This window comes from Polaromonas sp. (genome assembly GCF_030680935.1).
Lineage (GTDB): Bacteria > Pseudomonadota > Gammaproteobacteria > Burkholderiales > Burkholderiaceae_C > Polaromonas.
This window is the reverse complement of record NZ_JAUXUP010000024.1, coordinates 1-57,083: the sequence shown is the minus strand read 5'-3', so window position 1 is coordinate 57,083 and position 57,083 is coordinate 1. Positions and strand designations below refer to the sequence as shown.

Genomic DNA, 57,083 nt, shown 5'->3' with positions numbered 1-57,083 from the left:
CGGCGTCGCTCAGGCTGGACAACACACGCGGATGGTCCAGCATCTGGCGTACCGCATCCAGCGAGCCGCTGTTGTAGTTGAAGATCGGGAAGTAGATGAGATGGCTGCCGTCGCCGCCGGCCAGGTGGTCGTACAGCGCCTCCAGCGGCGTGATGCCGCGCTGTTTGGCCAGCACCAGAAAGCTTTGCATCACGTTCGGCTCGTAATTGAGCGTGGCGTCCAGCGGGAACATGCGGCCGCTGATCATGTCGATACGCGCCAGCAGAATGTCCACCAGCGGCGGTATCGCCGTGCCGTCGCCGGCCAGGCGGTCCGACTTCTCGGCCAGGATACGCGCCTTGCGCGCCGGTTCGCGCAGCGCGGCCGCGCGTTCGGCCAGCGGCAGGTGGGCGACTTCCTTGTAGCCGGGGAAACCCATGAAGGGGTGAAAACTCGCGTCGAGACCGTTGATCACGCCAATGCCGCGTGCGGCGGCCTGCAAGTAAAGCGGCAGGCCGGCGGCCACCGCGGCATCGACGCGCTCGCGAATCGCTTCGTACTGCGCACCGCCCGGGTCACGCTGCAGCCAGGTCATCGACAAGGGCTTGCCACTGGCGCGCGCCAGTTGTTCGACCAGGTCAAATTCAGCATCAAAACCTTCCGGCCCCTGCAGCAGGTTGAAGTCGCTGACGACCTGCAGCACGCCGTGATCAATGCCGTCAAAGGCGCCGGCCAGACCGACCAGTTCGGCAGCAGTGGCTTCGGCGGCGGGCGTCTCTTTGCCTTCGGAGGTGCGGTGGTTGTCACTGCGGCCAGTGCTGAAGCCGGCGGCGCCAGCCTGCAGGGCCGCGTGCAACAGGGCGCGCATCGCGGCGATGTCGTCCGGGGTGGCCATCTGTTTGGCAACGGCCCGCTCACCCATCACATACATGCGCAGCGGGTCGTGCGGCACCTGCACCAGGTAGTCCAGGCTGCGCGGCGTTTTTTCCAGCGCGTCCATGTACTGCGGAAAACTTTCCCAGTCCCAGCGTATGCCTTCATGCAATGCCGCCCCCGGAATATCTTCCACCCCCTCCATCAGTTTGATCAGGTCGTCCTGGTGGCCAGAGCGCACAGGCGCGAACCCCACGCCGCAATTGCCCATGACGAGTGTGGTCACGCCGTGGTAAATGCTGGGCGTGAAGTTGTCGTCCCAGGTCACCTGGCCGTCGTAGTGGGTGTGGATATCGACAAAACCGGGCGTGAGCCACAGGCCGTGCGCGTCCACGGTTTCAAGGGCGGCCTCGTTGGTGGTGCCCACAACAACAATGCGGCCATCACGCACACCGACGTCGGCCACAAAGGGCTCGCCCCCGCTACCGTCCACGACGGTGCCGCCTTTAAGCAACAGATCGAGCATCTTTTCTCCTCCACCACCAAGCCAGGGACAGGCCGCTGACGATGTGCCAGATGCCCCACAGGCTGGCCAGCGTCACCATGCCCAGGTCGCTGTTGAACTGCACACCAATGATGCCCAGCGCCAGCCCGGAGTTTTGCATGCCACCTTCAATCATCACCGCGCGGCGGTCTTTCTCGCTGACCCGCATGGTCACGCTGGTGATCCAGCCAAAAAAGAGACCGCTGGCGTTGTGTAGCACCACGATCAGCAGTGTTGGCAGCAGGCCGAGCGTGAGCAACTGGCGCTCCTTGATCAGCCCCGCCACGATGAACAGCAGCAGTGCGGCCACGGCGAAATTCCCAAGCGGCTTGCGGATGCGCGCGGTGATGCCAGGCAACTGGTGCGAAAAAAGCAGGCCCAGGCCCATGGGAACGGCCAGCAGCAATAGCAGGCTGATCCAGATGGCTGAAGGGTCAATCGCCAGTTCACGCAGCCAGGCCGCAGTGGCCGGGTTGCTGGCAATCATCCAGCTGAAGTTGAATGGTGTGGCAAACAGTGCGATCACGCTGGCCACGGCGGAGACACTGACCGACAGCGCGGTGTTGCCGCGCCCCAGGTGCGTCACCACATTGCTCAGGCTGCCACCAGGGCAGGCCGCCACCAGAATCATCGCAGCCTCCATGTTGGGCGGCAGGTCCAGCGCCAGCGTCGCCAGCCAGGTGGCTACCGGCAGCAGGATGAACTGCGGAATCAACCCGCATATGACCGCCCGGGGCGTTTTGGCGACGCGTGTGAAGTCCTCCACCCGCAGCTCCAGCGCGACTGAAAAGACCATGGTGGCCAGCACCAGGCTCAGGATCAATTGTTGTGTTGTCATGACACTTTCCTTGTGCCTGAGGGTAACCGGGTGAAAGCTCCGTAAAATCAAGGGTTTTCGCGGGTTCAGCCCGCTTCGGCCATCCTGGCGGCCTGCCCCGCCGCACTCCCAATTTATGTTGACCTTTCAGCAAATCATCTTGACGCTCCAGTCCTACTGGGACAAACAGGGTTGCGCGCTTTTGCAGCCCTATGACATGGAGGTCGGTGCCGGTACCTCACACACCGCTACCTTTTTAAGAGCACTGGGCCCCGAGCCCTGGAAGGCCGCTTATGTGCAGCCCAGCCGCCGGCCAAAAGACGGGCGTTACGGCGAAAATCCAAACCGCCTGCAGCACTACTACCAGTACCAGGTGGTGCTCAAGCCGGCACCCGCCAACATCCTGGAGTTGTATCTCGGTTCGCTGGAAGCACTGGGCTTCGACTTGAAAAAGAACGACATCCGGTTTGTTGAAGACGACTGGGAGAACCCCACGCTGGGCGCATGGGGCCTGGGCTGGGAAGTCTGGCTCAACGGCATGGAGGTCACGCAGTTCACCTACTTCCAGCAGGTGGGCGGCATCGACTGCAAACCCATCACCGGCGAGATCACCTACGGCCTGGAGCGTCTGGCCATGTATTTGCAGGGTGTGGACAACGTCTACAACCTGACCTGGACTGAAGGCGCGGACGGCTCAAAGCTCAGTTACGGCGACGTGTACAAACAAAACGAGGTCGAGCAATCGACCTACAACTTCGAGCACAGCGATGCCGACTTTTTGTTCACCGCTTTCACTGCGCATGAAAAGCAGGCCAAACACCTGATTGACGTGCAGCTTGCGTTGCCGGCCTATGAACAGGTGCTGAAAGCCGCGCACAGCTTCAACCTGCTCGACGCGCGCGGTGCGATCAGCGTGACCGAGCGCGCCGCCTACATAGGCCGCATCCGCAATCTGGCGCGCGCCGTGGCGCAGAGTTATTACGAAAGCCGCGAACGACTCGGCTTCCCCATGGCGCCGCGCGAGTGGGTGGAACAGATGACGAAGAAGGCTGCATAACAACATGACAACGAAGAACCTTCTGGTCGAACTGTTTGTGGAAGAGCTGCCGCCCAAGGCGCTCAAAAAACTCGGTGAGGCGTTTGCGGGCGTGCTGTTTGAGCAACTCAAGGCCCAGGGCCTGACGGCTGCGGATTCGGCCCTCACGTCTTTCGCCTCGCCGCGCCGGCTCGCCGCGCATATCACTGCTGTTGCTGCGCAAGGCGCCGACAAGGCGGTCTCGCAAAAACTCATGCCGGTGGCGGTGGGCCTCGATGCGGCGGGCAGCGCCACGCCAGCCCTGCTCAAGAAACTGCAGGCGCTGGGCGCCGATGCATCGGCTGTGGCCGGGCTGAAAAAAATCATGGACGGCAAAGCCGAAGCGCTGTTCTATGACAGCACGGTCACCGGGGCCACGCTGGCCGAGGGGCTGCAAAAAGCCCTGCTGGAAGCAATTGCCAAGCTACCCATTCCCAAGGTCATGACTTACCAGCTCGCCGACGGCTGGAGCGACGTGAAGTTTGTGCGGCCCGCCCATGGGCTGGTCGCGTTGCACGGCAGTGACGTGGTCGCCATCGAGGCCCTCGGGCTGAGGGCGGGTAACAGCACGCGCGGTCACCGCTTCGAGGCAGCGGTCGATCCTGTCGTCCTGAAAGATGCCGACAGTTATGCCGCGACGCTGGCAAAAGACGGCGCGGTGATCGCAAGTTTTGCCGAGCGCAGGGCCGAGATTGAAAAACAACTCGCTGCCGCTGCAGCTAAAGTTGGCGGTGGCGTCAAGGCCATCGACGACGACGCACTGCTTGACGAAGTGACTGCGCTGGTCGAGCGGCCCAATGTGCTGGTCTGCGAATTCGAAAAGGAATTTTTGGGTGTGCCGCAGGAATGCCTGATCCTCACGATGAAGGCCAACCAGAAGTACTTCCCCTTGCTTGAAGCGTCGGGCAAGCTCAGCAACAAGTTTCTGGTGGTCAGCAACATCAGCCCGGCGGATGCGAGCGCCGTGATTCAGGGCAATGAACGTGTGGTGCGCCCCCGCCTGGCCGATGCCAAGTTCTTTTTTGACCAGGACCGCAAGAAAACACTGGCTTCGCGCGTGGTGGGGCTGGACAAGGTGGTTTATCACAACAAGCTGGGCTCGCAGGGTGAACGTATCGCTCGCGTGAGCCGCATTGCCACCGACATCGGGATGCTGCTGGCTGTCGACGGCGACTCAGGCCTGGCCATGCACGCTCAAAAAGCTGCAGAGCTTGCAAAAACAGATTTGGTCACGGACATGGTTGGCGAGTTCCCCGAGTTGCAGGGCACCATGGGCAGGTATTACGCACTGAACGACGGCTTGCCCTCTGATATCGCAGACGCCATCGAAGACCATTACAAGCCCCGCTTTGCCGGCGACGAGTTGCCCCGCAACCAAGTTGGGGTCATCGTCGCGCTGGCTGACAAGCTGGAAACCCTGGTCGGCATGTTCGGCATCGGCAATTTGCCAACCGGCGACAAAGACCCGTTTGCATTGCGTCGCCACGCCCTCGGCGTCGTGCGCATGCTGATCGAGCGTGAACTGCCGCTGCAATTTCACGAGATTACGCGTCTGGCTTTCGGCGCCTTTCCTGCCGGTTTGCTGCAGGACAAGGCGGTAGAGCTGGACGAGTTCCTGATCGAGCGCCTGAAAGGCTATCTGCGCGAAGGTGGTTATTCGGTGGCAGAAGTCGACGCCGCGATTTACGCGCAAAAGCTCGGCCTGTGGTCCACCCTTCCCAAACGCCTGGCTGCCGTGCGCACCTTCGCCGCGTTGCCCGAAGCCCCGGCCCTGGCCGCCGCCAACAAACGCATCAGCAACATCCTGAAAAAAGCGGACGGCGTGGACGCCCATGTCAGCGAGCTGTTGTTACAAGAGCCGGCCGAGAAAGCCTTGCACGCTGCGATGAAACAGGTGGCACCGCAGGCCAGTGCCCAGTTTGACGCTGGCGACTACGCGGCCTCGCTGCAAACCCTGGCTGCACTGCGTGATCCGGTGGACGCCTTTTTTGAAGGCGTGATGGTCAATGCAGAGCAAACCGATTTGCGGCTGAACCGGCTTGGCTTGCTGGCCACCTTGCATGCGGCCATGAACCGCGTGGCCGATCTGTCCCGCCTCGCGACCTGACCGGCTCAGCATGATGGACCTGAAACTGGCATGGCGCGCGTGGAAAACACGTTACCGGGATCAGGTGTTTGAGCTGCGCGCTATCCGCGAGGCCCTGCGCCATGGCGGCGTGGCGCTGGACGTGGGCGCCAACAAGGGCAGCTACCTGTATTCGATGGCGCGCTGGGCCGGCGCATCGCCGGTGGTGGCGTTTGAGCCGCAGAGTCGGCTGGCGACTTACCTGACAGGCGCTTGCCAGCGTTCTGGCCTGCGCAATGTGACCGTTGAAAACCTCGCTTTGTCCAATCAGCAGGGCGAACTTGACTTGTTTGTACCCGGTGACAGCCATTCTCCAGGCGCTTCGCTGGAGGCCAGCATTGCCGACAAAACCGACTGCCACAAGGAAACGGTGCAGGTCACGACACTCGACGCGTACGCGGCCGACAAGCTGCATGCCCCGGTTCGCGTGATCAAGATTGATGTGGAAGGCCATGAGCTGTCGGTGCTGCAGGGCGCGCTGGCGCTGATCCGGCGCGACAAACCGTTGCTGGTGATCGAGTGTGAAGGCCGCCACCTGCCGGCCGGAAAAACCGTTCCCGATTTCATCGCACTGGTGGAGTCTCTTGGTTACAGCGCGACGCTGGCCATGCCGGGCCTGCGTGAATTGCCTGCGGCCGAGTTTCGCGACGAGTTACATCAGAAGCAAACCGGTGAGCGTTTCTGGGACGCCAAGGACTACTACAACAACTTCATCTTCCGACCCACAGTGTCAACAGGGGCTGCGCCATGAAACTCGTCATTCTTGATCGCGACGGCACCATCAACAGCGACAGCGACGACTTTGTCAAAACACCGGAAGAGTGGGTGCCCCTGCCTGGCGCGCTGGAGGCGATTGCGCGCTTCAACCATGCGGGCTGGCATGTGGTGATTGCGTCCAACCAGTCGGGCCTGGGCCGTGGCCTGTTTGATGTGGCCTCGCTCAACGCCATGCACGCCAAAATGCACAAGATGCTGGCCGCCGTCGGCGGACGTGTGGATGCTGTTTTTTATTGCCCGCACAGCCCCGAGGAAAGCTGCAACTGCCGCAAACCTTTGCCCGGCCTGTTTGAACAGATAGGCGCGCGTTTTGGTGTGGCCCTCAAATCGGTGCCCACAGCCGGTGACTCGGTGCGTGACCTGCTGGCCGGCGCTGCTGCCGGGTGCGAGCCGCACCTGGTGCTGACGGGAAAATCGGCGACCTACCAGGGCGGTGGCCAGCCAGAAGGTTTGCCGCCCGGCACGCGCCTGCATACCGATCTGGCCGCTTTTGCAGAATTCATCCTGAACCGCAATACATCTGTAGCGCTATGAAAGTAATAGCTGTTTGCCCAAGTAAATAAAGGGCTGCAGCCCTGAAATACCTTAAACCTCACTGAAGATATTGCCATGCCATTGATTCGATCCATCCTGCACCTGCTCTGGATGACGCTGACCGTGATCCCCTGGGCGCTGGCTGTCCTGGTGTTTTCGATGTTCGGCAGCAGCACCCAGATTTACTGGATGTGTGCCGGCTGGCTGCGAGTGGCCGTCAGCGGCGGTACGGTCATTCTGGGCATCAAGAATCGTGTGACCGGCATGGAAAACCTGCCGACGGCGGAGACCAGTGGCTGCGTGCTGCTGCTCAAACACCAGAGCACCTGGGAGACGTTTTCCATGCCGACGCTGATGCCGCACCCCCTGGCCTACGTGTTCAAAAAAGAGCTGCTGTACGTGCCGTTTTTTGGCTGGGCCATGGCTCGCATGGACATGATCCATATAGACCGCAGCCAGCGCGCCCAGGCCTTCAACAAGGTGGTCGAGCAAGGCCGTCGCCTGATGAGTCAGGGCGTCTGGGTCATCATGTTCCCTGAAGGCACGCGGATTGAGCGCGGGCAGCAAGGCGTCTATAAAACCGGCGGAACACGGCTGGCGATCGAAACCGGGGCTCCGGTGATTCCGGTTGCCGTCACATCGGCCAAGTGCTGGCCGCGCAAGGCCTTCATCAAGAAGCCCGGTATCGTGGACATCTCGATTGGCAAGCCCATCAGCAGCGTTGGCCGCAAGCCGGAGGAACTGATGCGCGAGGTTGAAGCCTGGATAGAAGCCGAGATGCGCCGCCTGGATCCCGAGGCCTATCCGGAAACAGCCGAGACACGACTCTGACGCTGTGTTTACTGGTTAGTCCCCCCAGCGCTAAACTGCATCATGCAAAGGCTTCTTCAGTTCACCCTTGACCTGTTTGACAGGGAGCCACAGCAACCCACCCTGGCCCAGTCCGGCAAACCGCGTCAGCCCGGAGAATCAAAGGTAAATCGGCCTCTGTCCCTTGTCCCACCTGCGCCACCAGCTATAAAAATAGTAGCGGACGATGCGCCCCTTGCTGCTGATTCCCTGCCCGCGCAGACGCTGGCGCAGCTGCTGGCGCCGCCCACCTACCGCCACCCCGCTGCCACGCGCGAAGCCCTGCTGCTGGGCAGCGTGGTGGGTTACCACTTCCGCCGGGGTAAACGCCGCACCATTGGTTTTTCGGTGGGGGTGGACGGGCTGGTGGTCAGCGCGCCCAAGTGGGTGCCGCTCTATGAAATTGACAAGGCGGTGCAGGAAAAAGCGGGCTGGATAGTCCAGAAATTGCATGAAACCCGGGCCCGTCACCGGCGGCTTGAGTCGGCCCGCATTGAATGGAAGGAAGGTGCCTGCCTGCCCTTTCTGGGCGAGCAGGTCAGCCTGGTGATTGACCCGACACACGCCTTCGGTGGCGTGGGTGCTGAGCTAAGAGCCGGCGCGCCGCCGGGTGCCGCGATGGAGCCTGACGGCTCGTCGACCAGCGCAGCAAAAACTCTGCAAATTGCGCTGGCACATGGGGCTGGCGCCGAACAGATTCGCGATGCGGTTCAGGCCTGGCTGATGCGTCAGGCCAAACGACTCTTTACCGAGCGCCTCAACCATTTCGCCCCGCAACTGGGCGTACAGTGGCGCAAGTTGAGCCTGAGCAGCGCCGGTACACGCTGGGGCAGCGCCAGCGCTGACGGCTCCATACGCCTGAACTGGAGGCTGATCCATTTCAGGCTGTCGGTCATAGATTATGTGGTGGTGCACGAATTGAGCCACCTGCGGGTGATGGACCACAGCCCGCGCTTCTGGGACACTGTGCGTACTGTCGTGCCGAACTACGCCGAGCTTCGCAGTCAGCTCAAAGACGAGGCCGTGCCGCGCTGGTAGCTTCTGGGTTTAGTGAGATTTCGTGCAATAAAAGGCAGGGAGCGGGTAAACATGTGGCTGCCAGGGATGGACAAACTTGTAAACGTCTGTAATATGACAAATGTGATGAAAGTGACATCCGATAACGATGCGCAGGAGTAAATAGCTTTATGAACGACGACAAACCCATCCTGGTGGTGGAAGACAATCCCGACCACCTTGAACTGACCGTGCTGACCCTGCAAGAGCAGGGCGCCGACACCGCCATCGTGACGGCGCGTGATGGCGCCGAGGCGCTGGATTATCTGTTTGGGCAGGGCGCGCACGCGGGGCGCGATACCCAGAAGCAGCCGGCCTTTGTGCTGCTGGACATGAAACTGCCCAAACTTTCGGGCCTCGATGTGTTGCGCAGTCTGCGCAGCAACCCGCTGACGGCGTTGGTGCCAGTGGTCATGCTGACCTCTTCCAGTGAGCAGTCGGACATCATTGCCTGTTATCAAAGCGGGGCCAATGGCTTTGTCCGCAAACCCGTTGATTTTGGCGACTTCACAGAAAAACTAAGCCGCCTGCAGGAGTACTGGTTGCGGGTCAATGAGTCCATTGCCACGGCCTGAGCCGCCGCTCCCGTCTGGCACGCGGCTGCGCCCGCCCTCCCCCCGCATTTTCCCAGGAAGTCGCAGCGCGTCCGCCTGACTCGCTCAGCGCTATTGACCCGTGAAAGCCACATTCAGCCTTCGCGCCCGCATTGTGCTGCTGTTGGCGGTGGCGATTGTCCCGCTGTTTGGCATGTCGATCTACACCGCGTGGCATAACGCAAACGCAGCGCTGGAGCGAGCCAAGAGCGAGTTGCAGTTTGTGGCATCGCTTGTGGCGGCCAATCAGCAGAGTGTGGCGGATTCAGCCCGGCAGGTGCTCACCGCGCTTGTCCAGTCGCCCTGGGTGGTGGCTGGTGATCTGGCCGACTGCAGGCGCTATCTGACGAAGCTGAACGCCGAGCTCCCTATGTATACCAACCTGGGTGTCATAGGGTCCGATGGCTTGCTTCGATGTGATGGCCTTGGCAATGCTGCGGGTGGTTACGCCGGTGACCGTGACTATTTTCAGGCGGCGCGGTCAACCGGTCGCGTGGCTGTCAGCGGCTACATGCGCGGGCGCAACAGCGGCAAACACATCATCACATTTGCGATGCCGCTGGTTCAGCCGGGCACAGCGGCCGGTGTTGCCTTCGTCACGGTGGATCTGACGGAAGTCGCCCGCGCATTGGCCAATGCTCCTCTGCCAGGCGGCAGAAATTTTGTGGTCACAGACCGCAAAGGCATTGTGCTGGTATCCAGCGCAGACGCATCGGCCGTGGTGGGGCAGCCGGTCTCTGTGCCTTTGCTACAGCAGGCCTTGACCAGCATGCAGACCGGCATCGGTGAAGGTCCTGACACGCAAGGCCGGCAGCGGCTTTTCGCCTTCAGGCCTGCAGGAGCAGCCGGGCAAGCTTTTTCCTTTGTGGCGGTCAGTGTGGACCGGGACGCTGCCGTTGGTGCAGTCCGAAATCAGCTTGGACTGGAACTCACGCTGATAGCCCTGGTGGCTTTTCTGGGCAGTTGGCTTGCCTGGCGAATGGGCGGGCAAGCGATTGTGGGGCCGACCGAAGAGATTCTCCATGCCACCCGGCAGATCCAGGAGGGGCGTTATGACGCTCGCATTCCGGCATTGGCTCTTGAGGGTGGAGGAGAACTGTCCCGGGTCGCAGCTGGCTTCAACTTGATGGCGGAATCCCTGCAAAAGCAGCAGGCCGCATTGCAAGCTGAACTGGACAGCAGTGACGCGGTCAAGCGCAAATTGCAGGACGCGCAACGCCTGGGGCGAATTGGTTATTGGCAGCTTGACGTCCATACCAGCCAGAGCTGGTGGTCCGATGAAGCCTACGACGTGCTGGGGGTAGATCGCAGCAGCTTTGACGGAAACTACACCAGCTTTGTCCAGCTGGTTCATGCGGACGATCGGCAAGGCTTCGCTGCGGCTCGCGCAGCGGCTGTTGAGGCGGGTCTGCCACTGGACACCGAATTCAGGGTGACCACCGATGCCGGCGAGGTGCGTTGGATTCACCTGTTTGGCCGAGCCCACGACCAGGATGAAGATGACCCTGGGCCAGTCAAGCGCAGGGCGGGTGTCATCCAGGACATCACCGAGCGCAAGAAGGCCGAGCTGGCTGTGGCCCGCAACACCGAACTGCTGAACCGCACTGGCGAGATGGCGAAAATTGGCGGGTGGGAGTTGCTGCTCGACCGCATGGTGTATGTCTGTTCGGACGAGGTGTACCGCATCCACGAAGTGCCGCCAGTCCGCTATACGCCGCTCGAGCAGGCGATCGGTTTTTATGCGCCAGAGGCGCAACCCCTGGTGCGCGCCGCCCTGCAGGCGGGCATTGATCACGGCCAGCCCTGCGATTTGATCTTGCCGCTTGTCACTGCCAACGGGCGCCGTCGTTTGGTACATCTTCAGGGCCGCGCTTTGCAAGAAGACGGCAAAACCGTGCGGCTGGTGGGCGCATTGCAGGACGTGACCGAGCAGCAGGAGGCACAAAGCCAGCTCAAGCTGCTGGAGGCGGCGGTCTCGCGCCTGAACGACATTGTGCTGATCACCGAGGCTGAGCCGGTTGAAGAGCCCGGGCCGCGCATTGTTTTTGTCAACGACGCGTTTGAGCGCCGCACCGGTTACAGCCGCGAAGAGGTGCTGGGCAAGTCGCCCCGTTTTTTGCAGGGGCCCAAAACGCAGCCCGACGAACTGGACCGCATAGGCGCCGCGCTCAGAAAGTGGCAGCCGGTGCGCGGCGAGTTGATCAATTACACCAAAAGCGGCCAGGAGTTCTGGCTGGAGCTCGACATCGTGCCCATTGCCGATGCCAGCGGATGGTTTACCCATTGGGTTGCGGTGGAGCGGGATATAACCCAACGCAAACACGCCGAGCAGGCCCTGGTGGACAGTGAGCAACGCTACGCGGCCTTGTTTGAGGCTGCGCCGGTGCCGATGTGGGTGATTGATGCGGAAAACCATCGCTTTCTGGCTGTCAATCGGGCGGCGATCGTGAGTTATGGCTACAGCCTCGACGAATTTCTGACCATGACTATTTTCGACATCCGCTCGGAACTGGAAGCGCAGCGTCTGCGAGGGGAAATTGCCAGTGGGTTCAGGCAGGTGATCAGTCGCCGCCTGCACCGACGCAAGAACGGCCATGAATTTCACGTCGGGACGGTGTCTAACCCGCTTCAGTACAGCGGGCGGCCAGCGCGTTTTGTGGTGGCCCTGGACATGACTGCCCAAGTGCTGGCCGAAAAGGGCGTTCGGGACCACCTCTTCACCCTGCAGCGCGCGGCCGACGCGACCCAGGCCATTACCCGTCACCGAACGCTCGAAGCCGCGCTGCAGGAAACCGTGGAGCAGGTCCGGGCCGTCGTAGGTGCCCATCAGGCGGCGGTGAGCCTGACATTGCCGGGCGAACAGCGACGCGTGATCAGCGCCACATCGCATTCAGACAAATATGCGCATTGCCGCGACATGGTGCGGCTGATCCATGCCAGCGGCCTCGACGCCATGGCCAGCACCGCCGCCAGCCCCATGCGCCTGACCCAGCCTGAACTGCAGGCCCATCCGCTTTGGGTTGGCTTGAACGAGGGGGATGACAAAGCCCCGGCGATGCGCGGCTGGCTGGCGGTGCCTCTGACCGGCCACAACGGAGAAACCATGGGGCTGCTGCAGGTCAGCGACAAATACGAGGGTGAGTTCACCTTGCAAGATCAGTATGTCAGTGTTGAGCTGGCGCAACTGGCTTGTATTGCCATCGAAAACGCACAACTTTTTGAGCAGGTCCAGCAGCTCAATTTGAGCCTGGAGCAAAAAGTGGCAGAACGCACCGCTGCGCTTGCGCGGCAGGAGGCCATGTCCCGGGTGCTGGCGGAGCAGGCGCCGCAGGTGGTCTGGAACGCCGACACCGAGGGACGGGTGACCTACGCCAACCGCAAATGGTACGAATTGATGGGCGGCGAGCCAGCTGACTGGATGGGCAACAAATGGCTCGCTGCAATTCACCCCGACGACCTGACCGATATGGTCGCCAACTGGGAGGCTGCGCGCGCGTCGCTCCAGCCGTACCACGGCATGCGGCGCTTCCTTGCACAGGACGGGTCTTACCACACCATGTCTTACCGGGCGACACCAGTTCTCGATGAACAGGGCAGCGTGTTGTTCTGGGTCGGCATCGACGCTGATGTGACGGAGATCAAGGCGGTGGAGTCCGCCCTGCGCCTGTCCAACCAGGAGCTGGAGGCGTTTTCGTATTCGGTGTCACACGATCTGCGCTCGCCGCTGAACACGGTAGATGGCTTCAGCCGACTGCTGGCCAAACAGCTCGGTGCCGACCAGTTGAATGAAAAAACCCGGCACTACCTGTCGCGTATTCAGGCGGGGGTGGGGCAAATGGGCCGGCTGATTGAAGACCTGCTGTCACTGGCCCAGGTGTCTCGTATGCAGTTGCGCCACGAGACGGTAAACCTGAGCGCGCTGGCGCATGAAATTGCCGACGAATGCCGGGGCCGTGACCCGGAGCGGGTTGCCAGCATCCACATAGAAGACGGACTTCAGGCGCAGGGCGATGGCCGGTTGCTGCGCGTGGTGATGGAAAACCTGCTGGGCAATGCGTGGAAATTCACATCCCAGCTGGCGCATGCCGAGATCCACGTAGGGCACACCATTGACGCCGCCGGCCTGATGGTGTTTCTGGTGCGCGACAACGGCGCGGGTTTTGACATGGCCTACGCGGACAAACTTTTCAACACCTTTCAGCGCCTGCATGCGGTCACCGAATTTCCGGGGACGGGGGTTGGTTTGGCCACAGTAAGCCGGGTGATCAGCCGACATGGTGGTCAGGTCTGGGCTGAGTCCGCACCGGACCAAGGCGCGACATTCTTTTTCACGCTGCCGGGTGCGGTTGTGCTGCTCGATAGCTGAAAAGGTAAGATTTTGTGTCAAATGATTGTTATTAAATCCAATTGATTAAATCCATTAATTTGTTTAAATTAACAGTTCTTATTTTCAAGGGCTTTTCATATGCCGCGTGAACCTCAAAATTTTGAAACCGCCATCACGGCAAGTGATTTTTCAAGCGACGACTACTGCGGCACCACTTATGCGGCCAAGCTGCTGGGTCTGTCTGTTGCCACCGTCCAGTCGCTGGTTGAAAAGGGCGAAATCGATGCCTGGAAAACGTTGGGGGGCCACCGTCGCCTCTCGCTGCGTGCCATCAACAATTATTTGTTGAAGAACAGCCCGCAACTGGCCCAGGTCGATGCCGACCCGCGCAATCGGCTCAGTGTGCTCGTGGTGGAAGACGATGAGGCAACCTGCGATCTGTACAAGGCCCAGTTTGAAGAATGGAACATGCCGGTCGATTGCAGTTTCATGCCGTCCGCGCTGGAGGCCTTGATGGACATTGCCAGCATGCGCCCTGACCTGTTGATCACCGACCTGAACATGCCGGGCGTCGATGGCATGGAGATGCTGCGGGCGCTCAAGCGCAACCAGCAACTGATGGCCATGCAGATACTGGTCATCAGCGGCCTGTCCAGAGAGGCCGTGCGCGAAAGGGGTGAGCTGCCGCCCAACTCGCATTACCTTGAAAAGCCGATCAATTTCGACTGGCTGCACGGTTACGTCACCGCCTTGCTGGTGGCCAACCGGAAGTGGCGCTGACACGGCGCCATTGAGCGACTGATCTGGAGCCGGCCCCGTGAAGTTCACCAGGTGGTTGAGCTGGCTGACCCACAGAACGCGCCGCCCCGCAGCACGCCTGCCAAGCGCCCAAAGCATCGCGGAAGATGCTTTTCAAGCCGCACTGGAGCTGGCCGCCGACGGCGTGATACTGCTTGACGGGAGCGGCCGGGTGCTGGCGCTGAACAGCCACGCGCAGGCGCTGATGCACTCGGGACTTGGCGCTTTGCAGGGGGTCGATTTCTGGGAAGCCTTGCCAGAAGCCATCACCGACAGGCACCGCGGCGCTGCTGAGCTCGCCTTGCGCTCAGACAGCCGCAGCAGCTTTGTCAGCCATTACGCGTTTGAGGACCAGTGGGTCGAATATCAGCTGCGGCAACAGGCAGACGGCATGATCGTCAATTTGCGCGATGTCAGCGCAGAGCATCATGCCTTGCGCAGCCTGCGCGAAAGCGAGGCAGGCCAGAAAACCCTGTTTGACGCCCATCCCGTGGCCATGTGGCTGTACGATCCCGCTTCGCGCCGGCTCCTGGCGGCTAATCAGGCCAGCGCTGCCCTGTATGGCCAGCCTCTGGAAGATGCAGCTGGCCGGTCGGTTGAAATTTTTTTCCCCGATGGCCAGGGTGCAGCCTTGCTCGATTCCCTGCCGGCGGGGGATTTTCATGGCGAGATGCGGCTGTGCACGCAAAAAAAAACCGATGGCGAACGTATGCTGGTTGAGCTCGTCTGCGCGAGTATCCACTGGCAGCTGCGACCGGCCGTATTGGTCAGTGTGGTGGACGTGGGTGCGCGGCATCTGGCGGACGCGCAATTGCGGCAGCGCAATGACGAACTGGAGCTTGGCATGGCGCAATCCACCCTGCAGGCCCAAAGCAGCCGCAAGGAACTGGAGACCTTTCTTTATGCGATGTCGCACGACCTGAAAGCCCCTCTGCACGTTGTCAGCGGTTTTGCGCGTACGCTGGCAGAACGATATTCCCCCGTGCTGGACCAGCAGGGGCAGCATTTTCTGGAAAGAATCCAGGCCAGCACGCGCCAGCTGGCCAAACTGATCGATGACCTGCGTACCTTGAGCTACCTGCCGCGCGTGACCCTGGTACTCGAGACGGTGGACCTGGTTCCGGTCTGCCAGCGCCTGCTGGACGAGCTGGGCAAGCGCGAGCCCGAGCGCCAGGTGCTGGTTGAAATGCCGGCGGAACTGCTGGTGACGTGTGACAAACACCTGCTTGTCACAGCCCTGTCCTGTCTGCTCGATAACGCCTGGAAATTCACCTCCAGAAAAGAGCAAGGCTGGATCAAGGTCGGGCTGGTACCAGGCTCAGACCCCGGCGACGCTGTTATTTGTGTGTCGGACAACGGTGTGGGTTTTGATGCCGCATATGCGCAGAAATTGTTCACGGCTTTCCAGCGGCTGCATTCGACCGCGGATTTTCCGGGTAGCGGGCTGGGCCTGGCCATTGTTCAACGTGTTGCCCAGCTGCATGGGGGGCAAGCCTGGGGTGTGACGGCGAATCAGGGCGGTGCCAGCTTCTTCCTGTCGCTGCCCCAGGTGGCGGCGACTCATGTACCCGACGCGCCAGCTTGATGGGGCGCCGGGTCAGCAGGCCCTGAAGCGGTAAACCCCGTCGCCGCCCAAAAGCCGGGTGAGCTTGCCTTCAAACCACAAGGTGTGCAAATGGGCTACCGCCTCACCCAGGGCAAACGTGGTCTGGTGCACGTCCAGCGGGCGTTTGAACATCACTGGCAGTATGTCGGCGCCGCTGCAGGGGCCTGCGCTGCAAGCGTCCAGAACTTCTGCCAGGCGGTCGCAGTGATGCTCGTGCAACTGCGCAATGCGTGTGTGCAGGCCCCTGAAGGGCTTGCCGTGTGAGGGCAGGGTCAGGGTATCGGCGTGCAGCGGTAAAAACCGGTTGATCGACTGCAAGAACAGGGTCAAGGGGTTGGACTCTGGCTCCACGTCGTAGACGCTGACGTTGGTTGAAATGCGCGGCAGTATCATGTCGCCGCTGATGAGCACGGCCGCGTCGGCGCAATGCAGGGCGATGTGTTCTGGCGCGTGGCCGTAGCCGGCTATACATGTCCACAAGCGGCCACCGATGGTGATGTTATCGCCATCCATCATGCGGTGAAAACTGCCGGGGACTGCGGGAACCAGACCGGGGTAGTAGCTGGTACGCCCCCGGATCTGGTCCAGATAAAGTGGGTCCGACAAGCCGTGGGAGGCAAAAAAGTCGGCAGCACTGGCACCGCCAAAGCCGGTGCTGCTCTGGCTGCCTATGCGTGCGGCGTTGTAGTCGGTGGCGCTGATCCACAAGGGGGCATTCCAGCGCTCGCACAGCCAGTACGCCAGGCCGATGTGGTCGGGGTGCATGTGGGTGACGATGACACGCAGGATAGGCAGGCCTTCGAGTTCATTCGCAAATATCTGCTCCCATTGCGCTTTGGATTCGTCCTTGCTGATGCAGCAGTCCACCACCGTCCAGCCCTGTACATCACCCTGCGGCCCGGGCAAGGCATCGCGCAGCAGCCACAGGTTGATGTGGTCCAGCGCAAAGGGCAGGCGCATGCGCAACCACTTGACCCCGGGGGCGACTTCCAGCGCGCCGCCGGATGGCGGCAGGGTATCGCCAAAAGGGTAGTCAAGCTGGGCTTCCTGTGCATTCATCTTGTAAGATCACCGGTTGAATTGACGTTTACGTTAACGTAAGCCTGATTCAGGCATTAAACCTGATTTACCGATCCGCACCACCAGGGCCCTGTCACCAGGGTTTCAGCACATGGCAAGCACCACCCACTCCATCAGCGATCTGGCCAGAGAGTTTGACCTGACGACCCGTGCCATCCGTTTTTACGAAGACATGGGCCTGCTGCAGCCCGAGCGTGACGGGCCGGGCGGGCGCAACCGTGTGTACAGCGCCCGGGACCGCACCCGGCTCAAACTCACCCTGCGCGCCAAACGGCTGGGGCTGAGCCTGACCGAGGCCAAGGAAATCATCGACACCTACGACAGCCCGCGTGATACCGGCCCGCAGCTGACAAAATTTCTCGCCGTGCTGGCGCAGCACCGCAAACAGCTGGAAGAGCAGATGGCGGACCTTCAGGCCAACCTGGAGGAGGTCAAGGCGCATGAAAAAGAAGCCCGCGCGCTGCTGACCAGGACAGCCAAGGCCGGGAAAACGCCCAAAACCGCGAATAAGCCATAATTGACGTTTACGTAAACGTCAATCAACAACGCCGTCATGGACCAGCCTGAATTCAAGCCGAAAGACGAGGGTTATGCAGCCCGGGTACGCGATAGTTTTGCGCTGCAGGGTGCCATGGCAACGATTGGTGCGCAGCTTGCGCAGGTGGAGCCTGGCCGGGTGGTCATCGAGCTGGACTGGGCTGCGGGCCTGAGCCAGCAGCACGGCTTTCTGCATGCCGGCATGGTGGCCACCGCGCTTGATTCAGCCTGCGGTTACGCTGGTTTCTCGCTCATGCCGGCTGACGCCGGGGTGCTGACGATCGAATTCAAGATCAACCTGCTGGCCCCGGCCAAGGGCCAGCGGTTTCGCATGGTGGGCCAGGTCATCAAACCCGGCCGTACCGTGACTGTGACCGAAGGCCGGGCCTACGCCGTCGATGACGGTCGTGAAAAACTCATTGCCACCATGGGCGCCACGCTGATGACCATCACTGGCCGCGACGACGTCAAAAACTGAGCGTCAAAAAAACCGGATCGAAAAAACAAGGAACCCGCATGAACAACCTGCCCGGACTCAACTTCCAGCTTGGCGAAGACATCGACGCACTGCGCGACGCGGTACGCGAATTTGCCCAGGCCGAAATTGCGCCACGCGCCGCCGCGATTGACGCCAATGACCAGTTTCCCATGGACCTGTGGCAAAAAATGGGCAGCCTCGGTGTGCTCGGCATCACCGTCAGCGAGGAATACGGCGGCGCCAACATGGGATATCTGGCGCACATGATCGCCATGGAAGAAATCAGCCGTGCCAGTGCCTCGGTCGGGCTGTCTTATGGCGCGCACAGCAACTTGTGTGTGAACCAGATCAAGCGCAACGGCACCGAGGAGCAACGCAGCAAATATTTGCCAAAGCTGATCAGCGGCGAACATGTGGGCGCCCTGGCGATGAGTGAGCCCGGCGCCGGCAGCGACGTCATCAGCATGAAACTCAAGGCCGAAGACAAGGGTGGTTATTACCTGCTCAACGGCAACAAGATGTGGATCACCAACGGCCCCGACGCCGACACCCTGGTGGTATACGCCAAAACCGAGCCCGAGCTCGGGGCGCGCGGCGTTACCGCCTTTTTGATCGAAAAAGGCATGAAGGGGTTTTCAGTTGCGCAGAAGCTGGACAAACTTGGCATGCGTGGCTCACACACCGGCGAGCTGGTTTTCAGCAATGTGGAGGTGCCGGCGCAGAACATTCTGGGCGGCCTCAACAGCGGCGCCAAAGTGTTGATGAGCGGGCTGGACTACGAACGTGCCGTGCTGACCGGCGGGCCGCTGGGCATCATGCAGTCGGTCATGGACAATGTGATCCCCTACATCCACGACCGCAAGCAGTTTGGTACCCCCATCGGCGAGTTCCAGCTGATTCAGGGCAAGGTCGCCGACATGTACACCGTGTTGCAGGCCGGCCGGTCGTTTGCCTACACCGTCGCCAAGAACCTCGACCTGTTGGGAGTTGAGCACGTGCGTCAGGTGCGAAAGGACTGCGCCTCCGTCATTCTCTGGTGCGCCGAAAAAGCCACCTGGATGGCCGGTGAAGGCGTGCAGATTTTCGGCGGCAACGGCTATATCAACGACTACCCGCTGGGCCGGCTCTGGCGTGACGCCAAGCTGTATGAAATCGGCGCGGGTACCAGCGAGATCCGCCGCATGCTGATTGGCCGCGAGCTGTTTGCCGAAACCATGTGAAGCGGCGCAAGCCACAATAGCGCCATGACTTCTTCCATCAACGACCTTTTCAGCCACAACCGCGCCTGGGCCGGGCAAATGGAGCGCGAGCGCCCCGGCTTTTTCACCAGCCTGGTCAAGCAGCAAAAGCCCAAATACATGTGGATTGGCTGCTCCGACAGCCGGGTGCCCGCCAACCAGATCACCGGCCTGGAGCCGGGCGAGGTGTTTGTGCATCGCAACGTGGCCAACATCGTGGTGCACTCGGACCTCAATGCGCTGTCGGCCATCCAGTTCGCGGTGGACATGCTCAAGGTTGAACACATCATGGTGGTTGGTCACTATGGTTGCGGCGGCGTGAAGGCGGCGCTGGATGGCGCGCGTATCGGCCTGGCCGACAACTGGATACGCCACATCCAGGACGTGCGGCACCGCCACCGCCAGCTGCTGGACAGCCTGTCGGACGCCGTGCGCGCCGACGCCTTGTGCGACCTCAACGTGATCGAGCAGGTGGTCAATGTCTGCGTCAGCACCGTCATGGTCGACGCCTGGGCCAAGGGCCAGAAGGTCAGCATCCACGGCTGGGCATTTGGGGTGCACGACGGACTGTTGCAGGACCTGCAAATGACCATCTCGGATCCGGCAGAGCTCGATACCTTCTACCGTGCGGCGGTCGAACGTGTCTGGGACACGCGGCGCGCGTCCTGAGTTTTTTCCAGCACACATCATGTTTCCGCAGCGCCTGGACTCGCCCCTTGCCTACGACATCGCCAAGGCGATGATGGATGGTTTCAACCGCCACTACCAGCTGTTTCGCACCGAGTCGGCACGCGCCAAACACCGCTTTGAAACAGCCGACTGGCACGGACAGCAGCGCGCGCAGCGCGAGCGCATCGAGTTTTACGACCTGCGTGTGCGTGAGGCCTCGATGCGGCTGGAGCGCGAGTTCAAGGCCGGTGAGCAGCCGATGGAAGTCTGGCACCAGATCAAGCTGCATTACATAGGGCTGCTGGTTGATCACCACCAGCCGGAGCTGGCCGAGACCTTTTTCAACTCGGTCACCACCAAAATCCTGCATCGCAGCTACTTTCACAACAACTTCATTTTTGTGCGCCCGGCGGTCAGCACCGAATACATCGAAAACGACGAGCTGGCTACCCAGCCGACCTACCGCGCCTATTACCCCCAGCGCGACACGCTGCATGAGCACATTGTTCGCATGGTCAATGACTTCGAGCTTCATGTCGGTTTTGAAGACCTGGCGCGTGACGCGGGTTATGTGGTGGAAGAGCTGAACAACCGGCTGGGTGAAGCCAAGCTGCGCGCCAATTTCCAGATCCAGGTGCTTTCCAGCATATTTTTCAGAAACAAGGGTGCCTACATCGTTGGCAAGCTGATCAATGGCTTCAGCGAACTGCCCTTTGCCTTGCCCTTGCTGCACGGCAAATCCGGAAAATTACTGATCGATTCGGTGCTGATCGGTGAAGACGACCTGTTGATCCTGTTCAGCTTCGCGCGTGCTTACTTCATGGTGGACATGGGCATTCCGTCTGCCTACGTGCAGTTTTTGCGCAGCATGATGCCGCGCATGCCGCGCGCCGAGATCTACAACGCGCTGGGCCTGGCCAAGCAGGGCAAGACACTGTTCTACCGCGACTTTCTGTACCACCTGCGGCACTCTACCGACAAGTTTCGTATCGCCCCCGGCATCAAGGGCATGGTCATGCTGGTGTTTGACCTGCCGTCCTTTCCCTATGTGTTCAAGGTCATCAAGGACTATTACCCGCCGCAAAAAGACACCACGCGTGAACAGATCAAGGGCAAATACCTGCTGGTCAAGCAGCATGACCGCGTTGGCCGCATGGCCGACACGCAGGAGTACAGCGAGGTGGCTTTCCCGCGCGAGCGTTTTGACGACGAGCTGATCGCCGAGATCGAGAAGTTTGCCCCCAGCCAGTTGGAGATCAGTGACCGCGACGGTGACGGCCAGATGGAAGTCATCATCAAACATGTGTACATCGAGCGCCGCATGATCCCGCTCAACATCTACCTGCAGGAGGCGTTTGACACCGGGGTCGAGGACCCCTTTGCAAAAAATCAGATCGAACGTGCAGTGCTTGAATACGGCAACGCCATCAAGGACCTGGTGGCTGCCAACATCTTTCCGGGCGACATGCTCTGGAAGAATTTCGGCATCACACGCCACGGCAAGGTGGTTTTCTACGACTACGACGAGATCGAATACATCACCGACTGCAATTTCCGCAAGGTGCCGACACCGCGCAACGAAGAAGAAGAAATGAGCGGCGAGGTCTGGTACAAGGTCGGGCCCAAGGACGTCTTTCCCGAGACCTTTGGCCCCTTCCTGCTGGGCAACGACGCCGTGCGCGAAGTTTTCATGAAGCACCACGCCGACCTGCTGGAGGCCACTTTCTGGCAAGGCCACAAGCAGCGTATTGCCGACGGCCATGTACACGATGTGTTTCCGTATGAACGCGAGCGGCGTTTTGTGCACAAGTACGCCGCGCAGAAAACCTGAGCACTGCCGCGGCAAACGCAGGCACCGTGACCCAGTTGACCTCATGACCTCATCACCTCAAGGAGAAAACCATGTCCACATCCATCGCTGATTCCATCGTTATCCTGGGCGCTGCCCGCACCCCCATGGGCGGCTTCCAGGGCGACTTTTCCAGCCTGTCGGCACACGACCTGGGCGGCGCTGCCATCAAGGCCGCCATTGAACGCTCGGGCATTGCCCCCGAAAAGGTCGACGAAGTGCTGTTTGGCAACTGCCTGATGGCCGGCCAGGGCCAGGCGCCTGCGCGCCAGGCCGGCTTCAAGGGCGGCCTGCCCGCCAGCACCGGCGCGGTGACGCTGTCCAAGATGTGTGGATCGGGCATGGAAGCCACGCTGCTCGCGCACGACCAGTTGCTGGTTGGCAGCCGTGACGTGATGGTGGCCGGCGGCATGGAGAGCATGACCAACGCGCCGCATCTGCTGCTCAAGGGCCGCAGCGGTGTACGTATTGGCCATGACCGGATTTTTGACCACATGATGCTCGACGGCCTGGAAGACGCCTACGAGCCCGGCCGCGCCATGGGCACCTTTGGCGAGCAGTGCGCCGACAAGTACAAGTTCACGCGTGAGGCGCAGGACGCCTTTGCCACCACCAGCGTGAATCGCGCCAAGGCCGCCACCGAGTCCGGCGCCTTCAAGGCCGAGATCACACCGGTCACCGTCAAGGGCCGCAGCGGCGAGACCGTGATTTCCATCGACGAAGGCCCGGGCAAGGTCAAGCTCGACAAGATTCCCACGCTCAAGCCCGCGTTCAAGAAAGACGGCACCATCACCGCGGCATCGAGCTCGTCCATCAACGACGGCGCCGCCGCGCTGGTGCTGGCACGCGCATCGACCGCAAAAGAGCTCGGTGCCAAGCCTATTGCCCGCATCGTCGGTCATGCCACCTTTGCGCAGGAGCCCGAGTGGTTCACCACCGCACCGGTCGGCGCCGTCAACAAGCTGCTCAAGAAGATCGGCTGGAGCGTGAAGGATGTGGACCTGTGGGAAGTCAACGAAGCTTTTGCCGTGGTGCCCATGGCCGCGATGAAAGAGCTCGGCATCAGCCACGACATCGTCAACGTCAACGGCGGCGCCTGCGCGCTGGGCCACCCGATTGGTGCCAGCGGCGCACGTATCATCGTCACGCTGATCCATGCGCTGCAGGCGCGCGGCCTCAAAAAGGGTGTGGCGACCTTGTGCATAGGCGGCGGTGAAGGCACGGCGCTGGCGCTGGAATTGCTATAAATACAATAGCTGCTCGCGCATATATCTAAAGGGCTGGAGGCCGATTTGATACTCAATCAAGAGCAGGAGCAAATTCGCGACGCGGTGCGCGACTTTGCGCAAGCCGAACTCTGGCCACACGCTGCAAAGTGGGACAAGGAACACCATTTCCCGAAAGACGCACACAAGGCCCTGGCCGCGCTGGGCGCCTACGGCATTTGTGTCCCGGAAGAGTTTGGCGGCGCCAACCTCGACTACCTCACGCTGGCGCTGGTGCTGGAAGAAATCGCCGCTGGTGACGGCGGCACCAGCACCGCCATCAGCGTGACCAACTGCCCGGTCAACGCCATCCTGATGCGTTACGGCAATGCAGCGCAAAAAAAGCAGTGGCTGACGCCGCTGGCGCAGGGCGACATGCTGGGCGTGTTTTGCCTGACCGAGCCGCATGTCGGCAGTGATGCCTCCTCATTGCGCACCACGGCCGTGAAGGACGGCGACGATTACGTGATCAACGGCGTCAAGCAGTTCATCACCAGTGGCAAAAACGGCCACGCGGCCATCGTGATTGCAGTCACCGACAAGGGTGCCGGCAAAAAAGGCATGAGCGCATTTTTGGTGCCGACCGATGCGCCTGGCTATGTGGTCGCGCGTCTCGAAGACAAACTGGGCCAGAACTCCAGCGACACCGCGCAGATCAATTTCGACAACTGCCGCATTCCCGCAGAGAACCTGATTGGCAAAGAAGGCGAGGGTTATGGCATCGCGCTTGGCGGCCTCGAAGGCGGGCGCATCGGCATTGCTGCACAAAGTGTGGGCATGGCGCGCAGCGCGTTTGAGTTTGCGCTCAGCTACGCCAAAGAGCGCCAGAGTTTCGGCACCGCCATCTTCAACCACCAGGCGGTCGGTTTCCGGCTGGCCGACTGCGCAACGCAGCTTGAAGCCGCGCGCCAATTGATCTGGCACGCCGCCAGCTTGCGTGACGCTGGCTTGCCTTGCCTGAAGGAAGCGGCCATGGCCAAACTGTTTGCCAGCGAGATGGCCGAAAAAGTCTGCAGCGCCGCCATCCAGACCTTGGGCGGTTACGGTTATGTCAGCGACTTTCCGGTCGAGCGGATTTACCGGGACGTGCGGGTCTGCCAGATTTACGAAGGTACGTCTGACGTGCAGAAGATCATCATTCAAAGAGCACTTTAGGCACCCCCCGCTTGATCAGGCACGGGTCGGCAGCCTCAGCTCACAGCGGCCAGACGATCAGCAACATCGGCATGCTTACCGCCACCACCAGCACCTCCAGCGGCAGGCCCAGCTTCCAGTAGTCCCCAAAGCGAAAGCCACCCGGTCCCAGGATCATGGTGTTGTTCTGGTGCCCGATCGGCGTCAGAAAGGCGCAGGAGGCGCCGATGGCAACCGCCATCAGGAAGGGGTCGGGATTGACGCCCAGCGTCGATGCGCTGCCGATGGCGACCGGGCACATCACCGCAGCGGTGGCTGCGTTGTTCATCAGGTCCGACAGGAACATCGTCACCAGCAGTACCAGGGCCAGCGCGATGGTGGCGTTGCCTTGCGCGACCGAGCTCATCAATGCGCGTGCAATCAGATCTGCTGCGCCGGTGGACTGCATGGCGTTGGCCAGCGGGAAGAGGGCGCCCAACAGCACGATGACGGGCCAGTCGATGGCCTCGTACACATTGCGCAAGGGCAGGGTCCGAAGCAGCAGCGTGAACAGGACGCCGGTCATGAAGGCGATGGGCGCCGGCATCAGCCCCAGGGCGGCAGCAGCCACGGCCAGCAGCATGATCAGCGAAGCCTGGATGGCTTTGCGCTTGTTGGGGATCAGCAGATCGCGACCGGCCAGCGGCACACAGCCGGTATCGCTGGCAAATTCGGCGATCACACTGGGGGGGCCTTGCAGCAACAGGATATCGCCGGGTAGCAGTGGCATTGACCGCAGACGCTCGGTAGACCGGTTGCCCTCCCTTGACACCGCCAGCAGGTTCAGCCCATAGCGGGTGCGCAGCGAGATGTCACTCGCTGAGCGTCCCGACAGAATGGGGCCGGGCAACACCACCAGTTCGACCAGCACGATCTCCGTCGCGCCGCCGCGGGGCTTGTCGTCTTCTCCTTCTTCCTTTTTCTCTGCCTTCTTTTCCGTGTTGACGTCACCGCCTGAGGTTTGTGAAGTTTTCGCGATCGCAGCATCCTCCGCCGGTAGATCAGTGTCCTCCCGGTCCTTTGGCCGACCCGACTCTTCCAGCTTCAGCCCGAGCGAAGACAAGACCGTGGAGAGCGTGTCCGCCGCGGCCTCGATGACCAGGATGTCCCCGGCGCGAAGCATGCGCTGCGGGCTGGGGGCCGTGATCCGCATCTCGTCGCGCACCAGGCCCACCACCTGCGCACCGGCTTCCTCCAGCACGTTTTCCACCTCAGCCAGCGTCTTGCCTGCCGACGCGCCGTTTTCGAGAATGCGCACCTCGGTCAGGTAGGCGCCGGTGTCAAAACCTTCCAGGCCTGCAGACTCGCGTTTGGGCACCAGGCGCCAGCCCACCACGGCGATGAACAGCACCCCCAGCACCGCCACCGGCACACCGATGGCCGCGAAATCGAACATCGCAAAGGGCCCCTTGCTGTCGGCCATTTCGGCCCGGAACCCGGACACGATCAAATTGGGCGGCGTGCCTATCAGTGTGGTCATGCCACCCAGAATGGTGCCAAAGGCCAGCGGCATCAGCATGCGCCCCGGCGGGATGGACAGGCGGGTGGCGACCTTCAGTGCAATCGGCATCAGCAAGGCCATGGCCCCCACGTTGTTCATGAACCCCGACAACAGGGCGCCCACGCCCATCAGCGCGGCCAGGCTGAGCACCTGTCCCGCCTTGCGGGGAATGGCGTAGCGCGCCAGCACCTCGACCGCCCCCGAGACCTGCAGCGCCTTGCTCATGATCAGCATGCAGGCCACCGTGATCACCGCCGGGTGGCCGAAGCCGCTGAACGCGTCCGACGGTGAAACCAGACCCGACCACACACAGGCCAGCAGCGCGCTGACGGCCACAAGGTCGTGCCGCCACCTGCCCCACAGAAACAGCCCAACCACCAGGCCGAGAATGAGCAGGACGGTGATCTGGTCGGTGGTCATGGGCTGGCTTGGTGATGCTGCGTGCGCAGGGAACAGGTCGATGGCATGACTGCTACTGTATCCGTATCGCGCCCGGCGCCAGCGTCTGAATCGGGCGCGGATAATCGATGCAACAGGAGACCCACATGCCCATCACCAAAGGATTTCGCGCTCTCGTTGACGAGGCCATGGCCCAGGTCAAGACCTACAGCGTCGAAGAAGCCAAAACCAGAATGAACGATCCGAACGTGCAGATCGTTGATATCCGCGACGTGCGCGAGCTCGGCCCCGGCACGCTGGTCGGTAGTTTTCATGCGCCGCGCGGCATGCTCGAATTCTGGGTGGACCCGGACTCGCCGTACCACAAGCCTCTGTTTGCAGATGAAGGCAAAGAGTTCATTTTGTTTTGCGGCGCCGGCTGGCGCAGCGCCCTCGCGGCCAAGACCCTGCAGGATATGGGCATGCGCAACGTCGCCCACATCGACGGAGGTTATGCCGAGTGGCAGAAACAAGGCGCCCCGACCGAGACGCTGGAAGAGCGCAAAGCCAGGAAGAGCTGATGCCGCAGTGTCCCTGCGGCCGTATCGGCCCTTTGAAAAAGCCGCTCGAGCTGGCCAGTTGCTGCGGCCCCTTCATCGACAACTTTGCGCAAACTCCTGCGCCAGATGCCCAGGCACTGATGCATTCGCGTTACACCGCCTTTGTGTTGGAGCGGGCAGACTATCTGCTGGCCACCTGGCACGCCAGCAAGCGCCCGCAGACCATCACTTTTGACCCCGGCGTGAAGTGGCTGGGCCTGGAAGTGCGGCAGCAGCGGCTGCTGGACAATACCCGTGCAGAAGTTGAATTTGTCGCCAGACAAAAGGTTCCCGGTAACCCGGCGGTACGTCTGCATGAGCTGAGTCGCTTTGTTCACGAGGCAGGGCGCTGGTTTTACCTTGACGGTGATTTGAAGAACTAACCCATCACATTTGACATGTTTATCGGAGAAATATCCCGTCAGACGGGCGTCACGCCCAAGGCGATTCGTCACTATGAATCGCTGGGCCTGCTGGGCAAGGTCACCCGCGCCGGGTCCTATCGGGTGTATTCAGGCAATGACGTCAAGCAGGTCGGCCTGATCAGACAGGCGCAATCCCTGGGCTTTCGTTTGTCGGATCTTCGCCTCGTCTTGCAGGGCGATTCAAACCAACCCGACTGGGAAGGGCTGTCCCGGCAGATCGCGCTCAAACGGCAAAACATTCAACAGGAAATAAACAGGCTGCACGGCCTGGACGCCCAACTGGAGCTGATCAACGCGGAAATCCAGTCCTGTCCCAGTTCGGGCGCAAGCCTGAGCCAGGCTTGCGATGTTGCGCCGTCGCAGCCGCCTGCAGAAAGTTCTTGACTCTGCCCCCGGGGGCAAGCCTTAGCCTGACTCCTTTTACTTTGGAGAAGGGCAGCATGGGTAAACGGATTTTGGTGATTTTGGGTCACCCTTCAAGCGACAGTTTCTGCAGCGCGCTGGCAGACAGTTATGCCGAAGCTGCGCGCCGGGCAGGACATGAGGTCAAACTGCTGCGGCTTGGTGACTTGAAATTTGATGTTGTCCTGCATGAGGGGTTCAAGAAAATCCAGGAGCTTGAGCCCGACCTGATTCTGGCGCAAGAGTCCATTCTGTGGGCAGAGCATCTGTGCTTTGTCTTCCCCATCTGGTGGGGCGGAGTGCCCGCATTGTTGAAGGGTTTTCTGGATCGGGCTTTTCTGCCGGGATTTGCATTCAAGTACCGTGCGGGCGCTGCGTTTCCAGACCAGCTCTTGAAAGGGCGCTCAGCCCACATCCTGGTAACCATGGACACGCCGCCTTGGTATTTCAGGTGGATTTATCGCATGCCCGCCATTCACCAGATGCGCAAAACCACGCTGGAGTTTTGCGGAATCAAACCCGTCAAGGTGTTCAGCTTTGGTCCTGTGCTGGGCTCCAAACCGGCGCAGCGCGAGGCCTGGCTGCAAAAAGCCCGGTCCGCCGCCTCTCGCCTTTAGCTCAAAGGCAGGTCTGCGTGCCTGACACTTCTACAATCGCATCCATGGCGCCCACGGCGGCGTCGAATATGGAGAACATCAGTGCGTTTTGAAGCTGTGCTTTTTGACTGTGACGGCGTGCTGGTGGACAGTGAGCCCATCACCAACGGTGTGCTTCGCGACATGCTGGAAGAAAGCGGCTGGACGCTCAGCAGCGCCGAATGCATGCGCCTGTTCATTGGCAAGGCCGTCAAGGACCAGGCCGCGCTGATTGAAGAAAAAACCGGCCGCCCACTGACCGAGGAATGGCTGCACGAGTTTCGTGGACGCCGCAACGAAGGGCTGGTCGAAGGCCTGCTGCCGATTCGCGGCGCTCTGGAAGCGGTGGCCCAGATCCACGCGCTGTACGAAGGCCGCATCGCCTGCGCCTCCGGCGCCGACCGCTTCAAGGTCGAGCTGCAACTGGAAAAATGCGGCCTCATGACTTACTTCAAGGACCGCATCTTCAGCGGCCACGAGATGCCGCGCTCCAAACCAGCGCCCGACGTTTATCTGGCCGCCGCTGCCGCGCTGGGTGTGGACCCGACGCGCTGCGCCGTGCTCGAAGACACGGTGCCCGGCGTGACCGCCGGCGTGGCAGCGGGCGCCACCGTGTTCGGCTACAGCCCGGCAGAGGCCGGGCATGATGCGCCCGATGCCCTGCGCGCTGCGGGTGCCAGCCTGATCTTTATCGACATGGCAAATTTGCCCGACATGCTTTGAGCGCTTACTTCACTTCCAGCGGCCGCCGACGGGCGTTTCTTGATGAGAACCATTGAGAATCAAGCTCGCACAGCCGTGTTGGCGCAGGCACTGGAGAACTACGATCCTCGGGGTGAGCTGGTGGGCCTGGCCGCGCGCAAGGCCGCTGCATTGGCTGCCTTGAATGAGCTCGGTGAAGTTTCGCCAGATGGCCGTGCTGTTCCCGATGATCAAGTGGTGGCCACGCGTGCGAGGCACCTGGTGGATCTGCTGGCGTCAGAGCATCCGGCCTTGGGCTCACTGCAACGCCCGAGCGCACTATGGTCCGGAGTGGCCGTTGCGCTTCCGGTGCTGGCTTTGTTGGCGGGCATCGGCACTGATCGAATTGGCAATCCGTACCGGGTGGACCTGCTCTCTGCGCCCTTGTTGATCATCATTGGATTCAACCTGCTGACCTACTGCCTGCTTGTGGTCTTGACGTTGCGGCGAAAGTCCCTGGCCACTGTGTCATGGGTCCCTTCCCTGCTCCAGCAGATTGACGCCTGGCGTTCGCGTCAGCGCGGAGGGCGTGCCAACGTGATGGCCGGGTTTTATCGGCTCTGGCATGTAATGGCCGGCCCACTCATCATTTACCGCTGGAAAACCGTCCTGCATATTTCTGCCGCGGCCCTGGGTGCTGGCGTCGCGCTGTCACTGGCTGGACGGGGTTTGTTTGTTCAGTACAAAGTCGGCTGGGAAAGCACATTTCTGGGTGCCGATACAGTGCACGGCCTGCTCGAATTGATCTTCTGGTTGCCGACAAAGGTATTCAATCTCACACCCCTCACCTTGGCCGAAGTGACGGCATTGCGCAATTTTCAGAATGACGGCGTGGCTGGCGACCGATGGGTCTGGATGTACGTTGGTCTGATGACGCTATTGGTTATCCTGCCTCGCTTGCTGCTCGCCGCCTGGTCCGCAGCGCGCGCCCGCTCAGCGAGCCGCCAATTGCGGCTTGATCTTTCCAGCCCCTATTTTCAAGCCGTGTTGGCCTCCATGCGCCGCGTCCGTCTGAGGATCGGTCTGGCCTTTTCCGATGCCCGCACGCATGACCAGTTTTTGCGCCTGGCCCGACTCGTCGCGGACGACCCTCTGGCGCAGCAGCTGGCGATCTCAACGCCGGAAGGTGATTTGCTGCAGTGGATTGAAGAGCCCGGCTCCGATTCGCCGGTTGACTGCGTTCTGTCCATTGCGACGCAGGAGCTGGCAGACAAGCCGATGCCGTCGGCCTGGTCCGGCCGGCCATCCGTCGTGGTCCCTGCATATAGATTGGCGAACAGTTGGCAACAGTGGTCTGTCCTGACGCATGCACTTGCCGCCGGATTGGACTCCCACGCGCAAGCCGGATGGAGTCGCCTTGGGAGCAAGCTGCAACAAGAGCAGCAATTGCGCTTTGAACAGAGCATGGGGGCGGTTGCCACTTGTTTGGCCAGGGTCGCCCTGCAAATCAATGGCGAAACCTCGGTGGACGCCATTGAGCGAGCTCTGGACGAACTGTTTCTTGACCTGCAGCAACTGCATCGCCTGGAGCGGGCGAGTGGTCGTGCACTGGAGGGTCAGCTGGTGCAGTATTACAGCGCTCCCTCAGGCATGGGAAAGACTTCGGTCACCGCAGCCAGCGCTGCCACCGGGGCTTCCGTTGGTGCTGCGGTTGATGCTTCTACTGGCTTTCTGACATTGGGCGCAGGTACTGCTTTGGGTGCTCTACTGGGGGCCGGCATAGGCTGGATAGCCGCACTGCGGCGCAAGAAGGGTGTCGACGCCGACATGATGCAGCGTCTCACGCAAGCCGCTTTGCTGCTCTATATGGAGTTTGCCCATTCCGTTCGGGTGCAGCCCGGGACCGGTGGTCTTCGTGCCGGCTGGAAAACGGAAATTGGAAAAGAAGTCCAGCAACGAACAGATAGTCTGTCAAGTCTCTGGTCGGCTAAAGATGGTGCGCTGGAGGACCAGATCGCGGCGCAGGCTGCCCCCGCCCTGATGGAAGCCATGCAAGCCGTGCTGGCAACCTTCTATCCACCCACTGTGCCCGTGGAAGTCATCGCTTGAGCGACAAAATTTTTTGACTGTCATGACCGCACCGCAGCGGTGGTGAGCACAAACTGCCGTCGACAGGTGGAAGCGCCGCTGGTGGCCTGGTCAGGATAATTAGGTATCAAATAGGCCTCCAGCCCTTATGTAACAGGCGAAAGCAGCTATGAAAATAATAGCGAAAAGACTACCTCTGGCAGCTTCGGGTCGGATGCCCAGCGGTAGGCACGCTCTTCGTCGCGTTCAACGGGACGGCACCGCCTGCTGAAGATAGTCGTTCACCGCCGCTTGCCAAATGCCCGGGTAGGCATGAATGGCATGGCCGTTCTGGCCAGTGGGCGCTGGGTAAGTCACAAAGCTGCCTTTGCCGCCTGCGGCCAAGAAGGCGTCGAAATTGAAGCGGCTGTGGCGCAGTGAATAAAACGGGTCTTTGTCGCCGTACAGCCATAACACCGGCTTGCCAAATGCTGCAGCGCGTTTGAAAGACACGGCGTTGACGGCCTCCGCCTGAGAGCATCTGTCGCTTACCCACCCGCCCACAAAATTCAGCACACCCAACAATGGATTGGGGCGTGTCCCCGCATAAACAGAGGACAGTATCCCGCCGCGCGACACGCCGCCCATCAGCAGACGGGTGGCGTCCACGTCGCTGCGTGTCAGCACATGCGCCATCACCACATCAAGATCGGCCAGCGCCCGTTCCATGCCGGGCAACGTCAGCGCAGGGTCACACGAATAGCGCGAGCGGTTGAGCTCAAAACCCTCGTCATACAGCCCGTCAGACTGGCCGCGCCCACGCCGCTGCGGGTACAAAACCAGCCAGCCCTTACGTGCAAAGACCCGCGCCAGATCGGGGTTGGTCCAGGTGCTGGTGAACCGTTCGGGCTTGTCGCCACTGCCGGTGGAGCCGTGGTTCATCACCAGGGTGGGAAAAGGCCCGGCGCCTATGGGCCGGTACACCACCATCTCCAGCGTCTGCGGTTTGCCGTTCTCTGTCCACGGGGTGGGCACGCGCTCAACCGTGCGGGTGTGGTCATCCACCGGCTTCTGCGTCAAGAGGCCGGTGGTAATCAGCTCGGTATCGGGCTTCCAGATCGAAAACTCCATCTCGCCGCTGGGCCGCAGGCGCAGCACGAGTTTTGCCCCGGTCTTGACCCTGAATACCAGCTCATCGTTGACAAACTGCGCCTCGCCCCGGTCATTGATGGTGCTTTGTGCAGAGCTGCCCGCGTAGGCCAGCGTAGCGCCGGTGTCGGTGACCCTCTCCACCGCAATCTTTGCGTTGCACAAGGCCGCCCAGCAGGCCCAGCCAGCCCATAGGCCACTCCATCGCGCCTTGTCGGCGGGCAGACTGGCGGCGGGTTGCGTGATGGTGGTGCCCTCGGGCAACACCGCAGCCATCGGGCTTTCTGAAAACCCGGCAGACAAGCCGGGCATGTAATCGGGCCAGGCGGTCTGCGCCCCTGCCGTTGTCGCCCAGAAAAAACATACCAGTGTGATTAGCCGGTTCATTGCTTTCTGCCTCTCCTTGGTTGGTGAAGTGTAGGGGCGCGGAGGCTCTTTATTGAAGGTTGCTGGTTGAGGGGGCTACATGCGGTTCGCCCGTTCAGGCGTGCCTTCACTTGGCGGCTCACCAGCGCATGTCTGGCAAACTTGCAATGTCTGCCCTTCCATACAACGCGCCCCCCAAAAAGACCACACCCCAGTCCATGTGTTCCAACTACCGCCCTGTGACGCGCTCCGACAGGTTGTTGACCTTCTTTGGAGTTGAGCGCGCGCGTGATGAAGCACCGATTGACGTCTGGCCTCTGGGCCTGGCACCTTTCATTCGCCTGGCAGAAGACGGCTCCGGCCACCGTGTGGTCGACGACGGCATCTTTGGCTTGTTGCCAAACTTTGCGGCAGAACTGGCCGCCGGGCGCAAAACCTACAACGCACGAAGCGAAACGGTGGCCAGGCTGCCGAGCTTTCGCGAGTCGTGGAGCAAGGGCTGGCGCTGCATCATTCCCGTCGAGGCTTTTTATGAGCCCAACTGGGAGAGCGGCAAAGCCGTGCGCTGGCTCATTCAGCAGCCCGGCGAGGTGCCCATGGGCATCGCAGGCATTTACCGCAAGTGGCGCCACCCCAACGGCCGCGAAGACTTTACCTTTGCCATGCTGACCGTCAACGCCGATGGGCACCCGGTGATGCAGCGCTTTCACAAACCGGGTGAAGAAAAACGCATGGTGGTCATCTTGCCCCCGCAGGACTACGGCGCCTGGCTGTCGTGCCCGGTGGCCCAGGCAAGCGGCTTCTTCAAGCAGTGGCAGGGCCAGCTCGATGCCAGCCCCGCACCCCTGCCGCCGCGGGCACCCCGAAGCAGCAGCGTGCTGACCTCACGCATGCCACCCCCGGAGAGCGGCGAGCTTTTTTAAACGCGCGCTGCCCGCTTTTGCGCATATTTCTTGTACAAAATCGGCCCTCTGCCCTTATGTGACAAGCGCAAGCAGCTATGAAAATAGTAGCGATTCAGGTGGATTGAACAACCGGCCGAGCCTGACCTTGCTGGTCTGGCGCGGAGATGGGGATCGAACCTGGGCGAGGGCGTGAGTGACTTGGGCTACTGCGCACTAGACTCTGTACGCACCTCCATAACAAATTTCTGCGAAAGGGACGCAATGCTTCTACAAAAAATCTTCCGGGTCATCATCACCCTCGTTCTGGTCGCCGGTCTCGCTGCTTGCGCGACGGGAACACCCTTCACGGAAACCGCCGCCCCTTCAAGTGGCAATGGCGTGGTCTATGTGTATCGACCGGATCGTTCGTTTGCAAGCTGGGGTTGTCCCCAGTTTTCAATCGACGGCGGCGCAGTGCGCTCCATGCAGAACGGCGGGTTTCATCGCCTTGAGCTTCCCCAAGGACAGCATCTTCTTAAAAGCCAAAATTCATGGTGCTCCGTGTTTCCTGTAGCCCGTGCGTTTGCGTTGCGCGAGGGGGAGACGATTTTTATCCGCTACAACGTGCTTTCGGACTACAAGCCAGGTTTTCATCGCTATGACGGTCCCGACAACATCTATCACGGGTATGAAATCGTCTCGCGTGACGTCGCGCTTCCGCAGTTGAAAGAGCTTCGGGCCAGTGCCGAATGATACTGATCGCAGTCGGATGAACTTCGTTTGAACGTGTCGGGCAAGCAGACCTTCAAAGTCGAAGCTCACGTTTAGACTACCGTCGCGACGGGTTCGGTGTCCATCCAAAACAGGTCATATCATTGAGGCGGAGATGTTAAGAATCAAGCGGGAGAGTTTCAATGACCATTAGCGCTCATGTACGCAGTATTACTTTCCTTGATTCCACCACTATTGAGCTAAGTGGCGATGACGTAGTGCTCATCGTCGGCCCAAATAATTGCGGGAAAAGCCAGACGCTCCGCGATATTCAATCGAAATTGAATAATGCGACATCTCCAACTACTTTGGTCACATCCCTTCAATTAGCTCGCCAAGGAACAACGCAAGATCTTGAGGAGTGGCTGAAAAAAACTGCCCACGATGAACCCCACACCTCTGGGCAGAGGATATTCGATTTTCTTGGAAACCGAACAAATTGGGACAACTTGAAAAATAGTTGGACTCTCGGTGAATCTCATTTTCATAATCAAGCTGGGTTTTTTGTTCACTTGATGAAAACCGAGGAGCGTCTCCAACTAGTCCGGGAAGCCGAAAACACGGCATTCGATAGTGCGCCGGCACACCCGATAGGACATTTGCAACGAAACCCTGAACTAGAGAGGCGGGTAAGCGAGAAGTTCTTTGCTGCGTTTGGAAAATATTTGTATGTACACAGAAACGCTGGACGGACGGTACCTCTGTATGTTGGCAACTTTTCATCTGAAGAGATGCTTCTTCAGCCGTTCAGTCATGAATATGTCAAGGCAGTGGAGGCTCTCGCCAAGCTGCAGGACCAAGGCGATGGCATGCGGAGTTTTGCTGGGGTCCTGCTAAATTCTATTGTTGGGGAACGCCCGATTTTGCTTATTGACGAGCCAGAGGCATTTTTGCACCCTCCGCAGGCTAGATTCATAGGAAGAACGATAGCCGACGATAAAGCGCGCGGACGTCAATTATTCTTAGCAACGCACAGCGGGGACATCGTCCGTGGTGTTCTGGATTCAAAGAAAAATGCCATCCGGATACTTCGGCTACAGCGTGTGGCCAATACGACAACGGTTCGAGAGCTGAATACGGCTAGTGTTGCAGAAATTTGGCGCGATCCTTTGCTCAGGCATTCCAACATCCTAGATGGTCTATTTCACGACAAAGTAGTTGTTTGCGAGGCCGATGCGGACTGTCAGTTCTATTCCGCGATTTTGCAAGCTGTGAGCCCGGATGGTGCGCGGCGCCAATCTGACATTATGTTCACGCATTGCGGAGGAAAGGCACGAATTGCGATGGTTGTAAGGGCACTTAGTGCGGTAGGAGTGCCTACAGTTGCGGTGTGCGACTTTGATGTGTTGAATGATGAGCGGCCGTTACGCGACATAGTAGAAGCGACAGGAAACGATTGGACGACCGTTTCCTCAGATTGGAATGTCGTCAACACTGCAATTGGCCTCAAGAAGCCCGACCTATCTGTTGCGGAACTCCGCGAAGAGCTCATCTCCGTAGCAGCGACATTGACCAATCAGGAGTCGATTAAGAGTGCAAAAAGCAGAGTAGCAACAGTGCTTCGGAAAGGATCGGCGTGGGCACAAGCGAAGGTAGTTGGATTACCTTTCGTTCCGAGTGGTGAAGCGTCACAGGCGGCCGGTAGACTCTTTAAAAGCTTGGCGGGCATGGGGATCTTTGTGGTTCCAGTCGGTGAAATCGAACAGTTTTGCAAGAGTGCGGGGGGGCATGGCCCGGCTTGGGTGAACTCTGTCCTTGCTAGAAGTCTGGCTGACGATCCTGAGCTGGAATCTGCTAGAGGGTTTGTGAAGAAATTGGTTGCTTAGAACCTTTCCAAATTGCCCTTAGCGGATTCGTCGAAAACCGAAAATCCGGATAAAGCGTTTCTCATTGCCGACGCTGTTGCAGCCACCACCACAGGCATCATTAGGATGCCCGTGTGGTTAGATAAAAACAGGAGACACCATGAACCCCGCCACCCGACGGCAAACGATTGCCGACCTGCTGCACCGCACCGCCAAACGTTATCCCCACAAAACCGGCCTGATCTGCGGCGACACACGCTGGACCTTTGCCGAGTTTGATGCGCTGGTGGACCGTGTGGCCGCTGGCCTGGCTGGCATGGGAGTGGGCCATGGCAGCCGCATCGCGGTGCTGGCGCGCAACTCGCACGGATTTGCGGCCCTGCGTTTTGCGCTCGCGCGGCTGGGTGCAGTGCTGGTGCCGATCAATTTCATGCTCAAGGCCGAAGAGGTGGCTTTTATCCTGCGCCATGCCGAGGCGCAGATGCTGGCCACCGACTCTGGCCTGGCCGAGCTGGCGCGCAACGCTGCGGCGCTGGATACGAAAGTGACGCAGTTTGTCTGGCTGCCTTCGGAAGACGCTACGCAGCCGGTGCCGGGCATGACCTCGTTTGACGATCTGGCCGCAACCCAAGGCACACCGCCCGAAGTGTCACTGGGCAGCACCGACCTGGCGCAGATTGTTTACACCAGCGGCACAGAGTCCATGCCCAAAGGCGCGATGCTGACGCACGACGCGGTGATCTCGCAGTACGCCAGTTGCGCGGTTGATGCCAGCATTGCGCATGGCGACGTGATGCTTCATGCGCTGCCGCTGTACCACTGCGCGCAGCTCGACGTGTTTTTTGGCCCGGCGGTTTATGTGGGGGCCACCAGCATCATCACCGCCAAACCCACGCCCGACAACCTGCTGCCGCTGATGGCGCAGCATGGCATCACGTCGTTTTTTGCACCACCCACGGTGTGGATTGCGCTGCTGCGTTCACCGATGTTCGATGGCTCTGACCTGTCCACCCTGCGCAAGGGTTATTACGGCGCGTCCATCATGCCGGTCGAGGTGCTGCGCGAGCTGGCGCGGCGGCTGCCCGACGTCGGCTTCTGGAACCTTTACGGCCAGACCGAAATTGCGCCACTGGCCACCATGCTGGGCCCCGACGATCAGCTGCGCAAGCCCGGCTCTTGTGGGCGTGCGGTACTCAATGTCGAAACCCGCGTGGTGGACGACGGCATGAACGATGTGGCGCCCGGTGAGGTTGGCGAGATTGTGCACCGCTCACCGCACCTGATGCTGGGCTACTTTCGCGACGAAGAAAAAACAAAAGCCGCCTTTGAGGGCGGCTGGTTTCACTCGGGCGACCTGGCGACCATCGACGACGAAGGTTTCATCACCGTGGTGGACCGCAAAAAAGACATGATCAAGACCGGCGGCGAAAACGTGGCCAGCCGCGAGGTCGAAGAGATGATCTATCGCCTGGGCGCCGTGTCGGAGGTGGCCGTGGTCGGTGTGTCGCACCCCAAATGGGTCGAGGCCGTGGTGGCGATAATCGTCGTCAAGGACGGTCAGACGCTGACCGAGCAGCAGGTGCTGGCCCATTGCAATGAACACATTGCCGGCTTCAAGGCGCCCAAGGCGGTGGTGTTCACCGACGCGCTGCCCAAGAACCCGAGCGGCAAGCTCTTGAAGCGGGACCTGCGGGTGCGCTACCAGGATGTATTTGCCGGGTATTAATCAATCAAACAAACCACGGAAGACAAAATGACGACACCCCCTACCCCTACCGGCCTTCAACTGCAGTCCCTGGTCAAGCCGGAAGGCGTGCTGGAGATATCGCTCGCCAGCGTGCCCACGCCCACCCCTGCCGACGATGAGGTGGTGGTACGCATAGAGGCCACACCCATCAACCCGTCGGACATTGGCTTGCTGTTTGGCGCGGGTGACATCAGCACCGCCAAGCTGTCGGGCCCGGCCAGCCACCCGGTGGTGACGATGCAGATTCCGCCAGCGGCCATGAAAGCCATGGCCGGCCGGCTGGGCCAGGCCATGCCCGTGGGCAACGAAGGCGCGGGTGTGGTGGTGGCGGCGGGCAGCGCGCCTGCCGCGCAGGCGCTGCTGGGCAAAACGGTAGCCCTGCTGGGCGGTGCCATGTATGCGCAATACCGCTGTATCAAGGCCGAACAATGCCTGCTGCTGCCCGAAGGCAGCACACCGGCCGAGGGGGCCTCGTGTTTTGTCAACCCGCTGACCGCGCTGGGCATGGTGCAGACCATGCGGCTGGAGGGGCACACGGCCCTGGTGCACACGGCAGCGGCGTCGAATCTGGGGCAGATGCTCAACAAGATTTGCATCAAGGACGGCATAGGCCTGGTCAACATCGTGCGCAAGCCGGAGCAGGCGGCCTTGCTGAAGTCGCTGGGCGCGACCTATGTGTGTGACGCCACGGCGCCCACCTTCATCGAGGACCTGACTCAGGCCCTGGTGGCTACCGGCGCCACCCTGGCCTTTGACGCTACTGGCGGCGGCAAGCTGGCCGGGCAGATCCTTGGCTGTATGGAGGCTGCGCTGAACCGCACGGCCAAAGAGTACAGCCGTTACGGCTCCATCACACACAAGCAGGTTTACATCTACGGTGGGCTGGACACGCGGCCCACAGAGTTCAACCGCAACTTCGGCATGGCCTGGGGCATGGGCGGCTGGTTGCTGTTTCCGTTTCTGCAGCGCATTGGTGCAGAGGCCGCGCAAGCCCTGCGCCAGCGTGTAGCCAATGAGCTGAAGACCACCTTTGCCAGCAGCTATTCAAAAGAGATTTCACTGGCCGAGGCGCTGCAACCGGCAGAGATTGCGGTGTACGGCCAGCGCGCCACGGGCACCAAGTACCTGCTCAACCCCAACAAAGGACTGGTGGCCTAATCGCGCGGCTCGCCCGACGCAGGTTTGGCCGAAAAGCGCAGCACACCATCGCGCAGCGGTGAAAAGCGCAGCACCAGCAGGTCCAGCAGGTAGTTCTGGTACATGCGCCACGGCCGGCGCAGGCCCTGGCGCGCCAGCAAATGGGCCGAGCGCTGCACATAGCCGGAGCTCAGGTCGAGGAAGGCCTGCGTCGGCAGCTGCGGGTCGTCATTGACCGGTACACATACCTCAAGTTGATGCGCTTGCATCTCGTTGAGCAGCCGGCAGACATAACGCGCCACCAGCTCGCACTTGAGCGTCCACGACGCATTGGTGTAGCCAGAGGCCACCGCCATGTTGGGCACACCGCTGAACATGGCCCCCCGGTAGATGACGGTCTTCGAAAAGTCCACCGCCACACCGTCCACGCTGAGCGCCGCGCCGCCCAGCACCTTGAGCTCCAGGCCGGTGGCGGTGACGATCACGTCTGCCGCAATTTCCTGACCTGAAGCCAGGCGTATGCCCGTCGGCGTGAAACATTCGATCTGGCCGGTCACGATGTCGGCCTTGCCCTCGCGGACGGCGCGGAAGAGGTCGGCGTCGGGCGCGATGCACAGGCGCTGGTCCCATGGCTGGTAGCTGGGCGCCAAATGGCGCTGCACGTCGAAGCCCGGGCCCAACAGCCGCGCGGCCTGCCGCAAAATCAGGCGCCTCACGGTGGCAGGCCTGCGGCGCGAAAACTGATAAAACGCGCTGGCCAGCACAATGTTCTTCCAGCGGATCAGGGGGTGAGACAGCCGGTTTGGCAGCCAGCGCCGCAGCAGCGCGCCGATGCGGTCGTGTGCCGGCAGGGCAACGATGTAGCTGGGTGAGCGCTGCAGCATCGTCACATGGGCCGCGGTGGCCGCCATGTCGGGCACCAGCGTGACCGCGGTGGCGCCGCTGCCGACCACCACCACCTTGCGTTGGCTGTAGTCCAGCCCGGCCGGCCAGTGCTGCGGGTGCACGATGCGCCCGCCAAAACTCTCACGGCCGGGCCAGGGCGGCTCGTGGCCCTGTTCGTAGTTGTAGTAGCCGCTGCAAAAAAACAGGAAACGGCAGGAAAAATGCACTTCGCGCGTGGCCTCGCCCGGGGCAGTGAGGCTGGCGCTGACGCTCCAGCGTGCCTGCCGCCCATCCCAGGCGGCGCTGGTGACGCGATGGCCAAAACGGATGTGCCGGTCTATGCCTTCATCGCGCGCCGTGGCGTTGACATACGCCCGGATGTCTGGCCCGTTTGCAAAGCTGGCGTCGCTTTCCCAGGGCCGGAAGCTGTAACCCAGGGTGAACATGTCGGAGTCGGAGCGCACGCCGGGATACCGAAACAGGTCCCAGGTGCCGCCGATCGCCTGCCGGTTTTCAAGAATTACATAGCTGCGTGTCGGGCATTGGGTCTGGAGGTAGTGGCCCGCCGCCACGCCCGAGAGCCCGGCGCCCACGACCACGACGTCGAAGAAGCTGGAGTCGGTGGGGCTGGCTGTCATGTGGGCAGTTTAAGTGACGCCGGGTACGCGCTGGGTGCGTCAGCTGGCGTACATCAGGCGAAAAAAAACCGGCCCAAAGACCGGTTTTTTTAATGGAGCTGCAGAGCTTAGTAGCTGTTGCGGCCACCGCCGCCGCCGCCGCCGTAGCCGCCGCCACCGCCACCACCGTAGCCACCACCGCCGCCGCCGCCATCACGACGACCGCCACCGCCGCCGCCGAAGCCGCCGGTACGTGGCTCCATCGGACGGGCCTCATTGACGACCATGTCACGGCCATCAACGGACTTGCCGTTCATGCCGCTGATGGCTGCCTGGGCTTCCGCGTCGCTGGACATTTCCACAAAGCCGAAGCCCTTGGAGCGTCCGCTGTCGCGGTCCATCATGACTTTGGCGGAAGTGATCGCGCCAAATTCAGAAAAGTGTTGTTGCAGGGAATCGTCGTTCACCGAGTAGGAGAGGTTGCCGACGTAAAGTTTCTTGCCCATTTTGGGACCTTTCAAAAAAGCTTGCGGGTTTTGAATAAACACGCGAAGCGGGTATGACGGTTTCGGTTAAAAAACCGGTCAACGAAATTGACGCACGGCATAAACCATGCGTTCAGTGGAACCGGGGTCACTTCGCCAGGGCTTAAACCGGCTGGTGTCCCAAGTTGTAAATTCGGTCGGGGGAAGGAGGAAAAGAGACCGGGGTGAAGCTCGCCGCTGGGGGAGTTTGACGACCGGGAGGGCCGGAACTATCGGCCAAAATGGTTCGGAGGCGGCATGAGAGGTGCCACTTCCTTGTCAGACTACAGTTGTTGCAAAGGAAAGCATTTTTGCAACAGCGCGCCTATTTTACTCCTCTTCTGAACTCTCCGGGATTTTGGCCCGTCCAGGCCCTGAATGCCCGGCTAAAACTTTTCTCGTTTCTGAAGCCTGCCGCGTCGGCCACCTGCTTGACGGGCTTGTCGCTGCGATGCAGCAATTGCCCGGCGCTTTCGAAGCGAACTTCGTCTTTCAGGGCCTGTAGAGAGGCTCCTTCATCCTTTAATTGCCGGTGCAGCGTGCGTGCAGAAATGTTCAGCAGCGCAGCCACTCCACGGGCGTTGTGTGCCTGGTTGGGGTGGGCAGACAGCACTTGCCGCACATGCTGCAGGGTTTTTTCATCGCGCCAAACTGCAACGGGCCGGAAACATCAGGCCATAAGTGGCCACGAAATCCCACACTCCCGACCAGCGCCCCCGCATACCTGGCCGGCGCGGTCGCCCGGACAATCAGACCAGCACTATTTGCGTACGCATGCTGTGCAGCGCGAACAGCACTTCTTCCTGCTCGCGTTGCCCGATCCCGTTTTTCTTCATGGCGTCCAGCGAATCGTCCAGCACCGCCATGAATTCAGACGCAGCGATGTTCATGCCTTTGTGCGCGGCCAGCAAGTCCTTGCCCTTGTAGACATTCGGGCCACCCGTGATGGAAATGAAAAAAGTGGCGGCCGCATTCTTGAGTTTGGGCAGATCCGTTTCCGAAAACCGGGTGGCTACGCGGGTGTTGATCATGTGGTTGTCAACCAGATCGCCCGCCAGACGGGTTATGCCTGCGGTCGCGCCAAGGCGTTCATAAAGTGATTGGGTCATTGTGTTCTCCAGTGGTTGGGAAAAGTTGCTTCAATACCGGACTCATGATTGAAGTGGCTTCACCTTAGTCATGCCTGCGGGACCTGTGAAGTACAGGATCTGTAGTGCGCCCACTGTTCTGCCTTGACCCGGTTCGCAGGAGCGCGTAGGCTGGGGCAGCCGCTCGGGCGAATGGTAGCGGTGCGCAGCGTGCGTCGCGCGTTTTCTTCACGATTCCGTCTGACTGGCGTGATCAATGGCCTCGCCAGGAGCATGGAACATGAAGACTTACGGACAATTTTGTCCGCTGGCACAGGCGACCCAGTTGCTGTGCGAGCGCTGGACCCTGATCATCGTGCGCGAGTTGATGGCGGGCAGTACCCGTTTCAGTGAACTTCAACGCGGTACGCCTCTGCTTTCGCCGACCTTGCTGTCCACGCGCCTGAAGCAACTGGTCAATGCGGGTGTGGTCGTGATGCATGAAGCCAGGCCCAATCCCACCTACCACCTGACTCCCGCGGGGCAGGCGTTGCGCCCCATCATCGAACACCTGGGCATTTGGGGTCATCACTGGGCCGGCTCGAGGCTGAACGATGGCGACCTGGATGCCGGCCTGCTGATGTGGGATATGCGCCGCAGCGTTGACGCCCAGGTGTTCCCACAGCGGCGGGTGGTCGTGCAGTTTGAATACCCCGATGCGCCAGCCGGGGCGAGGGACTGGTGGCTGGTGTCCGAAAGCGGCGAGATTGACTTGTGTCTGCATGACAACGGCTACGAGGTGGACATCCTGATCCGCTGTTCGCTCAGAACCATGACCGAAATCTGGACCTGCAGGCGGCCGTTCAGCGACGCGGTGAGGAGTCGCGACATTGACGTCAAGGGTGATTCGAAGCTGGCCGGCAGACTGCAAGACTGGCTGCGTACCAGCGCCTTGTCCGGGCTGGGCGCACAGAGTGAATCACGCAGCGCCGATGAGGCGACTCACTGAGTCCGGCACTCGATAAAACGCGGCTAAGCTGCATCGCCATCTACTGTGTAGTTTCGGCGCCCTCAACCCGCCACCTTCATGCTTTTCTTCGAAACTCCCCCGGCGACACCCCGGCCCACAGGCGGAAGGCGCGGGCAAAACTCTTCTCATTGCGGAAGCCCGCGGCATCGGCCACCTGCTTGACCGGCTTGTCGCTGCGGTGGAGCAAGTCTTTGGCGCGTTCAAACCGCACCTCGTCCTTCAGCGCCTGCAGTGACGCGCCTTCTTCCTTCAGTTGCCGGTGCAGGGTGCGGGCCGAGATGTTGAGCAGAGCGGCGATGCCGTCGGCCTTGTGTGCTTGCTCGGGCCAGGCGGTCAGGGCCTGGCGCACCTGCTGCACCAGCAGGCGGTCGCGCCGGTATGGCAGCACCGTCAGGGGCAGGGCGCGCTGCAACATGTGCTGCAGGGCTTTCTCGTCGCGGCGCAGGGGCAGGACCAGGTAACGTGCGTCGAAGCGGATCTCGGCCTGCGCGGCAACAAAACGCAGCGTTCCGGGAAACATCAGGCCATAAGCGTCCACATGCGCCGGCGCAGCAAACGGAAAACGCGCACCCTGCAGCGGGATGCGCGAGTCGATGTACCAGCAGGCCAGCCCGTGGATGTTGCGCAGCACATGGACCAGGCAGAACTCCCGCGCGGCCTGGCCTTGTCGGCCCAGGTGAGCGCGTTCCTCGATCTGAATGGCAGCGCTTTCGCCAGCGGTCACCAGCTTGAGCTGGATGTCGTCCGCCAGCAGGCTGTGGTGGCGGCACCAGCGCTTGAGGGCCACGCCCAGATTGGGCGCACTGAGCGAGGCCCTGGCCAGCATGCCGTAGCTGCCCCAGGGCAGCCGACGCGAGAATGCACCGAGTGCTTCGTCGTCCAGTTCCTGCATGGCCGCGCCGGACAAGACCTCCATCTGGCGGGCGGTGATGCGGGCGTCAGCCTGCTGCAGCTTGGTTGGCGTGATCTGTGCCTGCTTCAGTGCCTTGACCGGGTTTTGGCCGTTTCTTTCGTAGGCTGCTGCAATGACTCTTGCAAAAGCCATAGGTGTGGCCGCAACAGCCTGTGTGGGTGCGGTGGACAGGCGGCGGGCAGGCATGAGTCAAGTTTGCGTCAAGTTGGCACGATTTGCAACCTGCGAGGCGCCCACATGGGAGCTTCCCGGGTCCGTGCCGGGCAGTTTGGCGTTAAGGTGTGGCTGATGTGCGGCCACGCGTGCCGCTATGAGGAAAACATGCCAGTTCTGGAGACAAAACTCAACGCCCGCTCTGCGGACTTTCAGGCCAATGCCGCCGCCATGCGCGCGCTGGTGGCTGATCTGCAGGTGCAAGTGGCCAAGGCCGCCGCCGGTGGCGGTGAAGCGGCCCGGGCCAAACACGTGGCGCGCGGCAAGCTGCCGCCGCGCGAGCGGGTGCAGATGCTGCTGGACCCGGGCACGCCTTTCCTCGAACTGGCGCCGCTGGCGGCGCTGGCCATGTACCCCGACCGCGATGGCAGCGACAGCGCACCCTGCGCCGGCGTGATCACCGGAATCGGCCGGGTCAACGGTGTGGACTGCATGATCGTCTGCAACGACGCGACGGTAAAAGGCGGCACCTACTACCCGATGACGGTCAAAAAACATTTGCGCGCACAGGAAGTGGCGCAGCAAAACCGCCTGCCCTGTATCTATCTGGTCGATTCGGGCGGCGCCAATTTGCCGAACCAGGACGATGTATTCCCTGACCGTGACCACTTCGGCCGTATCTTCTACAACCAGGCCAACATGAGTGCGCTGGGCATTGCCCAGATTGCAGTCGTGATGGGCAGTTGCACGGCCGGCGGCGCCTATGTGCCTGCCATGAGCGACGAGACCATCATCGTCAAGGAGCAGGGCACCATCTTTTTGGGTGGCCCGCCGCTGGTCAAAGCCGCCACGGGAGAGATCGTCACCGCCGAAGACCTGGGCGGCGGCGACGTGCACACGCGCCTGTCGGGCGTGGCCGACTACCTGGCGCAGAACGACGCGCATGCGCTGGCACTGGCGCGCGCCGCGGTCGGCAACCTGAATACAAACTACAAGCAAAAAGAGGCTCCAGCCCATATGGGACGTGCGCCACGTGCTCCTGAATTTGCAGCAGATGAGGTTTACGGCGTGGTGCCGGTTGATACCCGCAAGCCTTATGACGTGCGCGAGATCATTGCCCGCATCGTGGACGGCAGCGAGTTCGACGAGTTCAAGGCACGTTTTGGCGCCACGCTGGTGACGGGTTTTGCGCACATCGAAGGCATGCCGGTCGGCATCATCGCCAACAACGGTATTTTGTTCAGCGAGTCGGCGCAAAAGGGCGCGCATTTCATCGAACTCTGCTGCCAGCGCAAGATCCCGCTGGTGTTTTTGCAGAACATCACCGGCTTCATGGTCGGCCGCAAGTACGAGGCCGAAGGCATTGCCCGCCACGGCGCCAAGATGGTGATGGCCGTGGCCACTGCCCAGGTGCCCAAGTTCACCATCATCATCGGCGGCAGCTTTGGCGCCGGCAACTACGGCATGTGTGGCCGCGCCTACAGCCCGCGCTTTTTGTGGATGTGGCCGAACGCGCGCATCTGCGTCATGGGCGGCGAGCAGGCCTCGTCGGTGCTGGCCAGCGTTCGGCGCGATGCCATCGAGGCCAAGGGCGGAACCTGGACTGCCGAAGAAGAAAAAGCCTTCAAGCAGCCCATGCTGGACCAGTTTGAACACCAGTCGCACCCCTATTACTCCAGCGCGCGGCTGTGGGACGACGGCGTGATCGACCCGGCAGACACGCGCCGCGTGCTGGCGCTGGGCCTGCGCGCCAGCCTGAACGCGCCTATCCCTGAGCCGAAGTTTGGCGTCTTCCGCATGTAACGCGCCAGAAAGAACCCATGTCCAACGCCTCGATTTACGACACCCCCGAGTACGAATCCCTGCGCGACCAGATTGGCCGTTTTATTGCCAAAGAGGTGGAGCCGCACGCCGCCGCCTGGGAGGAAACCGGTTGCGTGCCGCGCGAAGTTCTGAGGCGCATGGGCCAGGCCGGCCTGTTCGGCCTGATGTATGAAGAGAAGTACGGCGGCGCCGACAGCGACGCGATGACCAACCTGGTGTTTGCCGAGGCGTTGTCGCAATCGACTTTTGCCGGTTTCATCATCACCGTGCTGGTTCACACCGACATGGCCAGCCCGCATCTGCACCATGCGGGCAATGCGGCGCAAAAAGACAAGTACATGAAAAAGGTGATTGCCGGTGAGCTGATCACCGCCGTCGGCATCACCGAGCCGGGTGCCGGCTCCGACGTGGCAGGCATCCGCAGCACCGCCAAACGCGAGGGTGACGACTGGGTGCTCAACGGCACCAAGATGTTCATCACCAATGGGGTGCACGCCGACCTGTATTTTGTGGCGGCCAAGACCGGGCCAGGCAAACGCGACATCTCGATGTTCATTGTCGAGAAGGGCACGCCCGGCTTCACCGTTGGCCGCGCGCTCAAGAAAACCGGCTGGCTGTCCTCGGACACGGCCGAGCTGATTTTCGACAACGTGCGCATTCCCGCCTGGAACTTGCTGGGCGAGGAGGGTAAGGGGTTTTATTCGGTCATGAAAAACTTCCAGACCGAACGCATCGCGCTGGGTGCGATGGCGGTGGGCCATTGCCAGCAGGCGATCAAGCTCACGCTGGACTACGTGCGCCAGCGCCAGGCTTTCGGCGGCCCGCTGTGGGACCAGCAGGTGATCCGCCAGCGCCTTTCCATGCTGGACGCGAAGACGCGTGCCGCGCGCGCTTTCATGTACCACTGCGCCTGGCGCGTGACCCAGGGCCATGACATCGTGCAGGACGTGTCCATGCTGAAGGCGCTGACCGGCGAACTGGTCAACGAGGTGGTGCAGACCTGCCAGCAGTTCCATGGCGGCATGGGTTACATCCGCGAGACCGCGATTGAGCGGCTGTGGCGCGATGCGCGCGTGCTGGCCATTGGCGGAGGCGCGACCGAGGTGATGTTGGAAGAAGTCGCCAAGCGTTATTGAACGGAAAGAAGCAGGCCATGAAACATCTTGAACTGAGCTTCGGCGGCGGTATCTCTACCGTCACGTTGAACCGCCCGGAGGTTCGCAACGCCTTCAACGACGAAGTGATTGCCGAATTGACGGCGGTGTTCATCGAACTGGGCAAACGCCAGGAAGTGCGCTGCATCGTGCTGGCCGCCAACGGAACCGCTTTTTGTGCCGGTGCCGACCTGAACTGGATGAAACGCATGGCCGACTACACGCGCGACGAGAACGTCGCCGATGCGGGCGCGCTGGCCGAGATGCTGCGCGTGGTGTATGCCTGCCCCAAGCCGACGATTGCCAAGGTGCAGGGCGATGTCTATGCCGGCGGCACTGGTCTGGTCGCGGCCTGCGACATCGCGGTCTCGGTGGACAGCGCCGGGTATTGCCTCAGTGAGGTCAAGCTGGGCCTGATCCCGGCGACCATCAGCCCTTACGTGATCCGCGCCATGGGCGCGCGTGCTGCGCACCGTTACTTTCTGACAGCCGAGCGCTTTGATGCGGCTGAGGCCTTGCGCATTGGTTTTGTACACGAAGTGGTCACCGCCACCGAACTGGATGTCAGGGTCGGCGAACTCGCAAAAACGCTTGTCAACGCCGGCCCGGAAGCGATCAGGCTATGCAAGATGCTGGTGCAAGACGTGGCGCACCACGAAATCACACCATCGCTGATCCAGATGACGGTGGAAGGTATTGCCGACATCCGTGTCAGCCCCGAGGGGCGTGAGGGAGTGCAGTCCTTCCTGCAAAAACGCAAGCCCAACTGGTTGCAGTCTGTCTGAAACGATGTACCTGTCCATGCGCCCCCCAAAATTGATTTTTGTCGCCGTGTGCCTGGCTGCGTCACTTGGCCCGGTCATGGCGCAGTCCGGGGACATCGACGCATCTCTCAACGAGACCGTGGTGCAGATACCGAAAAAGGGCCTGTTCAACATTGCGCTGGAGACCACGCTCTACAGGCCCGACGGTGAGGGTCCTTTCCCGGTGGCGGTGATCAACCATGGCAAGGCCTATGGCGACGCGCGTTTTCAGGGTCGTTACCGGCCGGCGACAGCAGCCCGCTACTTTCTGCAGCGGGGCTACGCGGTGGTGGTGCCCATGCGGCAGGGCTTTTCGAAATCGGGCGGCAGCTACATAGGCGGCGGATGTAATGTAGAGAGCAATGGCAAGGTGCAGGCCGAGGATGTCAAAGCGGTGCTTGACCATGTGGTCACCCAACCCTGGGCCGACAAGGACCGCATCGTGGTTCTGGGCCAATCCCATGGCGGCTGGACCACGCTGGCTTTTGGCCCGCTGAATTACCCCGGAGTGAAGGGCCTGGTCAATTTTGCAGGGGGATTGCGACAGGAGGGCTGCAACAGCTGGCAGAAGGCCCTGGCCTCGGGGGCGGCCAGTTATGCCGCTCAGACCCGTTTGCCCTCCTTGTGGTTCTATGGGGACAACGACAGCTATTTCACGACAGACACCTACCAGGCCATGTTCGACCAATACACGGCGGCCGGCGGGCAGGCCCGTCTGGTGGCGTTCGGAACTTTTGGCAACGATGCGCACAACATGTTTGCATCGCGCGCCGGACAACGGATCTGGCAGCCGGAAGTCTCGCGCCTGCTGGCGTCTGTGGGCCTGCCCAGCGAACCTGTAGGCAACTTTGCAAAATACGCCGCGAGCGGACTGATGCCCGTGCCACCCAGAACCGGGTTTGCCGCCATCGACGACGAGAGCAAACTTCCCCATGTGCGCGACACCGGGCGCGCGGCCTACAAAACCTACCTGACGAAATTTGTCCCGCGCGCCTTCGCCATAGGAACGGATGGCGCCTGGGGCTGGGCCGACGGCGGCGAAGATCCCTTGAGGCGCGCGGTGGACAACTGCCAGCGCAACAGCAAAACGCCATGCAAACTCTATTCGGTGGACGACTTCATCGTCTGGCCCTGAGGAGACACGTATGCAGCCCCTGGACACCGCACAACTGATTGCCCTGGCTGGCGCGCTGGGCTGGGCCAGTGGCATTCGGCTTTACCTGGTGATATTGCTCACCGGGCTGGCCGGTTTTATGGGCTGGCTTGTCCTGCCGCAAGGCCTGCACCTGCTGGCGCATCCGGTGGTGCTGGGTGCCAGCGGGTTCATGGTGTTCGTTGAATTCTTTGCCGACAAGATTCCGGGGCTGGACTCTCTGTGGGACGTGGTGCACACCGTCATCCGCATCCCCGCTGGTGCTGCGCTGGCGGCTGGTGTCTTTGGCGCCGACAGCGGCCTGATGGCCTTGCTGGCGGCCCTGATGGGCGGCGCGCTGGCTGCCACCAGCCACACCGCCAAGGCAACCACGCGCGCGGCCATCAACACATCGCCAGAGCCCTTCAGTAACGTGGGCGCTTCGCTGGTGGAAGACAGCGTGGTGCCCGCGGGCTTGTGGCTGGCCATCGCGCACCCGCTGGTGTTTGTTTTCATGCTGGTGCTGATGCTGGCCCTGAGCGTGTGGTTGATCCGTATCTGCTGGCGTTATCTGAGGCAACTGTTTGCACGCGTCGCCCGCATCTTCAGCGGCAAACCCGATACCGGGCCGGCACCGGCTTTCACCCTGAAATCTCCCTTTTCAAAGAACGACTGACATGTTTAAAAAAATACTGATTGCCAACCGCGGTGAAATCGCCTGCCGCGTAGCAGCCACGGCTCGCCGCATGGCGATCCAGACCGTGGCTGTTTACTCTGATGCAGACGCAGATGCCAAACATGTGACGGCATGCGACGAAGCGGTTCACATCGGCAGCAGCGCGCCCAAGGACAGTTATCTGCGCTGGGAAAAAATCATTGCTGCTGCCAGGGCCACCGGCGCCGAGGCGATTCATCCGGGCTATGGCTTCCTGAGCGAAAACGAGGAATTTGCCCAGGCTTGCGGTGCTGCTGGCCTGGTATTCATCGGCCCGCCAGCCTCGGCCATCAAGGCCATGGGCCTGAAGGCCGAGTCCAAACAACTGATGGAAAAAGCCGGCGTGCCGCTGGTGCCCGGCTACCATGGCAGCGACCAGGACCCGGCTCTGCTCAAGCGCGAGGCGGACCGCATTGGTTACCCGGTGCTGATCAAGGCCAGTGCCGGCGGCGGCGGTAAGGGCATGCGTGCGGTCGAGAAAAGCGAAGACTTCGAGGCGGCACTGGCCTCCTGCAAACGCGAAGCCATCAACAGTTTTGGCGACGATGCGGTGCTGGTGGAAAAATATGCGCAGCGCCCGCGCCACATTGAAATTCAGGTGTTTGGCGACAGCCACGGCAACTACGTCTATCTGTTCGAACGTGATTGCTCGGTGCAGCGTCGTCACCAGAAAGTGCTGGAAGAAGCACCTGCGCCGGGCATGACAGAGGCCATGCGCCAGCAGATGGGCGAAGCGGCGGTAGCGGCGGCGCGTGCCGTCAACTATGTGGGTGCGGGCACGGTCGAGTTCATTGTCGAGCAACGCAGCGACGGCACGATGAACTTCTTCTTTATGGAAATGAACACCCGGCTGCAGGTGGAGCACCCGGTCACCGAAGCCATCACTGGCCTCGACCTGGTGGAGTGGCAACTGCGCGTCGCCTCGGGTGAAAAGTTGCCGCTGGCGCAGGACCAGTTGCGCATCCATGGCCATGCGATTGAGGCGCGCATCTGCGCCGAAAGCCCGGACAACAATTTCCTGCCAGCGACCGGCACGCTGCATGTGTATGGCTTGCCGCCTTCGGTTTCTTTTGAGCGCGGGCTGGTGCGTGTGGACGCCGGTGTGCGCGAGGGCGATGTGATTTCACCTTTTTACGACTCGATGATTGCCAAACTCATCGTGCATGGCGATACGCGTGAGCAGGCCCTGGCGCGTATGGACGAGGCGCTGGCGCAGGTGCACATCGTGGGTCTGAGCACCAATGTGCAGTTTTTGCGGCATGTGGTACATAGCCGCTCGTTTGCCGAAGCCGACCTGGACACGGCCCTGATCCCGCGTGAGCAGGCGGTGCTTTTCAAGCAGGAAAAAATCGGCCTGCCGGCTGCAGCAGCGGCAGCCGTGGCCTTGACCCTGCTGGAGGAAAAAAGCCAGGAAACCAGCGACCCCTTCAGCAAGCGCGACGGGTGGCGCGCGCATGGAGTGGCGCTACGCCGCTTTGAGTTTGAGTTTCACGGCGAACCGGCGAAAGCCGAACTGACCTACCTGCATGACGGCGCCCTGCGTCTGGCGGTGGGTGGTCAGGAGGGCCTGTTGGTGTTTTCGCGCGACGGCGATGCGGTCACGCTCGATTTCGGTGGCCAGCGCCTAAAAGCGCGGCTGTACCGCCGGGGAGAAACCGTGCATGTGTTCGCCCGTCAGGGCGCGACACAAATCACGGTGGTGGACATGCTGGCCCATGCCGGCGAGGCCCATGGCGAGGCTGGCCGGCTGACTGCGCCCATGCCGGGCAAGGTCGTGTCGTTTGCCGTGAAGGTGGGTGACAAGGTGAGTAAAGGCCAGGCATTGGCCGTGATGGAAGCCATGAAGATGGAGCACACCATTGCCGCCCCGGCCGACGGGGTGGTGCAGGAGCTGCTGTACGCGCCCGGCGACCAGGTCACAGAGGGCGCAGAACTCCTGAAATTGGCAGCCTGAACATGCAGCCCTTGCCGGTCGAGGTGACGGCACAATTGAGCCCATGAAAATTCTCTTTTGTTGTACCGGCGCCAAGGCCGATCCCTGGGTGGCCGGCTTGCGTACGGAGTTTCCTGCGGAAAGTGTTGAGGACTGGGCGTCGGGCGCACCACCGGCTGACTACGCGGTGGTCTGGGCGCCTCCGCAGAAGTTTCTGAACGAGCAACCCCAGCTCAAGGCGCTGTTTAATATCGGTGCTGGCGTCGATGCGTTGCTGAAGCTGCGCCTGCCACCTGAAGCTGCAGTGGTACGGCTTGATGATGCGGGCATGTCGGTGCAGATGGCCGAGTATGTGAGCCATGCGGTGATCCGGCACTTTCGCGAGCTCGACGGTTACGAGGACGACATCCGCAGCGGCAAGTGGTCTTACCGCAAGCCGCATCTGCGGGCTGACTTCCCGGTGGGTGTCATGGGCCTGGGCGTGTTGGGCGAGCGCGTGGCGCGCACCCTGGCGCAGTTCGACTTTCCGGTGAATGGCTGGAGTCGCTCACCCCGAAGGGTTGAGGGCGTGCAATGTTTTTCCGGTGAATCTGGCATGGCGGATTTTCTGGCGGCGACGCGTATCCTGGTCTGCCTGCTGCCCCTCACACCGGAGACTGAGAACATCATGGACCGCGAAGCGCTGGCCAGATTGCGGCCAGGCGCCTACGTCATCAATGTGGCTCGGGGCGCGCATCTGGTGGACGATGACCTGATCGCGCTGATCAACAGCGGGCATATTGCTGGCGCCACACTGGATGTGTTCCGCACCGAGCCTTTGCCTTCGGAGCACCCTTTCTGGAAACACCCGAAAATCAATATCACGCCGCACACCTCGGCGCGTACGCTGCGCGAGGAAACCATTGCCCAGATTGCCCAAAAAATCCGGGCGGTAGAAAAAGGCGTACCTATTGCCAGCCTTGCCGGTGTGGTTGACCCGAAAAAAGGATACTGATCCCATGAGCATTCCATCCAAAGTCAAAATCGTCGATGTCGGCCCGCGCGACGGCCTGCAGAACGAAAAAGCGCCTGTGCCCGCGGCCGTCAAGATCGAGCTGGTGCACCGCCTGCAGGACGCAGGCCTGACCGAGATTGAGGTCACCAGTTTTGTCTCGCCCAAGTGGGTGCCGCAGATGGCCGACGCCGCCGAGGTCATGGCCGGCATCACGCGCAAGCCGGGTGTGCGTTATTCGGTGCTGACGCCCAACATGAAGGGCTTTGAGGCTGCCGTGTTGTCAAAGCCCGACGAGATCGTGGTGTTCGCCGCGGCCAGCGAAGCCTTCAGCCAGCGCAACATCAATTGCTCGATTGAAGAAAGTATTGAACGCTTCCGACCGGTGACTGAAGCAGCCCTGGCGCGCGGCATTCGTGTACGTGGCGCCATTTCCTGCGCCGTGGGCTGCCCTTACGAAGGCGAAGTGGCGCCGGAGCGTGTGGAGATGGTCGCGCGTCTGCTCAAAAGCATCGGTGTGCAGCACATGGGTGTGGCCGACACCATTGGTGTGGGCACACCGATCAAGGTGCAGCGTGCGATGGAAGCGACGCTGCGGCATTACGACATCGAAGACGTGTCGGGTCATTTCCACGACACCTACGGCCAGGCACTGGGCAATACCCTGATCTGCCTGCAAATGGGCATCTGGAACTACGACACCTCGAGTGCCGGTCTGGGCGGCTGCCCCTATGCCAAAGGCGCCACCGGCAATGTGGCGACTGAAGACGTGGTCTACATGTTGCAAGGCATGGGCATAGACACCGGTATTGACCTCGACAAGCTGATCGATGCTGGAAAGTTCATCAGTGACTACCTGGATCGCAAGCCGAATTCGCGTGCGGCCACGGCCTTGCTGAACAAAAGGTTGAACTGATGTGTGGTGCCGAACTGATGTCCTTGCCTGAGGGCGTGCAGCGCGTTGCTGCCTTGCTCCAGGAGCGCGGCCATCCGCATGCTCCCGTGATGCTCGACGACGCGGCGCGCACGGCGCAGCAGGCGGCCGATGCACTGGGCGTGGCGCTGGGACAAATTGCCAAGAGCATTGTGTTTCGCCGCAAGTCGGATGACGCGGCGGTGCTGGTCATTACCGCAGGGGACCAGCGCGTCGATGAAAAAAAGGTTGAAGCCCTGATTTGCCCCGACGGAAAACGCCTGGGCCGCGCCGATGCAGCCTTTGTCAAGGAGCGTACCGGCTTCTCCATTGGCGGTGTTCCGCCCCTGGCACATGCCACGCCGTCGATCACGCTGATCGATCAGAGCCTGTTTCGTTTTGAGCAGATATGGGCTGCGGCCGGGCATCCGCATGCGGTGTTCGAGCTCAGCCCGCAACAGCTTCAGTTGCTGACCGGCGCGCCGGTGGCCGAGATTGCTGTGGATCCGGTGCAGGAAATCGCAGACTTGCAGCACGCTATTAATTTGGTAGCTGCTCGCGCTCATGAAATAAGGGCTCAGGCCATAAATCTTCCTTCGCCGTGTATCTCGGTGTGCCGCATGAGCGCAGCCAGCGGCTGGTGCGAAGGCTGCTTTCGCACACGCGACGAGATCGCCCTCTGGAGTCAGGGTACCGATACCGACAAGCGCGCTGTCTGGAACCTGATCGAGCAGCGAATGGCGGCCTTGCAGCCATGAAACACATCACCTTCTACCTCGACTTCATCTCGCCCTACGCCTATCTGGCTTTTGAGAAGCTGCCCGAGGCGCTGAAGGGCATCAGCTACAGCGTGACTTACAAACCCCTGCTGTTTGCCGGCCTGCTCAAGCACCATGGACAGCTGGGCCCGGCCGAGATCGCCAGCAAGCGTGAGTGGACCTACCGACAGGTGTTGTGGCTGGCGCAGCAGCAGGGCATCACGCTGAAGCTGCCCGCAAGCCACCCTTTCAATCCGCTGGCTTTGCTGCGCCTGGCCGCGGCCTGTGATGTGCAAGGAACACCCAACCGCTACGTTTGCGAAACGATTTTCCGGCATGTCTGGCAAAGCGGATTAGAGGCGGCGGACGCGCAGCGGACGGTTTCTCTCGCTACGCAACTGGCGCCTCCGCGCGACATCAACGGTGCAGACGTCAAGGCCCAGCTGAGCGCGCACAGTGACGAGGCCATCGCGCACGGCGTTTTTGGCGTGCCGACCATGCTGGTGGACGGCAAGCTCTTCTGGGGACTCGACGCGCTGTCCATGCTGCGTGGCTATCTGCTGGGCGAGAGCTGGTTCGCAGGCGCAGACTGGGACGCAGCAAGCCAGCTTCCCGCTGGCATTCAGCGTCAGAAGTAATCCCGTTCCCCTGCCAGACTGCAAAAGTACAGGTATTCGTGCGGGTTATCCCTTGCCTTGTCAGGGGCCGATAAGTTTCGCGCAAGCTCCTGTTGGATTCACGTCAGAGCTGGGTCAGTGACCTCCAAAATAATTGTGCAAGCCCTCATGTCGAGGGCCTTATTATTTTTGGAGCCCGCCCATGACAACAACAGCGCCCAACAGGCCCATGACACGCGAGGAGAAAAAAGTGATTCTCGCCTCGTCATTGGGGACCATTTTCGAGTGGTATGACTTCTATCTGTACGGCACCCTGGCCGTGATCATCGGTAACCAGTTTTTCTCGGCACTGGACCCCGCATCCCGCACCATCTTCTCCCTGCTGGCGTTTGCTGCCGGTTTTCTGGTGCGTCCGTTTGGCGCCCTGGTATTTGGGCGCCTGGGCGACATGGTGGGCCGCAAGTACACCTTCCTGATCACCATCGTGATCATGGGCCTATCCACCTTCATCGTTGGCTTGCTGCCCAACTACGCGTCCATTGGCGTTGCCGCGCCAATTATCCTGATCGGCCTGCGAATGCTTCAGGGCCTGGCGCTTGGAGGCGAGTACGGCGGCGCCGTTGTTTATGTCGCCGAGCATTCACCCCACGGCAAGCGGGGTCAGTACACCTCATGGATCCAGACCACGGCCACGTTGGGCCTGCTGTTGTCGCTGGTCGTGATTCTTGGCGTCCGCACCGCTGTGGGTGAGGCTGCATTTGCTGAGTGGGGCTGGCGTGTTCCTTTCCTGGTCTCCATCTTTCTGCTGGCCGTATCGGTGTACATCCGTTTGAGCATGAACGAATCACCCGCTTTCACCAAAATGAAGGCTGAAGGCAAGACGTCCAAGGCGCCGCTGTCCGAGTCTTTCGGCCAGTGGAAAAACCTGAAGATCGTTATCCTGGCGCTGGTGGGTCTGACGGCCGGACAGGCTGTGGTCTGGTACACCGGGCAGTTTTACGCACTGTTTTTCCTCACCCAGTCGCTCAAGGTCGATGGCGTGACAGTCAACCTCCTGGTCGGCGCTTCACTGATCATTGGCACTCCTTTCTTTGTTTTGTTCGGCATCCTCTCGGACAAGATTGGCCGCAAGCCCATCATCATGGCGGGTTGCCTTCTGGCCATCGTCACCTATTTTCCGGTCTTCAATGCCCTGACCCAGGCCGCCAACCCGGATCTGGCAGCTGCCCAGGCCAAAAATAAAGTCGTGGTGACGGCAGATGCCAAGGAATGTTCGTTCCAGTTCAACCCCACCGGCACCGTCAAGTTCACCAGCTCGTGTGATGTGGCCAAACAGGTGCTGTCGGCCAACTCGGTTAGTTATGACAATGCAGCCGGTGCTGCCGGCGCGCCAGCGACCATCAAGATTGGTGAGACGGTCATCACCAGCTATACCGCTGTAGGGCTGTCGGCCGACGAGGCCAAGAAGAAGGACGTCGAGTTCAAGAAGGCCACCAGCGACGCACTGAAAGCAGCTGGTTACCCCGCCAAAGCCGACCCGGCCAAGGTGGACAAGCTGATGGTCATCCTGATCCTGTCTTATCTGGTGATTCTGGTGACCATGGTGTACGGCCCGATAGCGGCCATGCTGGTTGAGATGTTCCCGACCCGAATCCGCTACACCTCGATGAGTTTGCCGTATCACATTGGTAACGGCTGGTTTGGCGGCTTGCTGCCTGCGACCGCGCTGGCCATCGTGGCTCAAACCGGCAATATGTTCAACGGGCTTTGGTATCCGATTGTGGTGGCTGCGATCACCCTGGTGATCGGTACGCTGTTCCTCAAGGAAACCAAGGACGTGGACATCTACGCAAACGACTGATACTTGCATGACGGCGCAGGCCTTGGGCTGCCCCGCACATTGATCTGGCTTGCACCGGCCAGCGAGCCCCCGGCATCATGTCGGGGGCTTTTTTTTTTTTTTTTTGGTGCGCCCGGCAGGGCGTACCTACTTCCAATCTCTCTGTAATCGCCTGGCACCGAAAGTACGGTCAGGAACCTTGTTGCCCAGGGTTGCAGCGTTTTCGATAACTGCTTTCCGCAGAATCCAAGGACCGCAACGGGTCCAGTCCTTGGGGGAGTTACTATGACGCAAATCGGCCAACAGCGGTCCGTCGGCTTCATCCCTGAATTTGTGCGATAGCGGACCTTGCGGGGCGCGCACAACGTACGGTGCCAGTGCCAGCGTGCGGTAGCTCAGGTGGTCGCTCGGCGGCGTCCATAGGG

Annotated in this window: 51 protein-coding genes and 1 pseudogene (1 of these 52 running past the window's edge); 41 read left to right on the top strand and 11 right to left on the bottom strand. The window is 61.0% G+C overall.

Annotated elements, in window-relative coordinates; genetic code table 11:
- Positions 1–1,378, bottom strand: the 5' portion of a protein-coding gene (locus Q8L50_RS06585) for an amidohydrolase family protein (protein ID WP_305347862.1). Its footprint begins 383 nt before the window's first position; the window shows 1,378 of its 1,761 coding nt (coding positions 1–1,378); its start codon is at positions 1,376–1,378; its stop codon lies off the left edge, out of view.
- Entirely contained in the window at positions 1,359–2,285 is a 927-nt protein-coding gene (locus tag Q8L50_RS06580; protein ID WP_305347861.1) for a bile acid:sodium symporter family protein, read from the bottom strand. The genes Q8L50_RS06585 and Q8L50_RS06580 overlap by 20 nt, the downstream gene beginning before the upstream one ends.
- Positions 2,286–2,349: 64 nt before the next feature.
- On the opposite strand from Q8L50_RS06580, the gene glyQ reads away from it, so the two are divergent.
- The 10 genes from glyQ (at position 2,350) to Q8L50_RS06530 (ending at position 15,932) form a co-directional block, all read left to right on the top strand.
- Positions 2,350–3,270, top strand: coding sequence for a glycine--tRNA ligase subunit alpha (gene glyQ, locus Q8L50_RS06575; RefSeq protein WP_305347860.1), 921 nt, complete (start codon positions 2,350–2,352; stop codon positions 3,268–3,270).
- A 4-nt stretch (positions 3,271–3,274) separates the two neighbouring features.
- The gene (gene glyS, locus Q8L50_RS06570) at positions 3,275–5,395 is read left to right on the top strand and encodes a glycine--tRNA ligase subunit beta (RefSeq protein WP_305347859.1); all 2,121 of its coding nucleotides are present in this window, start codon (positions 3,275–3,277) and stop codon (positions 5,393–5,395) included.
- Between the two features lie 10 nt (positions 5,396–5,405).
- On the top strand, positions 5,406–6,164 hold the full coding sequence (locus Q8L50_RS06565; protein WP_305347858.1) for an FkbM family methyltransferase: 759 nt from the start codon (positions 5,406–5,408) through the stop codon (positions 6,162–6,164).
- Positions 6,161–6,724: a D-glycero-beta-D-manno-heptose 1,7-bisphosphate 7-phosphatase gene (gene gmhB / locus Q8L50_RS06560; RefSeq protein WP_305347857.1), complete on the top strand. Its 564-nt coding sequence runs from the start codon at positions 6,161–6,163 to the stop codon at positions 6,722–6,724. The genes Q8L50_RS06565 and gmhB overlap by 4 nt, the downstream gene beginning before the upstream one ends.
- A 75-nt stretch (positions 6,725–6,799) precedes the next feature.
- A complete protein-coding gene (locus tag Q8L50_RS06555) occupies positions 6,800–7,555 on the top strand; it encodes a 1-acyl-sn-glycerol-3-phosphate acyltransferase (protein WP_305347856.1) in 756 nt (251 codons plus the stop codon).
- A 42-nt stretch (positions 7,556–7,597) separates the two neighbouring features.
- Positions 7,598–8,611, top strand: a complete 1,014-nt coding sequence (locus Q8L50_RS06550; RefSeq protein ID WP_305347855.1) for a M48 family metallopeptidase — start codon at positions 7,598–7,600, stop codon at positions 8,609–8,611.
- A 149-nt stretch (positions 8,612–8,760) separates the two neighbouring features.
- Entirely contained in the window at positions 8,761–9,204 is a 444-nt protein-coding gene (locus Q8L50_RS06545) for a response regulator (protein WP_305347854.1), read from the top strand.
- Positions 9,205–9,304: 100 nt separating this feature from the next.
- Positions 9,305–13,588 (top strand): PAS domain S-box protein, encoded by a 4,284-nt coding sequence (locus Q8L50_RS06540; RefSeq protein WP_305347853.1) that lies wholly within the window; start codon positions 9,305–9,307, stop codon positions 13,586–13,588.
- A gap of 99 nt (positions 13,589–13,687) precedes the next feature.
- Positions 13,688–14,329: a response regulator gene (locus Q8L50_RS06535; protein WP_305347852.1), complete on the top strand. Its 642-nt coding sequence runs from the start codon at positions 13,688–13,690 to the stop codon at positions 14,327–14,329.
- Positions 14,330–14,366: 37 nt separating this feature from the next.
- Positions 14,367–15,932: an ATP-binding protein gene (locus Q8L50_RS06530; protein WP_305347851.1), complete on the top strand. Its 1,566-nt coding sequence runs from the start codon at positions 14,367–14,369 to the stop codon at positions 15,930–15,932.
- A gap of 12 nt (positions 15,933–15,944) precedes the next feature.
- Here the strand turns inward: Q8L50_RS06530 and Q8L50_RS06525 are convergent, their stop codons facing one another.
- Positions 15,945–17,012, bottom strand: coding sequence for an MBL fold metallo-hydrolase (locus tag Q8L50_RS06525; RefSeq protein ID WP_305347850.1), 1,068 nt, complete (start codon positions 17,010–17,012; stop codon positions 15,945–15,947).
- A 112-nt stretch (positions 17,013–17,124) separates the two neighbouring features.
- On the opposite strand from Q8L50_RS06525, the gene Q8L50_RS06520 reads away from it, so the two are divergent.
- The 7 genes from Q8L50_RS06520 (at position 17,125) to Q8L50_RS06490 (ending at position 24,224) form a co-directional block, all read left to right on the top strand.
- Complete coding sequence (locus Q8L50_RS06520; RefSeq protein ID WP_305347849.1) at positions 17,125–17,550, top strand: MerR family DNA-binding transcriptional regulator; 426 nt, start codon at positions 17,125–17,127, stop codon at positions 17,548–17,550.
- Between the two features lie 36 nt (positions 17,551–17,586).
- Positions 17,587–18,048, top strand: a complete 462-nt coding sequence (locus Q8L50_RS06515; RefSeq protein ID WP_305347848.1) for a PaaI family thioesterase — start codon at positions 17,587–17,589, stop codon at positions 18,046–18,048.
- A gap of 38 nt (positions 18,049–18,086) precedes the next feature.
- Positions 18,087–19,268, top strand: coding sequence for an isovaleryl-CoA dehydrogenase (locus tag Q8L50_RS06510; protein WP_305347847.1), 1,182 nt, complete (start codon positions 18,087–18,089; stop codon positions 19,266–19,268).
- 24 nt (positions 19,269–19,292) lie between these two features.
- A complete protein-coding gene (gene can / locus Q8L50_RS06505; protein ID WP_305347846.1) occupies positions 19,293–19,955 on the top strand; it encodes a carbonate dehydratase in 663 nt (220 codons plus the stop codon).
- A 19-nt stretch (positions 19,956–19,974) separates the two neighbouring features.
- The gene (aceK, locus tag Q8L50_RS06500) at positions 19,975–21,786 is read left to right on the top strand and encodes a bifunctional isocitrate dehydrogenase kinase/phosphatase (RefSeq protein WP_305347845.1); all 1,812 of its coding nucleotides are present in this window, start codon (positions 19,975–19,977) and stop codon (positions 21,784–21,786) included.
- Between the two features lie 83 nt (positions 21,787–21,869).
- Positions 21,870–23,051 carry an acetyl-CoA C-acyltransferase gene (locus Q8L50_RS06495; protein WP_305347868.1) on the top strand — a complete coding sequence of 394 codons (1,182 nt, stop codon included), beginning with the start codon at positions 21,870–21,872 and terminating at the stop codon, positions 23,049–23,051.
- A 45-nt stretch (positions 23,052–23,096) separates the two neighbouring features.
- A complete protein-coding gene (locus tag Q8L50_RS06490; RefSeq protein WP_305347844.1) occupies positions 23,097–24,224 on the top strand; it encodes an acyl-CoA dehydrogenase family protein in 1,128 nt (375 codons plus the stop codon).
- Between the two features lie 40 nt (positions 24,225–24,264).
- Here the strand turns inward: Q8L50_RS06490 and Q8L50_RS06485 are convergent, their stop codons facing one another.
- Positions 24,265–26,163 carry an SLC13 family permease gene (locus Q8L50_RS06485; protein WP_305347843.1) on the bottom strand — a complete coding sequence of 633 codons (1,899 nt, stop codon included), beginning with the start codon at positions 26,161–26,163 and terminating at the stop codon, positions 24,265–24,267.
- A gap of 125 nt (positions 26,164–26,288) precedes the next feature.
- Here Q8L50_RS06485 and Q8L50_RS06480 point away from each other — a divergent pair, with 125 nt between their 5' ends.
- The 6 genes from Q8L50_RS06480 (at position 26,289) to Q8L50_RS06455 (ending at position 30,972) form a co-directional block, all read left to right on the top strand.
- Positions 26,289–26,702, top strand: a complete 414-nt coding sequence (locus tag Q8L50_RS06480; protein WP_305347842.1) for a rhodanese-like domain-containing protein — start codon at positions 26,289–26,291, stop codon at positions 26,700–26,702.
- Positions 26,702–27,103 (top strand): YchJ family protein, encoded by a 402-nt coding sequence (locus Q8L50_RS06475; RefSeq protein ID WP_305347841.1) that lies wholly within the window; start codon positions 26,702–26,704, stop codon positions 27,101–27,103. The genes Q8L50_RS06480 and Q8L50_RS06475 overlap by 1 nt, the downstream gene beginning before the upstream one ends.
- A 15-nt stretch (positions 27,104–27,118) precedes the next feature.
- Complete coding sequence (locus Q8L50_RS06470; protein ID WP_305347840.1) at positions 27,119–27,529, top strand: MerR family transcriptional regulator; 411 nt, start codon at positions 27,119–27,121, stop codon at positions 27,527–27,529.
- Between the two features lie 56 nt (positions 27,530–27,585).
- Positions 27,586–28,164 (top strand): NAD(P)H-dependent oxidoreductase, encoded by a 579-nt coding sequence (locus Q8L50_RS06465; RefSeq protein WP_305347839.1) that lies wholly within the window; start codon positions 27,586–27,588, stop codon positions 28,162–28,164.
- Positions 28,165–28,245: 81 nt separating this feature from the next.
- Positions 28,246–28,905 (top strand): HAD family phosphatase, encoded by a 660-nt coding sequence (locus Q8L50_RS06460; RefSeq protein WP_305347838.1) that lies wholly within the window; start codon positions 28,246–28,248, stop codon positions 28,903–28,905.
- Positions 28,906–28,947: 42 nt separating this feature from the next.
- Complete coding sequence (locus Q8L50_RS06455) at positions 28,948–30,972, top strand: DUF2868 domain-containing protein (protein ID WP_305347837.1); 2,025 nt, start codon at positions 28,948–28,950, stop codon at positions 30,970–30,972.
- 225 nt (positions 30,973–31,197) lie between these two features.
- On the opposite strand, the gene Q8L50_RS06450 is transcribed toward Q8L50_RS06455, so the two are convergent.
- Positions 31,198–32,466, bottom strand: a complete 1,269-nt coding sequence (locus tag Q8L50_RS06450) for a S9 family peptidase (RefSeq protein ID WP_305347836.1) — start codon at positions 32,464–32,466, stop codon at positions 31,198–31,200.
- A gap of 146 nt (positions 32,467–32,612) precedes the next feature.
- Between Q8L50_RS06450 and Q8L50_RS06445 the strand changes: the two genes are divergently transcribed.
- From Q8L50_RS06445 to Q8L50_RS06425, 5 genes are all read left to right on the top strand, one after another.
- On the top strand, positions 32,613–33,368 hold the full coding sequence (locus Q8L50_RS06445) for an SOS response-associated peptidase (protein ID WP_305347835.1): 756 nt from the start codon (positions 32,613–32,615) through the stop codon (positions 33,366–33,368).
- A 243-nt stretch (positions 33,369–33,611) separates the two neighbouring features.
- Complete coding sequence (locus Q8L50_RS06440) at positions 33,612–34,082, top strand: hypothetical protein (protein WP_305347834.1); 471 nt, start codon at positions 33,612–33,614, stop codon at positions 34,080–34,082.
- 161 nt (positions 34,083–34,243) lie between these two features.
- On the top strand, positions 34,244–35,926 hold the full coding sequence (locus Q8L50_RS06435; RefSeq protein ID WP_305347833.1) for an ATP-dependent endonuclease: 1,683 nt from the start codon (positions 34,244–34,246) through the stop codon (positions 35,924–35,926).
- Between the two features lie 139 nt (positions 35,927–36,065).
- Complete coding sequence (locus tag Q8L50_RS06430; RefSeq protein ID WP_305347832.1) at positions 36,066–37,631, top strand: acyl-CoA synthetase; 1,566 nt, start codon at positions 36,066–36,068, stop codon at positions 37,629–37,631.
- Between the two features lie 27 nt (positions 37,632–37,658).
- On the top strand, positions 37,659–38,810 hold the full coding sequence (locus Q8L50_RS06425; RefSeq protein ID WP_305347831.1) for a zinc-binding dehydrogenase: 1,152 nt from the start codon (positions 37,659–37,661) through the stop codon (positions 38,808–38,810).
- Here the strand turns inward: Q8L50_RS06425 and Q8L50_RS06420 are convergent.
- The 4 genes from Q8L50_RS06420 to Q8L50_RS06405 form a co-directional block, all read right to left on the bottom strand.
- Positions 38,807–40,312 (bottom strand): NAD(P)/FAD-dependent oxidoreductase, encoded by a 1,506-nt coding sequence (locus Q8L50_RS06420; RefSeq protein WP_305347830.1) that lies wholly within the window; start codon positions 40,310–40,312, stop codon positions 38,807–38,809. The genes Q8L50_RS06425 and Q8L50_RS06420 overlap by 4 nt on opposite strands.
- 107 nt (positions 40,313–40,419) lie before the next feature.
- Positions 40,420–40,797 (bottom strand): RNA-binding protein, encoded by a 378-nt coding sequence (locus Q8L50_RS06415; RefSeq protein WP_305347829.1) that lies wholly within the window; start codon positions 40,795–40,797, stop codon positions 40,420–40,422.
- A gap of 343 nt (positions 40,798–41,140) precedes the next feature.
- Entirely contained in the window at positions 41,141–41,428 is a 288-nt protein-coding gene (locus tag Q8L50_RS06410; protein WP_370869758.1) for a helix-turn-helix domain-containing protein, read from the bottom strand.
- Between the two features lie 136 nt (positions 41,429–41,564).
- Complete coding sequence (locus tag Q8L50_RS06405) at positions 41,565–41,924, bottom strand: group 1 truncated hemoglobin (RefSeq protein ID WP_305347828.1); 360 nt, start codon at positions 41,922–41,924, stop codon at positions 41,565–41,567.
- Positions 41,925–42,183: 259 nt separating this feature from the next.
- Between Q8L50_RS06405 and Q8L50_RS06400 the strand changes: the two genes are divergently transcribed.
- Positions 42,184–42,891 carry a helix-turn-helix domain-containing protein gene (locus tag Q8L50_RS06400; protein ID WP_305347827.1) on the top strand — a complete coding sequence of 236 codons (708 nt, stop codon included), beginning with the start codon at positions 42,184–42,186 and terminating at the stop codon, positions 42,889–42,891.
- 76 nt (positions 42,892–42,967) lie between these two features.
- Here the strand turns inward: Q8L50_RS06400 and Q8L50_RS06395 are convergent, their stop codons facing one another.
- The gene (locus Q8L50_RS06395) at positions 42,968–44,011 is read right to left on the bottom strand and encodes an AraC family transcriptional regulator (protein WP_305347826.1); all 1,044 of its coding nucleotides are present in this window, start codon (positions 44,009–44,011) and stop codon (positions 42,968–42,970) included.
- 135 nt (positions 44,012–44,146) lie between these two features.
- Between Q8L50_RS06395 and Q8L50_RS06390 the strand changes: the two genes are divergently transcribed.
- The 12 genes and pseudogenes from Q8L50_RS06390 to Q8L50_RS06340 all read left to right on the top strand — a co-directional run bounded on the left by Q8L50_RS06390 (position 44,147) and on the right by Q8L50_RS06340 (position 56,679).
- Positions 44,147–45,781: a carboxyl transferase domain-containing protein gene (locus tag Q8L50_RS06390; protein ID WP_305347825.1), complete on the top strand. Its 1,635-nt coding sequence runs from the start codon at positions 44,147–44,149 to the stop codon at positions 45,779–45,781.
- Positions 45,782–45,798: 17 nt separating this feature from the next.
- Positions 45,799–46,938: an acyl-CoA dehydrogenase family protein gene (locus tag Q8L50_RS06385; RefSeq protein WP_305347824.1), complete on the top strand. Its 1,140-nt coding sequence runs from the start codon at positions 45,799–45,801 to the stop codon at positions 46,936–46,938.
- Between the two features lie 17 nt (positions 46,939–46,955).
- Positions 46,956–47,741 (top strand): enoyl-CoA hydratase/isomerase family protein, encoded by a 786-nt coding sequence (locus Q8L50_RS06380; RefSeq protein WP_305347823.1) that lies wholly within the window; start codon positions 46,956–46,958, stop codon positions 47,739–47,741.
- 16 nt (positions 47,742–47,757) lie between these two features.
- Complete coding sequence (locus Q8L50_RS06375; RefSeq protein WP_305347822.1) at positions 47,758–48,894, top strand: dienelactone hydrolase family protein; 1,137 nt, start codon at positions 47,758–47,760, stop codon at positions 48,892–48,894.
- Between the two features lie 10 nt (positions 48,895–48,904).
- Positions 48,905–49,567 carry a DUF4126 domain-containing protein gene (locus Q8L50_RS06370; protein WP_305347821.1) on the top strand — a complete coding sequence of 221 codons (663 nt, stop codon included), beginning with the start codon at positions 48,905–48,907 and terminating at the stop codon, positions 49,565–49,567.
- A gap of 1 nt (position 49,568) precedes the next feature.
- Positions 49,569–51,560, top strand: a complete 1,992-nt coding sequence (locus Q8L50_RS06365) for an acetyl/propionyl/methylcrotonyl-CoA carboxylase subunit alpha (RefSeq protein ID WP_305347820.1) — start codon at positions 49,569–49,571, stop codon at positions 51,558–51,560.
- Positions 51,561–51,603: 43 nt separating this feature from the next.
- Entirely contained in the window at positions 51,604–52,533 is a 930-nt protein-coding gene (locus Q8L50_RS06360) for a glyoxylate/hydroxypyruvate reductase A (RefSeq protein WP_305347819.1), read from the top strand.
- 4 nt (positions 52,534–52,537) lie between these two features.
- Entirely contained in the window at positions 52,538–53,446 is a 909-nt protein-coding gene (locus Q8L50_RS06355; RefSeq protein WP_305347818.1) for a hydroxymethylglutaryl-CoA lyase, read from the top strand.
- Positions 53,446–53,952 (top strand): annotated as a pseudogene (locus Q8L50_RS18930) (YbaK/EbsC family protein); the annotation flags it as partial. The gene Q8L50_RS06355 and the pseudogene Q8L50_RS18930, both read left to right, overlap by 1 nt.
- Positions 53,929–54,201 carry a DUF1289 domain-containing protein gene (locus tag Q8L50_RS18925; protein WP_370869759.1) on the top strand — a complete coding sequence of 91 codons (273 nt, stop codon included), beginning with the start codon at positions 53,929–53,931 and terminating at the stop codon, positions 54,199–54,201. The pseudogene Q8L50_RS18930 and the gene Q8L50_RS18925, both read left to right, overlap by 24 nt.
- Positions 54,198–54,839 carry a 2-hydroxychromene-2-carboxylate isomerase gene (locus Q8L50_RS06345; RefSeq protein WP_305347816.1) on the top strand — a complete coding sequence of 214 codons (642 nt, stop codon included), beginning with the start codon at positions 54,198–54,200 and terminating at the stop codon, positions 54,837–54,839. The genes Q8L50_RS18925 and Q8L50_RS06345 overlap by 4 nt, the downstream gene beginning before the upstream one ends.
- Positions 54,840–55,020: 181 nt before the next feature.
- Positions 55,021–56,679: an MFS transporter gene (locus Q8L50_RS06340; RefSeq protein ID WP_305347815.1), complete on the top strand. Its 1,659-nt coding sequence runs from the start codon at positions 55,021–55,023 to the stop codon at positions 56,677–56,679.
- A 126-nt stretch (positions 56,680–56,805) separates the two neighbouring features.
- Here Q8L50_RS06340 and Q8L50_RS06335 read toward each other — a convergent pair.
- Positions 56,806–57,083, bottom strand: a 278-nt coding sequence (locus Q8L50_RS06335) for a hypothetical protein (RefSeq protein ID WP_305347814.1), incomplete at its 5' end; no start/stop codon positions are given.

Bases quoted from the DNA above. Each gene is read 5' to 3' on its own strand.
- Q8L50_RS06360 (WP_305347819.1), top strand. From the start codon at position 51,604: ATGAAAATTCTCTTTTGTTGTACCGGCGCCAAGGCCGATCCCTGGGTG.
- Q8L50_RS06345 (WP_305347816.1), top strand. From the start codon at position 54,198: ATGAAACACATCACCTTCTACCTCGACTTCATCTCGCCCTACGCCTAT.
- Q8L50_RS06510 (WP_305347847.1), top strand. From the start codon at position 18,087: ATGAACAACCTGCCCGGACTCAACTTCCAGCTTGGCGAAGACATCGAC.
- Q8L50_RS06565 (WP_305347858.1), top strand. From the start codon at position 5,406: ATGATGGACCTGAAACTGGCATGGCGCGCGTGGAAAACACGTTACCGG.
- Q8L50_RS06450 (WP_305347836.1), bottom strand. From the start codon at position 32,466: ATGAACCGGCTAATCACACTGGTATGTTTTTTCTGGGCGACAACGGCA.
- Q8L50_RS06550 (WP_305347855.1), top strand. From the start codon at position 7,598: ATGCAAAGGCTTCTTCAGTTCACCCTTGACCTGTTTGACAGGGAGCCA.
- Q8L50_RS06465 (WP_305347839.1), top strand. From the start codon at position 27,586: ATGGGTAAACGGATTTTGGTGATTTTGGGTCACCCTTCAAGCGACAGT.
- Q8L50_RS06515 (WP_305347848.1), top strand. From the start codon at position 17,587: ATGGACCAGCCTGAATTCAAGCCGAAAGACGAGGGTTATGCAGCCCGG.
- Q8L50_RS06365 (WP_305347820.1), top strand. From the start codon at position 49,569: ATGTTTAAAAAAATACTGATTGCCAACCGCGGTGAAATCGCCTGCCGC.
- Q8L50_RS06470 (WP_305347840.1), top strand. From the start codon at position 27,119: ATGTTTATCGGAGAAATATCCCGTCAGACGGGCGTCACGCCCAAGGCG.
- glyS (WP_305347859.1), top strand. From the start codon at position 3,275: ATGACAACGAAGAACCTTCTGGTCGAACTGTTTGTGGAAGAGCTGCCG.
- Q8L50_RS06425 (WP_305347831.1), top strand. From the start codon at position 37,659: ATGACGACACCCCCTACCCCTACCGGCCTTCAACTGCAGTCCCTGGTC.
- Q8L50_RS06405 (WP_305347828.1), bottom strand. From the start codon at position 41,924: ATGACCCAATCACTTTATGAACGCCTTGGCGCGACCGCAGGCATAACC.
- Q8L50_RS06445 (WP_305347835.1), top strand. From the start codon at position 32,613: ATGTCTGCCCTTCCATACAACGCGCCCCCCAAAAAGACCACACCCCAG.
- Q8L50_RS06555 (WP_305347856.1), top strand. From the start codon at position 6,800: ATGCCATTGATTCGATCCATCCTGCACCTGCTCTGGATGACGCTGACC.
- glyQ (WP_305347860.1), top strand. From the start codon at position 2,350: ATGTTGACCTTTCAGCAAATCATCTTGACGCTCCAGTCCTACTGGGAC.
- Q8L50_RS06545 (WP_305347854.1), top strand. From the start codon at position 8,761: ATGAACGACGACAAACCCATCCTGGTGGTGGAAGACAATCCCGACCAC.
- Q8L50_RS06440 (WP_305347834.1), top strand. From the start codon at position 33,612: ATGCTTCTACAAAAAATCTTCCGGGTCATCATCACCCTCGTTCTGGTC.
- can (WP_305347846.1), top strand. From the start codon at position 19,293: ATGACTTCTTCCATCAACGACCTTTTCAGCCACAACCGCGCCTGGGCC.
- Q8L50_RS06420 (WP_305347830.1), bottom strand. From the start codon at position 40,312: ATGACAGCCAGCCCCACCGACTCCAGCTTCTTCGACGTCGTGGTCGTG.
- gmhB (WP_305347857.1), top strand. From the start codon at position 6,161: ATGAAACTCGTCATTCTTGATCGCGACGGCACCATCAACAGCGACAGC.
- Q8L50_RS06480 (WP_305347842.1), top strand. From the start codon at position 26,289: ATGCCCATCACCAAAGGATTTCGCGCTCTCGTTGACGAGGCCATGGCC.
- Q8L50_RS06370 (WP_305347821.1), top strand. From the start codon at position 48,905: ATGCAGCCCCTGGACACCGCACAACTGATTGCCCTGGCTGGCGCGCTG.
- Q8L50_RS06415 (WP_305347829.1), bottom strand. From the start codon at position 40,797: ATGGGCAAGAAACTTTACGTCGGCAACCTCTCCTACTCGGTGAACGAC.
- Q8L50_RS06520 (WP_305347849.1), top strand. From the start codon at position 17,125: ATGGCAAGCACCACCCACTCCATCAGCGATCTGGCCAGAGAGTTTGAC.
- Q8L50_RS06375 (WP_305347822.1), top strand. From the start codon at position 47,758: ATGCGCCCCCCAAAATTGATTTTTGTCGCCGTGTGCCTGGCTGCGTCA.
- Q8L50_RS06380 (WP_305347823.1), top strand. From the start codon at position 46,956: ATGAAACATCTTGAACTGAGCTTCGGCGGCGGTATCTCTACCGTCACG.
- Q8L50_RS06535 (WP_305347852.1), top strand. From the start codon at position 13,688: ATGCCGCGTGAACCTCAAAATTTTGAAACCGCCATCACGGCAAGTGAT.
- Q8L50_RS06485 (WP_305347843.1), bottom strand. From the start codon at position 26,163: ATGACCACCGACCAGATCACCGTCCTGCTCATTCTCGGCCTGGTGGTT.
- Q8L50_RS06355 (WP_305347818.1), top strand. From the start codon at position 52,538: ATGAGCATTCCATCCAAAGTCAAAATCGTCGATGTCGGCCCGCGCGAC.
- Q8L50_RS06525 (WP_305347850.1), bottom strand. From the start codon at position 17,012: ATGAATGCACAGGAAGCCCAGCTTGACTACCCTTTTGGCGATACCCTG.
- aceK (WP_305347845.1), top strand. From the start codon at position 19,975: ATGTTTCCGCAGCGCCTGGACTCGCCCCTTGCCTACGACATCGCCAAG.
- Q8L50_RS06455 (WP_305347837.1), top strand. From the start codon at position 28,948: ATGAGAACCATTGAGAATCAAGCTCGCACAGCCGTGTTGGCGCAGGCA.
- Q8L50_RS06340 (WP_305347815.1), top strand. From the start codon at position 55,021: ATGACAACAACAGCGCCCAACAGGCCCATGACACGCGAGGAGAAAAAA.
- Q8L50_RS06430 (WP_305347832.1), top strand. From the start codon at position 36,066: ATGAACCCCGCCACCCGACGGCAAACGATTGCCGACCTGCTGCACCGC.
- Q8L50_RS06475 (WP_305347841.1), top strand. From the start codon at position 26,702: ATGCCGCAGTGTCCCTGCGGCCGTATCGGCCCTTTGAAAAAGCCGCTC.
- Q8L50_RS06385 (WP_305347824.1), top strand. From the start codon at position 45,799: ATGTCCAACGCCTCGATTTACGACACCCCCGAGTACGAATCCCTGCGC.
- Q8L50_RS06395 (WP_305347826.1), bottom strand. From the start codon at position 44,011: ATGCCTGCCCGCCGCCTGTCCACCGCACCCACACAGGCTGTTGCGGCC.
- Q8L50_RS06390 (WP_305347825.1), top strand. From the start codon at position 44,147: ATGCCAGTTCTGGAGACAAAACTCAACGCCCGCTCTGCGGACTTTCAG.
- Q8L50_RS06400 (WP_305347827.1), top strand. From the start codon at position 42,184: ATGAAGACTTACGGACAATTTTGTCCGCTGGCACAGGCGACCCAGTTG.
- Q8L50_RS06435 (WP_305347833.1), top strand. From the start codon at position 34,244: ATGACCATTAGCGCTCATGTACGCAGTATTACTTTCCTTGATTCCACC.